The sequence below is a fragment of the Deltaproteobacteria bacterium genome (assembly GCA_016208165.1).
GTDB lineage: Bacteria > Desulfobacterota > Desulfarculia > JACQYL01 > JACQYL01 > JACQYL01.
The window spans coordinates 1-57,671 of sequence record JACQYL010000115.1; the positions used below are offsets into that span (position 1 = coordinate 1).

49 protein-coding genes and 1 riboswitch are annotated in these 57,671 nt (G+C 56.6%); of the genes, 32 read left to right on the forward strand and 17 right to left on the reverse strand.

Translation table 11 applies throughout. The features are described 5' to 3' along the window. The 3 genes from mtnA to HY788_20210 form a co-directional block, all read left to right on the forward strand. The coding region (gene mtnA / locus HY788_20200) for an S-methyl-5-thioribose-1-phosphate isomerase (protein MBI4776465.1) at positions 1–900 on the forward strand (900 nt) is incomplete at its 5' end. Between the two features lie 182 nt (positions 901–1,082). Then, the gene (locus tag HY788_20205) at positions 1,083–2,141 is read left to right on the forward strand and encodes an aminopeptidase (GenBank protein MBI4776466.1); all 1,059 of its coding nucleotides are present in this window, start codon (positions 1,083–1,085) and stop codon (positions 2,139–2,141) included. Positions 2,142–2,533: 392 nt separating this feature from the next. Further along, entirely contained in the window at positions 2,534–3,208 is a 675-nt protein-coding gene (locus HY788_20210) for a histidine phosphatase family protein (GenBank protein MBI4776467.1), read from the forward strand. A gap of 182 nt (positions 3,209–3,390) precedes the next feature. Here the strand turns inward: HY788_20210 and HY788_20215 are convergent, their stop codons facing one another. Beyond that, positions 3,391–4,104 (reverse strand): MTAP family purine nucleoside phosphorylase, encoded by a 714-nt coding sequence (locus tag HY788_20215; protein ID MBI4776468.1) that lies wholly within the window; start codon positions 4,102–4,104, stop codon positions 3,391–3,393. A 162-nt stretch (positions 4,105–4,266) separates the two neighbouring features. Between HY788_20215 and HY788_20220 the strand changes: the two genes are divergently transcribed. Further along, positions 4,267–4,887, forward strand: a complete 621-nt coding sequence (locus tag HY788_20220) for a cytochrome b N-terminal domain-containing protein (GenBank protein MBI4776469.1) — start codon at positions 4,267–4,269, stop codon at positions 4,885–4,887. 8 nt (positions 4,888–4,895) lie between these two features. On the opposite strand, the gene HY788_20225 is transcribed toward HY788_20220, so the two are convergent. From HY788_20225 to HY788_20245, 5 genes are all read right to left on the reverse strand, one after another. Further along, complete coding sequence (locus tag HY788_20225) at positions 4,896–6,101, reverse strand: class I SAM-dependent methyltransferase (protein ID MBI4776470.1); 1,206 nt, start codon at positions 6,099–6,101, stop codon at positions 4,896–4,898. 159 nt (positions 6,102–6,260) lie between these two features. Beyond that, the gene (locus HY788_20230; protein ID MBI4776471.1) at positions 6,261–7,778 is read right to left on the reverse strand and encodes a hypothetical protein; all 1,518 of its coding nucleotides are present in this window, start codon (positions 7,776–7,778) and stop codon (positions 6,261–6,263) included. 337 nt (positions 7,779–8,115) lie between these two features. Next, the gene (locus HY788_20235; GenBank protein MBI4776472.1) at positions 8,116–8,547 is read right to left on the reverse strand and encodes a hypothetical protein; all 432 of its coding nucleotides are present in this window, start codon (positions 8,545–8,547) and stop codon (positions 8,116–8,118) included. 5 nt (positions 8,548–8,552) lie between these two features. Beyond that, complete coding sequence (locus tag HY788_20240) at positions 8,553–9,812, reverse strand: VCBS repeat-containing protein (GenBank protein MBI4776473.1); 1,260 nt, start codon at positions 9,810–9,812, stop codon at positions 8,553–8,555. Positions 9,813–9,943: 131 nt separating this feature from the next. Next, positions 9,944–10,732: an ABC transporter permease gene (locus HY788_20245; GenBank protein MBI4776474.1), complete on the reverse strand. Its 789-nt coding sequence runs from the start codon at positions 10,730–10,732 to the stop codon at positions 9,944–9,946. A 742-nt stretch (positions 10,733–11,474) separates the two neighbouring features. Between HY788_20245 and HY788_20250 the strand changes: the two genes are divergently transcribed. The 10 genes from HY788_20250 (at position 11,475) to HY788_20295 (ending at position 26,008) form a co-directional block, all read left to right on the forward strand. Then, positions 11,475–12,977, forward strand: coding sequence for a sensor histidine kinase (locus tag HY788_20250; protein MBI4776475.1), 1,503 nt, complete (start codon positions 11,475–11,477; stop codon positions 12,975–12,977). Then, a complete protein-coding gene (locus HY788_20255; GenBank protein ID MBI4776476.1) occupies positions 12,952–13,581 on the forward strand; it encodes a response regulator transcription factor in 630 nt (209 codons plus the stop codon). The genes HY788_20250 and HY788_20255 overlap by 26 nt, the downstream gene beginning before the upstream one ends. A gap of 787 nt (positions 13,582–14,368) precedes the next feature. Next, a riboswitch (cyclic di-GMP riboswitch) is annotated at positions 14,369–14,449 on the forward strand. A gap of 216 nt (positions 14,450–14,665) precedes the next feature. After that, positions 14,666–15,277, forward strand: a complete 612-nt coding sequence (locus tag HY788_20260; GenBank protein ID MBI4776477.1) for a hypothetical protein — start codon at positions 14,666–14,668, stop codon at positions 15,275–15,277. Further along, positions 15,166–18,444 carry a hypothetical protein gene (locus HY788_20265; GenBank protein MBI4776478.1) on the forward strand — a complete coding sequence of 1,093 codons (3,279 nt, stop codon included), beginning with the start codon at positions 15,166–15,168 and terminating at the stop codon, positions 18,442–18,444. Before HY788_20260 ends, HY788_20265 begins: the two co-directional genes overlap by 112 nt. 108 nt (positions 18,445–18,552) lie before the next feature. Further along, positions 18,553–19,152 carry a hypothetical protein gene (locus HY788_20270; GenBank protein ID MBI4776479.1) on the forward strand — a complete coding sequence of 200 codons (600 nt, stop codon included), beginning with the start codon at positions 18,553–18,555 and terminating at the stop codon, positions 19,150–19,152. A gap of 259 nt (positions 19,153–19,411) precedes the next feature. Beyond that, a complete protein-coding gene (locus HY788_20275; protein ID MBI4776480.1) occupies positions 19,412–20,467 on the forward strand; it encodes a SurA N-terminal domain-containing protein in 1,056 nt (351 codons plus the stop codon). Continuing rightward, complete coding sequence (locus tag HY788_20280; protein ID MBI4776481.1) at positions 20,451–21,194, forward strand: hypothetical protein; 744 nt, start codon at positions 20,451–20,453, stop codon at positions 21,192–21,194. Before HY788_20275 ends, HY788_20280 begins: the two co-directional genes overlap by 17 nt. 163 nt (positions 21,195–21,357) lie before the next feature. Then, complete coding sequence (locus HY788_20285; GenBank protein ID MBI4776482.1) at positions 21,358–22,638, forward strand: CHRD domain-containing protein; 1,281 nt, start codon at positions 21,358–21,360, stop codon at positions 22,636–22,638. A 612-nt stretch (positions 22,639–23,250) separates the two neighbouring features. Beyond that, positions 23,251–23,844, forward strand: a complete 594-nt coding sequence (locus tag HY788_20290) for a hypothetical protein (protein ID MBI4776483.1) — start codon at positions 23,251–23,253, stop codon at positions 23,842–23,844. 139 nt (positions 23,845–23,983) lie between these two features. After that, on the forward strand, positions 23,984–26,008 hold the full coding sequence (locus HY788_20295) for a hypothetical protein (GenBank protein ID MBI4776484.1): 2,025 nt from the start codon (positions 23,984–23,986) through the stop codon (positions 26,006–26,008). Positions 26,009–26,101: 93 nt separating this feature from the next. On the opposite strand, the gene HY788_20300 is transcribed toward HY788_20295, so the two are convergent. Continuing rightward, on the reverse strand, positions 26,102–27,577 hold the full coding sequence (locus HY788_20300; GenBank protein ID MBI4776485.1) for a right-handed parallel beta-helix repeat-containing protein: 1,476 nt from the start codon (positions 27,575–27,577) through the stop codon (positions 26,102–26,104). A 460-nt stretch (positions 27,578–28,037) separates the two neighbouring features. Between HY788_20300 and HY788_20305 the strand changes: the two genes are divergently transcribed. Genes HY788_20305 through HY788_20320 form a run of 4 tightly spaced genes read left to right on the forward strand, consistent with a single transcriptional unit; the run spans position 28,038 to position 32,225 of the window. After that, a complete protein-coding gene (locus tag HY788_20305) occupies positions 28,038–29,246 on the forward strand; it encodes an ABC transporter ATP-binding protein (GenBank protein MBI4776486.1) in 1,209 nt (402 codons plus the stop codon). Between the two features lie 13 nt (positions 29,247–29,259). After that, positions 29,260–30,369, forward strand: coding sequence for a glycosyltransferase family 2 protein (locus HY788_20310; protein ID MBI4776487.1), 1,110 nt, complete (start codon positions 29,260–29,262; stop codon positions 30,367–30,369). Continuing rightward, entirely contained in the window at positions 30,354–31,364 is a 1,011-nt protein-coding gene (locus HY788_20315; protein MBI4776488.1) for a GNAT family N-acetyltransferase, read from the forward strand. Before HY788_20310 ends, HY788_20315 begins: the two co-directional genes overlap by 16 nt. A 33-nt stretch (positions 31,365–31,397) precedes the next feature. Beyond that, on the forward strand, positions 31,398–32,225 hold the full coding sequence (locus tag HY788_20320) for a PIG-L family deacetylase (protein ID MBI4776489.1): 828 nt from the start codon (positions 31,398–31,400) through the stop codon (positions 32,223–32,225). Positions 32,226–32,526: 301 nt separating this feature from the next. Here the strand turns inward: HY788_20320 and HY788_20325 are convergent, their stop codons facing one another. The 3 genes from HY788_20325 to HY788_20335 form a co-directional block, all read right to left on the reverse strand. Then, a complete protein-coding gene (locus HY788_20325; GenBank protein MBI4776490.1) occupies positions 32,527–33,315 on the reverse strand; it encodes a hypothetical protein in 789 nt (262 codons plus the stop codon). Between the two features lie 6 nt (positions 33,316–33,321). Beyond that, the gene (locus HY788_20330; GenBank protein MBI4776491.1) at positions 33,322–33,540 is read right to left on the reverse strand and encodes a DUF1573 domain-containing protein; all 219 of its coding nucleotides are present in this window, start codon (positions 33,538–33,540) and stop codon (positions 33,322–33,324) included. A 67-nt stretch (positions 33,541–33,607) separates the two neighbouring features. Further along, the gene (locus HY788_20335; protein MBI4776492.1) at positions 33,608–34,534 is read right to left on the reverse strand and encodes a glycosyltransferase family 2 protein; all 927 of its coding nucleotides are present in this window, start codon (positions 34,532–34,534) and stop codon (positions 33,608–33,610) included. Positions 34,535–34,956: 422 nt separating this feature from the next. Here HY788_20335 and HY788_20340 point away from each other — a divergent pair, with 422 nt between their 5' ends. The 8 genes from HY788_20340 (at position 34,957) to HY788_20375 (ending at position 43,357) form a co-directional block, all read left to right on the forward strand. Next, complete coding sequence (locus HY788_20340; protein MBI4776493.1) at positions 34,957–35,937, forward strand: MoxR family ATPase; 981 nt, start codon at positions 34,957–34,959, stop codon at positions 35,935–35,937. A 7-nt stretch (positions 35,938–35,944) separates the two neighbouring features. Further along, on the forward strand, positions 35,945–36,820 hold the full coding sequence (locus HY788_20345) for a DUF58 domain-containing protein (GenBank protein MBI4776494.1): 876 nt from the start codon (positions 35,945–35,947) through the stop codon (positions 36,818–36,820). Then, on the forward strand, positions 36,817–37,746 hold the full coding sequence (locus HY788_20350; protein ID MBI4776495.1) for a hypothetical protein: 930 nt from the start codon (positions 36,817–36,819) through the stop codon (positions 37,744–37,746). The genes HY788_20345 and HY788_20350 overlap by 4 nt, the downstream gene beginning before the upstream one ends. Positions 37,747–37,783: 37 nt before the next feature. After that, a complete protein-coding gene (locus tag HY788_20355) occupies positions 37,784–38,776 on the forward strand; it encodes a VWA domain-containing protein (GenBank protein MBI4776496.1) in 993 nt (330 codons plus the stop codon). A 9-nt stretch (positions 38,777–38,785) separates the two neighbouring features. Continuing rightward, entirely contained in the window at positions 38,786–39,784 is a 999-nt protein-coding gene (locus HY788_20360) for a VWA domain-containing protein (GenBank protein ID MBI4776497.1), read from the forward strand. Beyond that, on the forward strand, positions 39,784–40,680 hold the full coding sequence (locus HY788_20365) for a tetratricopeptide repeat protein (protein ID MBI4776498.1): 897 nt from the start codon (positions 39,784–39,786) through the stop codon (positions 40,678–40,680). The genes HY788_20360 and HY788_20365 overlap by 1 nt, the downstream gene beginning before the upstream one ends. Positions 40,681–40,796: 116 nt before the next feature. Further along, positions 40,797–42,545, forward strand: coding sequence for a protein BatD (locus HY788_20370; protein MBI4776499.1), 1,749 nt, complete (start codon positions 40,797–40,799; stop codon positions 42,543–42,545). Next, on the forward strand, positions 42,542–43,357 hold the full coding sequence (locus tag HY788_20375) for a tetratricopeptide repeat protein (GenBank protein MBI4776500.1): 816 nt from the start codon (positions 42,542–42,544) through the stop codon (positions 43,355–43,357). The genes HY788_20370 and HY788_20375 overlap by 4 nt, the downstream gene beginning before the upstream one ends. Before the next feature lie 151 nt (positions 43,358–43,508). On the opposite strand, the gene HY788_20380 is transcribed toward HY788_20375, so the two are convergent. Next, a complete protein-coding gene (locus HY788_20380) occupies positions 43,509–43,745 on the reverse strand; it encodes an SHOCT domain-containing protein (GenBank protein ID MBI4776501.1) in 237 nt (78 codons plus the stop codon). 191 nt (positions 43,746–43,936) lie between these two features. After that, on the reverse strand, positions 43,937–44,581 hold the full coding sequence (nth, locus tag HY788_20385) for an endonuclease III (protein MBI4776502.1): 645 nt from the start codon (positions 44,579–44,581) through the stop codon (positions 43,937–43,939). A gap of 167 nt (positions 44,582–44,748) precedes the next feature. On the opposite strand from nth, the gene HY788_20390 reads away from it, so the two are divergent. The 3 genes from HY788_20390 (at position 44,749) to HY788_20400 (ending at position 47,944) form a co-directional block, all read left to right on the forward strand. After that, positions 44,749–46,683, forward strand: a complete 1,935-nt coding sequence (locus HY788_20390; GenBank protein MBI4776503.1) for a M48 family metalloprotease — start codon at positions 44,749–44,751, stop codon at positions 46,681–46,683. Positions 46,684–46,791: 108 nt separating this feature from the next. Beyond that, positions 46,792–47,082 (forward strand): hypothetical protein, encoded by a 291-nt coding sequence (locus HY788_20395; protein MBI4776504.1) that lies wholly within the window; start codon positions 46,792–46,794, stop codon positions 47,080–47,082. Between the two features lie 241 nt (positions 47,083–47,323). After that, positions 47,324–47,944, forward strand: a complete 621-nt coding sequence (locus HY788_20400) for a dual specificity protein phosphatase family protein (GenBank protein MBI4776505.1) — start codon at positions 47,324–47,326, stop codon at positions 47,942–47,944. Between the two features lie 160 nt (positions 47,945–48,104). On the opposite strand, the gene HY788_20405 is transcribed toward HY788_20400, so the two are convergent. Beyond that, positions 48,105–48,788 (reverse strand): nitroreductase, encoded by a 684-nt coding sequence (locus tag HY788_20405; protein ID MBI4776506.1) that lies wholly within the window; start codon positions 48,786–48,788, stop codon positions 48,105–48,107. A gap of 396 nt (positions 48,789–49,184) precedes the next feature. Here HY788_20405 and HY788_20410 point away from each other — a divergent pair, with 396 nt between their 5' ends. The 3 genes from HY788_20410 (at position 49,185) to HY788_20420 (ending at position 53,312) form a co-directional block, all read left to right on the forward strand. Continuing rightward, positions 49,185–50,576: a TldD/PmbA family protein gene (locus tag HY788_20410; protein ID MBI4776507.1), complete on the forward strand. Its 1,392-nt coding sequence runs from the start codon at positions 49,185–49,187 to the stop codon at positions 50,574–50,576. A 2-nt stretch (positions 50,577–50,578) separates the two neighbouring features. Then, entirely contained in the window at positions 50,579–51,886 is a 1,308-nt protein-coding gene (locus HY788_20415) for a hypothetical protein (protein MBI4776508.1), read from the forward strand. Positions 51,887–52,349: 463 nt separating this feature from the next. Beyond that, the gene (locus HY788_20420; GenBank protein ID MBI4776509.1) at positions 52,350–53,312 is read left to right on the forward strand and encodes a ribose-phosphate pyrophosphokinase; all 963 of its coding nucleotides are present in this window, start codon (positions 52,350–52,352) and stop codon (positions 53,310–53,312) included. A gap of 27 nt (positions 53,313–53,339) precedes the next feature. Here the strand turns inward: HY788_20420 and HY788_20425 are convergent, their stop codons facing one another. The 4 genes from HY788_20425 to HY788_20440 all read right to left on the reverse strand — a co-directional run bounded on the left by HY788_20425 (position 53,340) and on the right by HY788_20440 (position 57,116). Continuing rightward, positions 53,340–54,215, reverse strand: coding sequence for a phosphodiester glycosidase family protein (locus tag HY788_20425; GenBank protein MBI4776510.1), 876 nt, complete (start codon positions 54,213–54,215; stop codon positions 53,340–53,342). Between the two features lie 73 nt (positions 54,216–54,288). Further along, positions 54,289–54,714, reverse strand: a complete 426-nt coding sequence (locus tag HY788_20430) for a hypothetical protein (GenBank protein ID MBI4776511.1) — start codon at positions 54,712–54,714, stop codon at positions 54,289–54,291. 140 nt (positions 54,715–54,854) lie between these two features. After that, positions 54,855–55,556: a CPBP family intramembrane metalloprotease gene (locus tag HY788_20435; GenBank protein MBI4776512.1), complete on the reverse strand. Its 702-nt coding sequence runs from the start codon at positions 55,554–55,556 to the stop codon at positions 54,855–54,857. A gap of 6 nt (positions 55,557–55,562) precedes the next feature. Beyond that, on the reverse strand, positions 55,563–57,116 hold the full coding sequence (locus HY788_20440; protein ID MBI4776513.1) for a HEAT repeat domain-containing protein: 1,554 nt from the start codon (positions 57,114–57,116) through the stop codon (positions 55,563–55,565). Positions 57,117–57,671: the final 555 nt, after the last annotated feature.

Below are 57,671 nucleotides of genomic sequence, written 5' to 3' on the forward strand. Positions count from 1 at the left end.
ATCGCCGCGGCCATGGGAGTGGCTTTAGGGGCGCTCAAGATCCGCGCCAAGACACATGATGCATTTTTTCGGGGACTGGATAGCATCTGTAAGGTGTTGAGAGCGAGCCGTCCAACCGCTGTGAACCTGTCCTGGGCCGTTGATCGTATGTTTGCCAAGGCCCTTAAACTCAAAGACCTGCCGTTGAATGAAATCCGAAAGGAGCTGGTGTCCGAAGCCTCCAATATGCTCGAGGAGGACATCCAAATCAACCGCCGAATCGGTCTCTCCGGCGCCGAAGTCATCCAACAAGGGGCGAATGTTTTGACCCACTGCAACGCCGGGGCATTGGCGACCGGAGGCTATGGAACCGCTTTGGGAGTAGTCCGCGCGGCTTTCGAGGCCGGTAGGCAGCTGTCCGTTTTTGCCGACGAAACTCGACCCTTTCTTCAGGGATCACGACTCACTGCCTGGGAACTCGATCAGGACAATATCCCCGTAACGGTGATTACGGACAGCATGGCCGGCACCTTGATGAAACAGGGGCGCATACAGGTTGTGATTGTGGGTGCGGATCGAATCGCCGCCAATGGTGACGTGGCCAACAAAGTAGGAACGTATCCCGTAGCTGTCCTGGCAAAGGTCAACGGCATACCATTTTATGTCGCCGCACCGCTCTCCACCATTGACCTCTCCTTGAGTACGGGAGATGAGATCCCGATCGAGGAAAGACCCGCCAAGGAGGTCGCTACCGTTTTTGGCAAACCCATTGTTCCCCTGGACGTACCCGTGCGAAATATCGCATTCGACGTGACACCTCATGAACTGATCACCGGCATCATCACCCAGTGCGGCATAGCAAAGGAACCTTTTGAAAAACACTTCAGAGAGATGTTCGCTCGATCCGGCGAATCGGCCTGACAAGGGACCCTTTTCATGGAGTCCGCGCCGGCCTGCCGATCATCGTTAGCGTGCGCCTTCATCCCGTAACCATGGACAGACCTTGGATTCGTCTCCGCCCCTTCATCAAATCCTGTCTTAGACCGCTGTGTCGGGTTTTGACTCCTATGCGCAGGGTCCGGCATGTTCCCCTCGTCGGAGTTTTGCTTATCTTCTCGGTCATCCCAGGGTGCAAGCCGGGGTATGTAATCGATGCCGGTTTAGGCCAGTGGCGCCTGTTAAACGGTTCGCGTCCCCTGGAAGAACTCAAGAAGGAAGGTGCGCTGACCAAGGAAGAGCTTTCGACGGCCGATCTCATTCTGGATATCAAACGATTTGGGGAGTCGGAACTCGGACTGAAGAAAACCGCCAATTACCAGGACATGTATGTAGGCGCTTCCCTGTCGCATATCTATGTTCTTGCAGCCTCGCCCAAAGATCGTCTTCAGCTCGAAACCTGGTGGTTCCCCATCATAGGCCGGATACCTTACCTGGGATTCTTTGATGAACAGGACGCCTTGGACGAGCAAGGGGAACTGGATGCGCAAGGGCTGGACACCTACTTGAGAACTTCCACTGCATACAGCACGCTGGGCTGGTTCCAAGATCCGATCGTGCCTGACATGATGAACCATCGACCGGCTCGAATCGCTGAAATTGTTCTGCACGAACTCACTCACACGACCATTTACGAGAAAGGGCAAACCGCCTTTAACGAGGGGCTCGCGGTTCTGGTAGGGGTCATCGGAGCCGAGATGTATTGTACGAGCCGATGGGGGGCGGGGGATCCGGAAACCGCGTTCGCCGCCGGCGCGGTCCACGACCAGAAGCTTTTCTCCGATTTCCTGGGACGGTTTCTGGATCGCCTTTCAAGCGGCTATCTGGAGGCGCGTTCCCCGGAAGACATTCTCGATATTCGCACGAGGATGTTTCAGCTGGGAAACGAAGAATTCAGGGCCCTTTCGTCCCAACTCAAGACAGACCGTTTCTCTTCCTTCTACCAGTGGAGCCTCAATAACGCGTACCTGTCCACCTTGGCCCTCTATTTCCGCTCCTATTCCGATTTTGAAGCTCTCTACCGGACGTGCGGCAACGACTTGAAAACCACCCTCGCCTTATGCAAAAGTTTAGGCTCATCCTGGACTGGAGAGGATCTTATGCAAAAGGTGAGAAAGCAGGTCGAGGATCGTTCGAGGTCGACCCTGCGGCCAGGCGCGCGATAACGAGGGATGTTGAACCATTACCAATCGACCGGGCTTATCGGTCGACACCCCCTTACCCGATCCCAGTCGACGCCGGAGGCCGGGGGAACATACGCCGCACGCGGAATCTTTTATGTCGATCCCTCCCTACGCGGAAAGCCGCGAGACGGGTGCAACCGGTAGGGACGTATTGCAATACGCCCCTACTTGGGTCAGCAAGCGTAGGGAACGTAACCCGACGTATGCCGGCGTGTTCGTTGGATTCCGTACCTCAGCCCAGCTTGCGCTCTCTCTGAGGGCGCACCGTGGCGAAACGTGCAGCTTATTTCCACATGTTCCAATGACTACGGTATAGAGGATCTCGACTAGTCTCGCTCAAACTCGGTTACATAGACATACGTAAGGACACACCCATGATTGCGAAGGATATTGGAAGGGATCGGGTTATTCCCGAACGAGTCAGGCGCCGGAAAACCCGTCTCTATCTCCTGCGGCACGGACAGGTCGTGGGGCATGAAGATTTTCGATTCAATGGATACACGGATGTCGAATTAACTCCCTTTGGAAAGAAGCAACTGGAATCGCTTTCAGAGACCATGCTCGAGCATCCCATCCACGAGATCTACTGCAGCGACTTGAAACGAACACGGATAGGTGCGGAGGCCTTTGCTCGGGGACGTGGAATCGAGCCCGTCCCCATGTCGGAGCTCCGAGAAATGAACCTGGGTGTACTTGAAGGGCTGACCTATCAAGAGGTCGCTGAAAGACATCCCGACCTTTTCCGTGAATGGCGGGAAGACATCGTCAACTACCGCCTTCCGGGCGGCGAGTGCTTTCGTGAAGCCGCGGCGCGGGTCCTTGAAGCGTTAAAGAAAATCCTGGAGGGAAAAGAAGGAAAAAACATTCTCATCGTGGCTCACGGCGGGTCAAATCGTATCGTTTTGAGTCACGCTTTAGAGATGGATTTGGGTTCCGCCTTTCGTCTCGAGCAGGATTTCGGCTGCATGAATATCATCGACTACTTCAACTCCTGGACGGTGGTCAAACTGGTAAACGCCAACCACATGGTTCAGGAAAGCGATCTATAACGGATCGGAGCGCCCCGCCGGCTGAAAACGAGGTCGAACGGGAGACATGCTTAAACCGGCAGCGCCAATTGGCGCCTTTGTACGCGCCGATAACCGCTCCTGCGATCCGGACGGGCGCGGGAATTCGCCGCCGGTTTTTTCTCGTTCGGGCGTTGTTCGGGCCCATTCTTACCAGGGTTGGATCACTCCATCGTCGTATGGTCGAGGAACTGCTCCAAAATCCTGGTTATAGTAGAGGCGTTTCTGCCCGCCCCTTCGCGGATCGCGGCTTCGGACACGACGACGTCGGCCACACCGTGCGCATAATTATCCACGGAGCATACGGAAGCGTAGGGAATCCCCATCTCGACGGCAATGGTCGCCTCACTTCCCATGGTCATACCCACGAGATCCGCAAATTGGGATAGCAAGCGAATCTCCGCTTTGGTCTCGAGCCGGGGCCCGGTGTTCTGCCAATAGGTGCCCCCCGCTACAATAGGAGCGCCGATCCGACGACCTGCTTGAAACAAAGCCGCCTGCAAACCCTGGTCAAGAAGTGGAGTAACGTGGCCGGGTCGATCCTGAAAAATTGAAGGAACGTTGAAAAGCGAGATGAAATCGTCCGGAATCACAATGGATCCGGGAACAAGTTCCGATTTCAGACTGCCGGTCGAGTGAACCCCCACCACTGCCTCCACTCCCAGGTTCCTTAACGCCGAAAAGTTCGCTGAATGATTGATCCTATGAGGCATGATATAGTTGGTTTCGTCCTTTCCGTGACGGGGAATAAATACCACTCGTTCGCCGCAAAACACGGAGGCGCTTCCAAACGGCGTCTCGACGATCTTTTCGGAGACATCTAGAAACCAATCCATACCAAAGAAAACCGTTCCGGCGATCAATCCCAATGACTTCATGCACGTCCTTTCTCTTTAAAAACGCCCGTGAAGGATCCCCCACGGGGGATGTGTAAACAGGTTGTGCGTATGCGCCTGCCGCGTCTGTTATTATTCCTATCTAATCGTTCCTTTCTCTGGTACCATCGGGCTGCGCCATGAGTTTGTCTCAAGGAGATGAGGATGCGCAAGAGCTTCTTCCGCCATCTACACCCTCAGCGGCTTTCCTCCCGGCGCGCTTCCTTCTTTAACACGTTCTGCCTGGGAGGAGCCGCCTTATTCTTTTTCGTAGTCCTGACGTTCACGGGTATTTTGCTCATGTTCGTTTTCCCTCCGCTCCCGGACCAAGCGGCCAACTCCATCACGGATCTCGATTCCGTGGTTCCTTTCGGGAGCCTGTTCCGCAGCCTCCACTACTGGTCCGGCCAAGCCATGCTGCTCTGCGTGCTGCTCCATATGACGCGTGTTTGCGTCACCGGCAGCTACCAACCGCCCAGACAGCTGAACTGGCTCGTCGGTCTGGGACTGCTTTGTCTTACGGTCGGGCTTGATTTCAGCGGTTATGTACTGCGATGGGACCTGCAGGGCCGGCTGGCCGCCGTGGTGGGAGTTAATCTCGTACGGGAGATACCGCTGGTGGGCGACGCGTTTGCCAATGGACTGCTGGGAGGCGACCCGGCGCAGCCTCAAGGATTCCTTCACTGGTACGTATGGCATTGTATTGTTCTGCCTCAGGGGGTAGCCATTCTCAGTCTCTACCATTTCTGGAAAATCCGGAAGGATGGGCAAATTGCCCCGATGTAGAGTTTCAGTCAAGCTTTTTGAGCTGTTACAATGAATTCCGATGCCAGGAGAGACGATTCCGGGGCGATTTCGTCGACAGCTTTTAACCTGCGGATGAATGCCTCTCCGATGGGAGGAATGGGAGGCTTTACATCATCGATCTGTTCGACCCTGTATCCGCTCTCCTCAAGAAGTTCCCTAACACTCCGCCGGGTGAAAAAACGAAGGTGGGTTCCCGAAAGAATGGTGAACGGTGCGTAATCCCAACGTCCTGCCATCAGGTCCATCAGGATGGACCAGTGTCCAACGTTGGGCACGCTGAGCAAGAGGCGGCCGCCCGGATTCAGCCAGGATCGGAAACGACTCAGGGCCTGAAAAGGTTCTACCAGATGCTCCACGACGTCTCCGCAAACCACGGCGTCGAAGTGTCCCTCGAATGTCCCATCCTCGATACTTTCCACATCCGCGTTCACAACCTGGTCCAGCAAGTCCTTAGCGGCATGCGCCAGTAATGGATCGCGCTCGATGCCGACCACCCTCGGGCATCCCCTTCTCTTCAGTTCCAGGCCAAACCGTCCCCGGGCGCATCCCACATCCAGCACGCATCGAGCCCCGGCCGGCACCCGATCGAGAAGGTCCGGCCGCGGCTGTTCGTACAGAGAGCCGTACCGATGCACATACGTATCCAGCGCCAACGCCAGCTTCTTCCCCGACTTCAGTACGGCGCCGGGGAGGTCTTCTATACCAGTGACGTTCTTTGCGAGCGCCCGGAAGTCAGTGGACCTCAGGAAACAGCAGAACGGCTCCAATGCATCGACTAGGAGCCATCGCAACGGGGCCTCCCTGCGTATCTGTGTTACCGCCAGATCCAACAAGTGAGGGGTCTGATATGGAAAGGGCGGCGCTATGCTCTGCGCGGCCGACGCCGATGTGTTGCTCACCACTCCCACAAGACCGACGGACGGTTCCATATCTAATAGTTCAAGAGGAGTCTTCGTCCACTCGGGACCTACAAACATCTCCGGATGCGCCAAAAAGGCAAGGTTGGGCGTGGCTTGGCTGTGAAGGACCTTCAAGCATGAGCCTGCACAATCCGTCGAGACCAACTCCACGCGGGCCCACGGCGCATGCAGACGTATGCGTCTCAAGGAAAGACGCCGAGCAAGGGGCGACTCGACGCCCAGAGGCTTGGAGCCGTCATCAAAAACGAATACGGTCAGTTTGGGTTCTGTCAAAGGAAACCTCTTGGGCGGGCGGTGCACGTCGCAGAGGGAATACAGACGATCGAGCCCGTTGGTACTCGGGTTCCGGAGGCAAGAAAGCCTCCCCGGAGGGAGGCTTTCTATTTGTTTTATGTTACCCTAGCTGTGTGGGCGATTGTCGCCAACTGCCGACTAAAGCAGGAACCAGAGCGGAATGCCGGCATTGTCCAGGACTTCGAGGCTCGCCGGGCTTCCAAGGATGCACTTGCGGAGGAGCGGGAAGATGGCTCCCCAGCTCTCTTGCGCGGTTCCCAGACCTTCGTTGGTGGTCCAGCCGAGGATCTGCAGCGCGTTTCCGAAGGGCGACGTGTTCTCACTGCCTTCAGCCGAGCAGCTCACATTGCCGGGCAGGAAGTTGGCGATGAAGTTTCCAGCGCAGGAATACAACGCCGCGTCCGTACCCGTTACGCTTCTCCAGTAGCTCAGCATGCGCTGCTTGGCGCCCGGATTCTCGATCTGGCGGGTATGGAAGTAAATGAATCCCGCGAGGACATCGGCCACAACCTCATCCAACCGATGGATGTTCAGCTCGTCCGGCACCAACAACGGGAAGGAATGGCAGCCTTCGTCTTCGTCACAGACGACCAGCACCACGCTTCGACCCGTGGAATTGGTATCCATCCAGAGCACCAGCTTGTTGTTGAAGTTGCTGATGGCGCCGCCCGACGGATTGCGGAAGAAACGACCGAACAACATCATGCCGCCGCGATCCTCATCCACAAACGCCTCGCCGCCGTCATAGGGCAGCTCGTCGCAGGAAGGATTGCGGGCCAGCCACGTATCGTCGCTCGTTACAGCCTTGCCCGTGGTGAGCAATGAAACGTTCAGGCACGCGGTAGCGTCAAAACGTTCATACACTTTTCCAAAGGGGAAATCGAAATCGCCCGTCTGGAAGGGTTCATCCAGGCTGCACTGCCACAGAACGGAGAAGTAGGGGCCAACCGGGAGGATCACAGGGGCGCCGGGCACGTACACGGCGTTGACCCACCACCACGGCCGGTTCCAGAAGTCCGCGGAGAACGAGTACATGAATGCCATTTCGATGCTGCCTGCCCACAGTTCCGCTGCCTCGACGGACACCATTGCATAACCGTCCGTGCGGCCGTCCAACAAATCCACCACGTATACCCATCCACCCAGGATGTTGTAGTACGCGTGTGGGTAATTCAGCTGATTGGGTTTGGAGCTTCCTACCGCAGTGGTGACCACGGTCGCCGTCCAGTAACCACGATAACGCTGGACTTGGACGCCGTCGATCGTCACGGTTTCGGTAATGGCCGTTTTTTGCGCGGAAGCAAAGCCGTCACCGATGGTGTTTTCGATGATGTCACGGATGCTGGCGTCGGCCCAAACATCCCACGGGGTCAGGATCAGGTTCTTGTCCCACACATGGTTGCTGTTCACGTCCCAGATGATCAGGTGCACGCGATAAGGGCTGCCGCCTCCACCCAAGTTCGTGGTGGACATGTTCACGATGACGGGCAGCACGTTGTCCGTGCCGTTTGCGTCAAGGTCAAACCAGCCCATAACCATGGCGCCCGTGGTGGGATCGGGATCTCCGAATGCGCCCGCTTTAGCTATGCTCGAAACCCCTAACGTGAGAGCGGCTACAAGAGCAATCGCGAGCAGCATATTGTTAACTTTCTTCATGTTTCCCTCCTAAAATAACCGATTTTTCTGTACTTCGTGAGATAGACTCTAATTCGAACGGCTCTTTCTCCTTCCTCAAAACTCTAACCCGATCGAGTCACCTCCTTTCTCCGTTGTGCTAAACCAAAAATCATATTTTGTTGTCGAATCGATTATAATACTTCATCTGTCAGGCGCTGCTTGACACAAAAAAACATCGCTCCCAACTGAGAATTCTATTCGAAAAGCACCAAAAGTCAAGCCTAAAATACGATCGGGGACTCCGTCCGTTCAGCGGTGTCCTTTCCTTCGATCCGTGACTTGAATTACCCGAGAATCCCATCACGAAGTTCAGTATTTAGTGCTTCATCTCCGGCCGAGCATCGTGATACCAGCGTCCGTTCTTAAACACCCAGGGATCGCTCACCTTTTGCTTGATACTACCCCGAGCAGGATATTTAAACTGGAGTTTCAGCATAACTTCCACTTTTCCTATGCCCGTGGCTTCCTCGAACATTGGGTTGCTTACGGACATCAACTCCAAAGGAAGCTTTCCGGACGACGACGCCAACCGCGTCGAATACTCCGCGAAGGGCTCCTCGGCCTGATGCGCCTCGAACGAATACGCCTTCGCCCAATCTCCTTTCGAACGGGCTTCCCAGTATTCCTTCGCGGACTGGACCAGCGTATCCCCGCTGGGTTTCACGAACGCGCCCGCGCACGCCGTAACAAACACGCACGCCACAAACACCAACAGCCATGACCGTCTATTTATTGGATTCTTTCTCATGATTCCTACTTCCATTCGATAAGGTGTGCGTTAATGCCCCCGCCCTCGTCGTCATCCATGGACAGCGCCGCCGCGGCAATGAGTTTCTTGTCGCCCATGGATTTGGCCGAAACTCCATATCCGTGAGCCGGCCGGCCGGGCTCGATGCGAGCCGCCGATTCCGTCCAACCCGCCTCCTTACTCTGCAGAAACATTCTCAAGGCACCGCCATAAAACTCCAAAGCCAGAATATCCTTCAACGCGTCACCGTTCAGATCCGCACAGACGATCGAACCGAATCTCGGAGTCACGGGCAGCCCGCGCGCGTCTCTGACCCACTCGGCGCCCCGAAGGTAAAACACTCGAATCCCCGTGGGTTCAGGGAGCGTCGAATTTATTTTCATCATGCCCACCACTAGGTCGTCGGCCCCGTCACCGTCTATATCCGCCAGCTCCACTGCATCGTATACCGTATCGTCCGGCAGCCCCGCCCCCGGATCTCCCTCGTATTGAAAATCACCTTTGCCGATCCACACGAGATCTTTCCTACCGCCGTTCCGGTTGGCCACCGCGATGTCACGGATTCCGTCGCCATTCACATCTCCGACCGCAATATTATCACCGAAAACACCAACCGATTCCAGTATCCAGTGCGCTTTGAAAGCGCCGGCGCCGTCACCTTCCAACACCATAAGGCCCTTACCCAGAGCCGTATTGCCGGCGGACGTGAATTCTCCCACGGAGACAATGTCCAAATGTCCATCGTTGTTCATATCCGCCACTAAAACAGACCGGGTCGGAAATTCCTTCATCGTGGGGACGCCCTCCGTAACCCGGACCCAGGACCATTGATCCTCACGCAACAGCAGGCACATGGGCAGGTAGTGCATGGCCAGCACCATGTCTTGAAGGCCATCCTCGTTGAAGTCTCCCACCCCAACGGAGCCATAGCCAAAGGCGGCCTCGGGAAACTTCATTCGATCGGATACATTCTCCCAACCGCCCGTACCGTTGCCCAGAAAGATCCGTGGCGTATTCTCGGTTTCGCCGGCTTTGCGAGGCGGCGTGGTAACGAGGTCCAAGATACCGTCATTGTTCATATCGACGATGCATACATTGTTGCGATAGCGACCCTCTACGGGCAGTCCCTCTGAATAGGGAGTCACCACAAGATGGTCCTCGCCGACCTTCGTTACCTTCATTTCCCGGGTTGACGGGACACATCCCAAAACTGCCAGAATCAAGACCGCCAAACCACTCATTCCAATCCGAGCCAAAGATGCCATTGAGCGAAACTCCTCTTCAAGTTATCAAAGTTTGAATACCTATCAGCCCAAGTCCTGCCAGTCAAGCTCATACAAAGCATGTACAACCATTCAAGAACACGCTCACTGCGCTTGGTTTAACGAGGAAACCGCTAAACGGCATCCGCAAACTCGGGCTTGAGTTTCTGAAACACGTGGTTACCGCCGATGAAGACAACCACTCCCAGCACGCACACGTAGATCGTTCCCCATCCCAATCCGATGCGGCCCTCGAAAACGACGTCGCGATACATGCCTACCAAATGGGTCCACGGGTTCACATCCAACAAAAAACGAACCCCTTCGGGCACCACGTCGACCGAATAAATGATAGGGGTCAGAAAGAACCACACCGTCAGAAGGGCGGCCACCATTTGGGCCGTATCACGAATGAACACGTTCAGCGCGGCAAGGATCCACCCCAACCCCATGGTCAGTAAAATCTGCAGAATCAAGGGAACACAGACCAACAGCAACCGATATACCCCGGTCACCGGCACCTTGCCGAAGGCCAGCAGATAAACAAAAAACAGGCTGAAGCCGAGCAATTGCAAAAACAGCGCCGAAAGAACGGAGGCGGGAATCAGAACCTCCACCGGAAACATCATCCGTTTGACGAGATTAGGGTTCCCCACCACCACGTTCACGCTGTGGAGTATGCCTTCCTGAAAGGCGATCCAAGCCCACAGCCCGCAAAACAGGAACTCCGCGAAATTCTGTTTCACACCCGGACCGAGCCGCACTTTCAGAATGAACACGAAAACGGTGCTGTACACCACCAGTAGGATGGCCGGATGCACCAGTCCCCAGAACAGACCGGCGTACGAACCCACAAATCGCGACGATATGTCCCTTCGTATCAAGTTGTACAGGAGAAATCTGTTTCGAATCAGAGCCTGCATCTCGGGTTCACTTGTTCCGGTGTCAAGGATTCCCCGGCATCATGACCTAAGAATGTCGGTCCGGGTATTTGAGACGTCAAAAGTGTCTGTTCCACAGGCGGTTGTCAAGCCATTTCACGCCATTGCGGAAAGCGATCCCTGCTTCTTTTACTTCAGCTTATTCAGGGAAAAGAACGTGAGTCACAGATCGTCAACTCCCGCCAGCGCCTGGGGGAATCCGGCATCCATTGATTTCAATAACTCTTTTCGGATACCGGATCCCACTGCGCTCGTCCGGAACGGGCTTTCTGAAATTGCAACACCGTCTTTAAGTCGGAATCGAAATGAAGGCCGCTCCTCGCCGATCCCGAGGTTTGGGAGCCGCACCCAAAGTCCGACCGGACAGACCCTTAAATACACTACGTTGCCTCCAAAAACGGGCAATTCACCCGATGGCCTATTCGAAACTGTTTGGCCACTACTTATTTAGTTCATTTCTGTTTCTGTAACTTTAAAGTTCTATCCGTTATTAGTTGTATTTGTTATGATCTTGGAACCCCTTACCTCGAGAGCGCCATCCCGCCGTCGGGATCGACAACCGATCGGGGAGCGTGGAATAGATTCGTCCGAACAGTCCATTCTCGTGGACGGAATATAGATTCATATTCACCAAGGGACGGCCCCTCGGCATGGTCACGGCCGGCGACAGGGGAAGGGATAACCCGACGAGTCCATGGGCCGCAGCGCGTCTTTCGGAGGAGAAATGAAAGGACGGGACCGAAGCACGAAAGAAGGCCGGTTTTGGGCGCGTCACTACACGATCCCGACGGTGGTCCTCATATGCGGTATCGCGGCGCTGGCTATGCTCTTATGGATCGGCCGGATCAGCCACCGACACAGGACCAATTTCCTCCACGTGGATGCGGTCATGGATATGCAGATAAGGATGACGATTTTTCATCTGCGGCTCGAGGAGGGCATTACCGACCCCGCCAAAGAGAATTGGCCGAACACTCTGAACCAGCTCGACGATGCACTGCAGTTATCCCGGGCGCTGCTTCACGGCGGGCATTCGGAACACGGCGCGCATCTCCCTCCCTTGGAAGACCCTCGCTTTCGCCAACAGGCGGAGGCCATCGCGGCCGGCCTGATGCGAATCCGGGATATCGTCCTCCAACGCTACGAGCACCCGGAGCTCGGGTGGACCGGCTCACCGGTCGAAAGGGAATTCAACGCCGTGTTTGATGACTTCTTAAGCAAGGCCCGCGCCTTGGAGGTTCTCGCCGAGACAAGCCTGGACAATAAAATCGTCGAGACGAGGCAGGTTCTGTTTATCCTTGTCCTTACCTGGACTGCCACCGTGCTGGCTTTGAGCGCGGGAATTTACAATCGGGAGTTACGTCGAGAGGGAGCCGAACGAGGCCTTGAGAGGGCCTATGGAGAGATGGAGCAGAAGGTGGAGAACCGCACCTCCGAGCTTTCCAGCGCCAACCGGCAGTTGCTGGAAGAAATAGCCGAGCGCAGGCACACGCAGCAGGAACTCGAGAGATCCCGGCAGGAACTTCGCAGGCTGACGGAGCATTTGCAGGCCGCGCGGGAGGAAGAACGAACCTGGGTGGCTCGGGAGATCCACGATCAATTGGGCCAAACCCTGACGAGCCTGTGCATGGAGCTGGCCTGGATCGAGAGGAAACTCTCCAAGAAGGGCGTGCTGTCCGATCCGGCTTTGATCGACACGATCCATTCCATGTCGAGCACCATCGATGGCGCCATCGGTTTGATTCGCGAGATATCGAGCGAGCTGAGACCTGGGGTGTTGGACAGGATCGGGCTCATGGCAGCCATGGAGTGGCAGGCGGAACGATTCAGCGAAAAGGCCGGGATCGAATGCCGGCTTACCCTTCCTCCCGGGGAATTCCAATTGGATGCCGGTCGATCCACGGCTTTGTTTCGTATTTTTCAGGAGATTCTGACCAATGTAGCCCGGCATGCACGCGCCACGGAGGTGCGCATAAGCCTTGCAAACGATTCCGGGAGGCTGGTGCTGGAGGTAAATGACAACGGGAGGGGAATCTTGGGCTCGGACATCTCCGATTCGAGGGCCTTTGGGATCCTGGGGATGAGGGAGCGGACAGCAGCCTTGGGGGGCGATTTTCACATCGAAGGGGCGCCCGGAAAGGGGACAAGGGTGGTCGTAAGAATACCGTTGGATTCCGGATCCGGGTCAGGGGAGAAGAGCGATGCTGAAGGTGTTTTTGGCGGATGACCACTCCGTGGTCCGGGAAGGTTTGAAAAGGATCCTCACGGATGAGTTCAAGATGGTCGCCTACGGCGAAGCCGAAAATGGTGCAGAGGTCATGGAACTCGTGCGAAAGCAGTATTGGGATTTCTTGATCCTGGACATCACTATGCCGGGCAGAAGCGGTTTTGACTTACTGCCCGACCTGCGAGAGGAACGGCCCGACCTACCCGTCCTCGTGCTGAGCATGCATTCCGAAGACCAGTTTGCGCTGCGCGTTCTCAAAGCGGGCGCCTCGGGTTATATCACGAAAGGCAAGGCTCCGAGAGAGGTCCTGTCCGCCGTGAAAAGGATCCTGGAAGGAGGAAAGTACGTTTCGCCATCTTTTGCCCAGAGAATGGTTGTGGACCTGGCTACCGGCGGAGAACAGCCGCAGCATGGCAATTTGTCCCAACGCGAGTTCCAGGTGTTGCGTATGATCGCCTCCGGGGACACCCTGACCGAGATCGCCGGAACGTTATCCTTGAGCGTCAAGTCGATCAGCACGTACCGGGCAAGGCTCCTCGACAAATTGGAGCTGCGCTCGAACGCCGAACTGACCGAATACGCTCTCGAACACGGAATTGTTTGAACGAAGACCACCGATGGGGCGAAAGATTTTTCGCCCCTACAGGGATTGTTCCTTGAATACCTTCCCCCCTACAGGGTCTTGTCAACGTGGATGGTCCCACAAAAACCACGCAAAGACGTCATCCCGGCGAAAGCCTGGGTCCGGAACTTGTTGAAAATACTGGATTCTTACTTTCGACGGAATGACGTGACCTGGTAGTTTTTGACTACTACGAACTCATCTACGTTTACTTCCGGGTGGCGTGAACAACTCGTTGTCCGCGACGGGCGCAACCACAGGGGGTTGCCCCCTACGTTGTTCTCGCCTGCGACGGTTCCAAGGCGCGCCGGATGAAACCCTCCGGCGCGTGGGCTGGGTTGAGAAGCGAAACCCAACAAATCTGATAAGTTGGGCTACGCTCGCTGCGTTCGCTAACCCAAACCACTCCACTTGACCCCTTTTCGCCTGTCCGTCGATCCCGGACAACAAGTCGTCTGGGCCCACCCTTCATCCCTCCGGGCGAAACTTCCTGACAGGCCGTTATCCTACAGTGTAGGAAAACCGAACCCCTCCCGTCGTCCTTGTTCCTACACAAAAGTACATTACCAAGCTCATAGGATGTCTTCCCGCTAACTGTTATTTTGTATACATGTCCTCCGTTTGGCTTGACGAGCTCCACTTCGTTGAACACGAGCAATTGGAGAAGGCGTCCCACCAACGGAGAGGCGGGACATCGAAGCAACCTCAAAAGCGTTTACGCATCCGTTGCCGGGCCGACGACCGAAACCGACGACGGATGCTCATAGGACCTAGAAAAAGCCAAACCCGTCGCGAGACGGGGACGGAAAGCCACGGGCCTCTATATACCAGAGACAGCCGGGTTGCCTTAAGGGGCATCCCGGTCTTTTTTTGCATGGCGTCCGCGGAAAGCGCGGGCCATGAGGATCTGGATGGGAATTCTTTACGCCTGGGCGCCGTGTCTTCCGTTTCGGTGTCCATGAAAACGATGAGAAAAGGAGGTGAGAATCGAAGGTAACTAGGCGGTCGAAACGAAATAAAACACAAAGCAAAGACCTCGAGGATCCAAAAGAAGGAGAAGATCACCATGAAGAAAAGGAAAGGCTTCGTTCAGCCTGGAAAACATCATGCCCTGATGGGCTTCCTCACAGGGGCCCTGTGCATGACCTTGGCGCTGCTGTTTTCGGGGACAGCCGTGCTGGCGGCGCCGGGGGACACTCTACAAACCCCGGAAACGCCAATGGAACTGCCGATCGAAGTCGAGATCGAGTTGAGTCCGGCGGGCTCCCTTAAACAGGCGGCCTTGTGGAAGGAGTTGTTCCAGCTCCTGGAGAACCCGTACGCGCCGATCACGCGCCGTCCGGGCTTCGGCGTTCCCATGCCTCCTCTCAACGTCTACCCTCTGGACTACAATTTCCTTACCGGCCAGCCGATGCGCCTGCGCACCTCCGACGGGGAAGTCAGTTGGGACCAACCGGGCCCGCTGTTCGATCCCGATGAGGTAGTTGCGATCGACGCTTTCAACACTCCAACTGAGTTGCGGAGCGGTCGGCAGCGGAAGTCCTGGGCAAGGCCCTGTTTTGGGACATGCAGGTGGGCAGCGACGGCGTCCAGGCTTGCGGCACGTGCCACTTCCACGCCGGAGCGGACAACCGTACCAGGAATCAGCTCAACCCCAACCACTTGGGAGGAGATCTGACGTTGCAGGTCCGGGGACCCAACGAGGACGTGACGGTCACCGACTTTCCTTTCCATAAGCTGGTGGACCCCGAGATGCCCGGTGAGCCGCTTGTAAACCCCGGCAACGTGGCCAGCGACGCCAACGACATCATGTCCTCGATGGGCGTGAGATTCCGGGAATTCGTAGACATCCCGACACCCGGTCCCGGAGCTTTCGGCCCCGCCTTCATGGGGGTCGCGCCCTTGCTTCCGGATATTGGAAATGACGTGCCCGATCCGATCCCCGACGCTTTCGTGGATCCGTTGACAGGACTGAACCTGAGAAGGGTCGAGCCCCGCAACACGCCCACGTTTCACGGAGCGGCCTTTAACTTCGACAACTTCTGGGATGGACGGGCCCGCTTTCTTTTCAACGGCGGCAGCGTGTTCGGGGCCTCGGATCCCCAGGCCCACATCTTGCTCAACCAGGCCGGCGCCCTCGTGGGCGCTACCAACGGTCATATCCGGCCTGATCTCATTGTGGAAGATCCCGAGGCGGCCGCACAGCCGGTAAGAACGAAGTTCTCCAGCCTGGCGTCCCAGGCGGTCGGGCCGCCGCTGAGCAATTTCGAGATGAGCTTTGACGGCCGCAACTGGGCCAAAATCGGAAAGAAGTTCCTCCAGGCCGGTGTAGTGCCCCTGGCCAACCAGCTGGTGGATCCGAGCGACAGTGTGCTGGGACCCTATTCCAACCAAAACACGACTCCCGGTATGCCGGGTCTTAACATTACGTATCCCGAGCTCATCGAGATGGCCTTTAATTCCGAACTATGGTCAAATGCATCCCAGCATCTCGATGGCGTCTCCGTGCCTCTGAATCTACAACCGCCGGCCGGGGATCCTTTCGACGGCTATATCCTCAACATCGCCGCCGGTCCCGCGTCTGCGACCGATACGAACCAGTTCACCCAGAAGGAGGCCAACTTCAGCCTGTTCTTCGGGTTGGCGGTGCAGACCTATGAGGAGTTGACGATTCCCGACGACACGCCGGCGGACCGGTTTTTCGACGCGAATCCGAACGCCGGCCATGGTGTCGGAGAGCCGGGCGACCAGGCAGTTCTATTCCCGACGCTCGTGCCCGACCTGGTTGACGACGGGGTGCTGAACAACTCGGCTGCAGCGCCGACAGTCGGCGTTCTGACTCTGATACCGGACGATCCGTCCACGCCGGAATACGACGGATTCGGCCCCGATGAACTGTTCGGGTTCGACATCTTCGCGGGCGGCAACCTGACGGCTGCGCTGCCGGCGGGCTCCGCAAGAAACCCGATCCATACGATCACCACGGAAGGTGGACAAACACTTCAAATTGCCGTTGGATCCAATCCCTTCACCCGGAGCGCGAAGTGCATGCTCTGCCACCTCGGCCCCGAGCAGACCGACCACAGTATCAATATCGCCCATGGTCTGCTGAAGAACAACCCGGAATTCGAGTATCCAACGCCGCCGATCGCTACCGACCCCTCCGTTCCCTCCGTCTTCATTGACGGCCTCCTGCCGGCTCCGGAACCTTCAGGCTCGTCCATGACCGTTCCGGGTCTGATTCTGGCGGAGGAAGTAGGAGAGGGAGCGGCTCAGGATGCGGTAGAGGTGGAACCGCGTAATTTCGCAACGTTTGATGATCCCGCCACCCCATGGGATGACAGCGTCGTGGCCCAGCCGGGCAACTTCGCCTTCGGCGACCAGGGCGTTTACAACATCGGGCTCCGGCCCATCGCCGAGGACATCGGCCGCGGCGGAGATGACCCCTTCGGCTGGCCCCTCTCACTGGCGGCCCTGACCCTGAAGAACATCGGCGGTCAGGATTTCGAACCTTGCGACGGTCCGCTGGACGATTGTATCATGGACAACTTCGATCCCGCGGATATTGGCGCGGAGGCGGGATTGCCCGGACAGCAAGGCTTCGAGGAGACAGGAGACGGCGCCTTCTATCCGGGTACGACGTACACCCTTCAGTTCGTCAACCCCGGCTTCGAAAGGGATCCGATCGACCCACAGATGCCGGAATACATGGTTCCCTGGCTGCACAGCCTGCCCGCCGGAGAGCTGCACCCGCAGATCGACGAGATGGCGGGTATGGTCCCCAATACACTCTCCCCGCCCAACGGCGGTCCCGGGATCGAGTTTCCCGAGATCCTGTTCGGGGCCGACCTGCATTGCGCTTTCTACGATCCCGCCCAATTCGGCTCCGGTCCGCCCAACTTCGGATGGGGATCTCCGCTGCAGGACGGATCGGGCGAACCCAGCGTGTGTCCGCAGACCCAGTCCGGGGTTGCGGGTAACTTCTCATTCCCGTCCCAAGGCACCTGGCCGGTTCCCAACCGCGTGATCAGGGACGGCGCGTTCAAGGCGCCCCCTTTGCGCAACGTGGAGATGACCGGTCCCTACTTTCACACGGGCAGTTACCTGACCTTGCGACAGGTGGTGGACTTCTACATGCGGGGCGGCGATTTCCCGATCACCAACGCGGACAATCGGGACCCGAATATCAACGAACTCGACGAGCAGTCGTTCTCCTTCGGACGAACCACGGGGGCCGACCTCTTGGCGCCCATCAACCACGTCTTCAGCGTAGACCCGCCATTCACGTTGATTGGCACCTTTGCGGATGGTCTTCCGGACACGGTGTTCCTGTATGACGCCATGCCGGACACCGACCATGCGTACACACCTGAGTACGCAACACCGGAGGATGCGAAGGTCTCTTTGGTGAAGTTCCTCCTGGCCCTCACCGATCCGCGGGTCAAGTACGAGCGGGCGCCCTTCGACCGGCCCGAGATCTTCGTGCCCGTGGACGGCACGGCCCCGGATAACCTCTTAGGCCGGACGGGTCTCGTTGCGGATGCCGCACTGTTCATGCAGGTCCCGGCGGTGGGTGAAGCCGGGAACGCCTCTCCCGTGGCGAACTTCCTGGGAATCGCGAGCACCCCGGGTCCGGGTCCGGACCATTTCGATTCGGTCACGGAGTTTGTCCTGACAGCCGACCTCAACGGGGACTGCGTAGTCAACCAGGCCGATTTCCTCCTCTTCAGGCAGGACTACGGCCAGATGGGAGTGGGCCTGGCCGGCGACCTCAATGGGGACAACCTGGTCAACCAGGCGGATTTCCTCATCTTCAGGGCCAACTACGGTACGTCATGTCCATAAGGTACACGAAAGACACAAACGTTCGTTCATAATCCATCCTTCCCAGTTCCGCCCCTTTCAAGGCGGGCTGGGAAGGGCCAAAACCGAAGACACATGGAGGAGGGTAAAATGAAGCTCGCAAGAATTCCCGCGCTCCTGGTTTTCATGGGCATGTTGATTTTCCTGCCCAACGCCCAGGCGGCCTTTTTGTCGGTTTCGCCCGTCGGCTCGTTTGATGCAGTAGCCGCGGGTGCGACCTCGATCACGTACGATGTTTTCTTCAATGTCGAAGGGGGTGAGAGTTTCACCTTTGGTTCATGGGATTTCGTCATGCAGTACGATACCGCCGAGCTGGACAACTGGGCGACGTCTTATCTGTTGGCTGGAACCATATCGGAGGTTACTCTTGGTTCGCTCAATAACTTGTTCTTTTCCCTGACACCGGCCACGGATGTGACTTTTGGCTCCGCCGGCGCTTACCTGTTGACATCCCTTACGTTCGACATCCTCGCTCCCGTACAGTTTTTTGACGGAATCGCCGATTTTTCGGTGCTTTCACAGATCGGCGACCTGTTTACGGGATTTACCACTGCACAAGGCGACTTTTATCAGTACGACGGTGCGGCCGGGGCTGATGTGGGTACGGTCCCCATACCGGGCGCCGTCTGGCTGCTGGGGTCGGGAATACTCGGGCTTTTGGGCCTGAACCGCGGACGACGAAGCCGATAGGAATGAGCACTTTACTTCAAAATTATCCGCGTCTTGAGGTGGAACAGTAAAAACCTTTGCATAAAGAATCAGCCGGGCGCCTCCTAAAAAATGGGGCTCGGCTGTATTCTTTTGAATTCAAAGTCAGGACTTCTGACGCAGAGAACTCCAAAAGCGCAGAGATTGAAAATCCGACAGGGAGTAACACGGATTTGATCATCATCTCGATTAAAGGACTAACCGGAACAGAAGAAAGCAACTGGGAAGGATGGAGATCATCATGATTCGGCAGATGCGTTCGAACGTGAGTCGCGGGGGCCCAATGCGGGGTTGGCGCCTCCGGCGTCGGATATGGATCGTTGTGATGGCTTGCGCCCTCGCCGTGCCGGGTTTATTGGGTGCAGAGGGCCCAGACCCGGAGGTCGTATGCCGAGTGAACGGTGACCCGGTGACCCGGAACGAGTTGCAGCGCATGTTGGACGACGCGCTCGCGCGGCGCCGGCTTCAACAGGAGATCGACGTAGGAGAGCCGGGCAGCAAGGAAATAGAACGTCCGGCGCTACAAAAACTGGTTCATCGCCGCCTGCTGCTTCAGGAAGCCGACCGGCGGAACCTTACGGTCACCGAAAAGGAACTGGAGCACGCCCTTAAAATTCTGAGAAGCCGCTTCCAGGATCTCAGAGGCTTTGGGGAGTGGATGAAGGAACGGGGCTTAGATGACCAGTCCCTCTTTGACATGGTACGCGCCCAAGTGTTGATGGCCAAAGTATGGGCCGCGCTGGTGGAGGATGTGCGCGTACCCGAAGAGCGCATTGAGGCGTACTATGAAGCCCACAAGACAAACCTGACGATCGGTGAGGAAGTCCGGCTGCGGATTATCGCCGTCGAGTCCAATGCCGCGGCCGAAGAGATCCTGGCGGCCCTGCGCAAGGGCGCGAGTTTTGGCCGACTGGCTCGGACGAAGTCTCTGGGAATGCTCGCGGCGCAGGGCGGTGACACCGGTTGGGTCGATGCCCGAACCCTTCCGCAGCCCTTGCACGAAACGGTCGGCCTGCTGAAGGCCGGTGACGTAGGGGGACCCATGGAGAAGTCCGCCGATGAGTTCCTCGTTGTTGGATTACAGGGGCGGAGGCCGTTGCTAGCCAAGAGCCTGATCGAGGCGCGGTCCGAAATTGAACGACGCCTCCTGCCTGAAAAGCAGCAGGAAGCCATCGAGGCATGGCTTATCGAGCAGGAAAAGAAGTCGAACATCGAGGTGCTCCTCCCATCTGAACGAGTCATGCAGGGGGAGGGAATGGGCGGAAAAGGAGAGAAAGCACATGCGGAAAAAGAATAAACCGATTGAAGCGTTGACAAGCGTTTGTTTGATCCTGTTGCTCCCTGTTGCTTTATGGTCCATGGACGGCTGCGCACGGGCCGTCCCTACAAGGACGCCTGAAAAGATCGATATGGCTGAGGCGCAGGACGCTCCGGCGCTCGAGAGCCGGGAGGAAAAGGTGAGCTATGCCCTGGGCATGGTTCTCGGAAACCAGTTCCGGAACCAGTCCATCGAGGTGGACCCGAACCTCTATGTCCGGGGACTCAAGGACGGTCTTGGGGACGGCAAGACGCTCATGACCGAAGAAGAAGCCCGAGCCGCCGTAAACACGCTGCAAAGTGAGCTGAAAAGGAAGCGGATCGCACCGCCGGACGCCGCCGCCATCACCGACGTCAAGGTCTCCTTCAAATTGGATCCGCGGCTTACCCGGGGCCAATACATGGGAGACCGCTGGTTGTCGCCGCCCACCTTTACCAGCACGCTTCAGGCGGGGACGAAGATTACCGTGGAAGCCCGAGCCCACGGTCTTGACGCTCTTGGAAGGGGGATTCTCATAGACTCCGAATGGATCCCTTCGGATCCCGAGATGGTGAGTATATCCCCCGGCCAGGGCAAGACGGTGAAGCTCACCGTGAAGCGGGCCGGAGAGAGCCGTCTGAAAGTGGTTTCGAATGAGATTACAAAGGAATTGACCATCAAGGCGATAGCCAAAGGCGACGCCATGCAAGTGGAGATATCTCAATAGAGGTCTGAAGATCAGAATTCGAAAGGGTTCTGACGGGACAAACTTGAAGCAATAGCGCTTGGTGGCCGAAACCTTCTCTTTTGGAAAAGCACACCTTCTGTGGCCCCGGCCAACCGGCATGGAAATGTTCCGTCCCCTTCGGACAAAGCGCGAGGAGACAACCATGATACGCAACTCCCTTATTACCCGTTCAAGTACTCTTACGGCCTTGATAGTGCTCCTTGTGGGAGTCCTGATCCCGCACCCCCGGAATGCACACTCAGCCTCTCTGGCCGAGATCCGGGTCGCTTTCAAACTGGACCCGCGACTCACCGGCGGCGTGTACTTGGGAGAGCGGTGGGTCTCGCCCGACACCTTTACCGGTTACCAGGTAGGGACCGAATTCACCGTGGATGTCCGAGCCGGAGGTATAGACGATCAGGGAGGTGTTGTGGACATAAACCCGGAATGGATTGCCGAGGACCCCGACATGGCGACCGTGTCTCCGGTTCAGGGCAAGCAGGTCACCGTCACCGTGCGCCGGGCCGGAATGAGCCGCCTGACAGTGGCTTCCCCGGAGGTTTCGAAGGAGTTGTTCGTCGAGGCGACGTACATCGACACGGTCATCAAGGTGGAGATCTCTCAAACCATGCCGGTGGAGGTGGAATTCATACCGTATCCGCCCTCACCCGAGCCCGTGCTCGATGCATCGCCGGGCGGCGCGAGGCCCGTTGGGGTGGGACCGGCAGCCCAAGGAGGCGATACCATCGACATCCGTATTGCCCTTGATTCGTTTCCAGACCCTGTGGATATCTTTTTCGGAGTCTACGCTCCCGTTTCCCTGGGTTCGCAGGAAATATTGCTGCTGAGGCAGGACGATACCTTCCAATCGATGTCGGCGGGCCTCGTCCCTTGGAGGACCAATGTGTCCGGGCCGATCGATGAGTCCCTTTTCGGGGATATTGCCGTGTCCGATCTTCCCCCGGGAATGTATCACCTTTTGCTTCTTGTGGCGCCGGCAGCCGGTTCCGCTCTTCAGAAGGCTTATCTCTGGCAAACGGCCGTGGGAGCGGGAACGGCTGTGACAATCGAAACGCCGCTTTCGGGCGCACAGGTAGTGGACCCGGTTGAATCTGCCGGAAGAGGTGCGGGCCTCCTGACCGTGGTTCTCGAAACCAGAGAACTGGCTTCGACCCAGTCGTTCATGGATCTCACCAGTGACGTGACCGGCTCCCACATACACATGGGAGCAGCCGGAGCCAACGGGCCGGTGATCGTCGGATTCACGGGATCGGCCGGCTTAGGCATAGCGGCCTGGGCCGCCCCGATGGGCGCCGTTTTGACGCCCCAACAACTGGATGCCCTGATGAACGACGAATTGTACTTCCAGGCCCACACCCGGCAATACCCATTCGGCGAGATCAGAGGCCAGATACTGTATCCACCCGGCGCACCTCTCCTCTAACCTCGGCCGAACTCGCTCACCCGTGATTTGAGGGACGTCCGGGGGACGAGCCCGGGTGGGGATCGCACGTTCAAGGACCCTCGAGCGGCCAAGCGCTCTCTGAAAACGTTAGAATAAAGATCCGTAGATGATCGTCGCAGGGTGCACCGATCGGATTGAACGGTGCAATACGGACAAAGAATACCGATTTTGTGCTGCGACATTTCCTAATATAAAATCAGGTTTCTCCTGATGGAGTTTTGGCTAATTTCAGTTTAGAGTTAACAAAGAGACTTGGAAATAAAACGATCTGCAAACAAAGAAATTCTGAAAGAAAGCATCGGGTTTCCGCCTATCGCAAAGGAGTTCGCCAGGCCTGAAATTGTTCTCCGGAGAAAGACGGCTTCGCAGGAACGCGAACGCGATTTAATTCCGAACTGAAATTCTTGCCAAGGCCATCAAATCGTCAGCGCAGCAAATGGGCGCGGGGCGCTCTTCCTCTGGATAACGCCCGCCTCGCTGCTGTTTGATTCGAAGGGACGGGTATCCGCCGATCATCGATCCGATGTGACCCATGCCTTTCAGGAATGGGCGATTGAGGGACAAAACTCATGGTGCAGGGAGGGGAGTAAAATGAAAGTTGGAGGAACCTTGGCGCTCCTCGTTTGTTTGGGAATGACGGCTTTTCTTCCCGGGTCCCAGGCCGCGTTTTTATCGGTCTCGCCCACCGGCTCTTTCAACGCACAGGCTGCGGGCGCAACCTCGATCACGTACAATATATATTTCAATGTTGAAGGGACCGAGAGTTTTACGTTTATTTCATGGGATTTCGATGTGGTGTACGATACCGGCGAGTTGGCCAACTGGTCGGCGTCCAACGTGGTGGCGGGAGGCATATCTGAGGCGGCTGATCCCCCCGATGGTACGCTCAATCACCTGTTCTTTTCCTTGGGGCCATCCACGGATGTGACGTTTGCCGATGCCGGCCCCCACCTCCTGGCGTCCGTGACCTTCGACATCATCAATCCTCTTCAGTCCCTTGACGGAATGCCCGATTTTTCGGTGCTTTCGCAGGTCGGCGACAGTTTTGACGGGTTTACCGACGAGCAATTCCAATTTTATCAGTTCGCGGGCGCGAACGGCGCAGATGTCGGCCGCCCCGCGCCGGTTCCGGACCCGGCCGGACTGATAGGGACTTTGATGTTTTTGCTTCTCGGATCCCAATAGAAAGGCGAGGCGCTTTGTCCGAAACATAGGTTTAGTCGTTGCGCGGGGGAGGCGGCCGCCCGTATTCGCTCTTCACTCTGTCCCTTTCCCCGTCGGCGGCGAACAAAGGCAACCTCCCAAAATACATGGGGGTTCATAGATGAGATCGGTTTTCAGAATTCTTGCGCTCACGATATGCATAGGCGTGGTTATTTTCCCTGCCAAAGGCCAGGCGGCGTACTTTTCGATCTCACCCACAGGCTCTTTCAATACACAACCTGCGGGTGCGACCTCGATCACGTACGATGTATTCCTCAATGTCGAACAGGGTGAGAGCTTCACTTTTATTTCATGGGATTTCGACATGGAGTACGATGGCGCGGAGCTGGCCAACTGGTCGGCGTCCAACGTGGCGGCCGGAAACATAACAGAAGAGTCCCCCATTCCTGATGGCATCCTCAATCACTTGTTTTTATCCGTGACGTCGTCCACGGATGTAACGTTTGACACCGCCGGCCCTCACCGGCTGGCGTCTATCACCTTCGACATCCTGGACTCCGCTCAACCGTTTGATGGAATGCCCGATTTTTCGGTGGTTTCACAGGTAGGCGACCTGTTTTTCGGGTTTACTACCGCAGGAGGGACCTTTTATCAATTCGACGGTGCAACCGGGGCTGATGTGGGCGCCGCCTCGGGCTCGAATATAGGTCCCACGGCCGATGCCGGCGGAGATCGGTCCGCGCAGGAAGGAAGTTCGGTGGTTCTGAACGGCTCGGGTTCTTCGGATCCGGACGATGGTATTGAATCGTATCTGTGGGAACAGACGGCCGGTCCGACCGTCATCCTTACCGGCGCTACCGCCGCCCAAGCGTCTTTCACGGCGCCCGAGGTCGGTTTGGGCGGCGTCGCGCTGACCTTCCGACTCACGGTAACCGACCACGAAAGCCTGTCTTCAACGGACTCGGTGGTCGTGACGGTGACGGACCTCGCTCAGAACGCACCCCCTGTGGCTGACGCGGGACCCGATCGAACGGCAAGCGAAGGAACATCGGTGAATCTGGACGGCTCGGGTTCATCGGATCCCGACGACGGCATTGAATCGTATTTGTGGGAACAGACCGACGGTCCTGCGGTAGTCCTTACCGGCGCTTCCACTGTTCAGGCTTCCTTCACCGCGCCTGAAGTCGGTCCGGCTGGAGATACACTGACCTTCCGGCTCACCGTCACGGACCTCGAAGGCCTTTTCGCATCGGACTCGGTTACGGTGACGGTGGCGGACACAGGCCTGAACACGCCCCCAGTGGCTAATGCGGGACCGGATCAATCGGTAAACGAAGGCTCGCCGGTAAGTCTGGACGCCTCGGGTTCGTCGGATACCGACGATGGCATTGAATCGTATTTGTGGGAACAGACCGACGGTCCCCAGGTCACTCTTTCCAATGCGGATTCCGCCCAGGCGTCTTTTATAGCCCCCCAGAACGTCTCCGAAGCAGTAACCTTGACGTTTCTGCTGACCGTTACGGACAGGGGCGGTCTCTGGAACACGGACCCTATTTCCGTGATCGTAACACCGGGCGGCGGTCCTGCGGCGTCGGAAATGGACGGCATCTACAAGGACGAAAAACAGACCATTAACGCGTATGTTCAGACGTATACCACCGGCGAAATACTCGTCATTTTGACTCCCGACCTGGAGAATTGGTATGTATTTCTCGATCCGGATTGGACCGACGGGATCACGAGCGTGCCTGACCTCACGAATCAGGGGCACAAACTTACCATGAGTTTCCTCAACAACGGCCACGTGCTCACGGCGCTGGTGTACGGCCAGGGTGGTTCCGGCTCGTGGGTGCTCGAACGTGCTTTCCGGTCCCTGCAGAACTCCTCACTCAAGGACGGCATATATAAACAGGGACAGGACATGAATCTATACGTTCAAACCTACGAGGAGGGATCCGCCATATTCATATTTACCTCCAACGCCTTGGAATGGAACGTGTTTCTGGACTCAGACTACTCGAACGGGATATCGGTGCCGAACGACCTGGCGAACGCCCAGCATCAGCTCGTCATGACATCCGCAGGAACGAGCGCCTACAATGCCGTGGTGACGCCTCCGTCCGGCCCCGCCGACGCCTTTCTGCTCAACCGAATGTTTGCGGCGCCCAACGTCCTGTCCGAGTAACACTATTGGTTTTTGCTCCAGCAAAGGGAATCCGTCTTCGGCCGCGGATTCCCTTCGGATTCCCTCCAAAACTGCAGGCTTCCTCGCGATGGACTAGTTGGCTCTTTTCTTGGACTTTGCCGCCTGCAGAATGGTGGGAAGCAGCATCAGCAGGTCGCAATCGATGCAGAAAGGAGCCGAGAATTCGGATGTGTTTCCGTCGACGTCCAAGGAAAGGGCCGTGACATTGGGACCGGTAATCGCCCCCGTATAGGTCCACGCGCCGCTCGGCAGGGATACGATGCACATTCCGTGGTACGTTTCCCCCTCTTCTTGACTATCGGAATAGACCTGCACCACACGGGCGCCGCCGGTCGCCGTGCCTGAGACCTGGGTCGCGCAGGCCGCCGTGATCGCGGGCGCGGCCAACTCGGTGTTGCCGCCGCTTTGAAGCTCGACCCCTTTCTGACCGTTTTTTAGTATGCTGTTGGAGGAGATCTCGTTCCTCAACGCAGTGGGTCCCGATACCAGCACCCCGTTTTCGACATTCTGGGCGATCAGATTCAGCAGAATGGAATTGTCCGGACCATCGCTGATTCGGACGCCGTTCGCACCGTTCAGGAGAAGATAATTATTTTGAACAGTGCTCTGCCAGCCGGCGCTAATGAAAACGCCGTTCCCGCCGTTTCTTGCGATAAGATTTCCCGACAAAGCTCCTCCGCCGATTTCGGTCTGTCCCGCACCCCAAATATAAATGCCGTGGGAGGAATTGCCCACCTCCAGGCTCCCCGTCGCCGGTATGCCGATAAAGTTTCCGCCGATTTTGTTGCCCAGGGTTGTGGAATCAACGACAAAGATTCCGTACCCCCCGTTACCGGAGATGTAATTGGACGTACCCAATGCGCCGCCGCCGATGGTGTTCACCTCCGCTCCCGCGCCGATATACACACCACCCTGCGAATTCGGCTGCTTTGCGCTCCCCGTCGGGTCTATGCCGATGAAATTGGCCTGGACCAGGTTGTTGGCAGCGGTTGAACTCGCAATGATGACTCCATAAACCCCGTTGCCGGACAGCACGTTACGCCGTCCGAGGAGATTTCCCCCTATCGTGTTGTTGGCGGAGTGAATGTAGATGGCGCTAGAGCCGAAGTTCGTGATGTGGAGGCCGTATACTTCACACCATTGTCCGTCGATCTGAAGCCCGTTAAAATTACCTCCCCCCCCGTTAAGCATCACACCCGGACGGTTGTTCACCGAATCCCACACACTACTGGCGTTAACGATCACGGAATCGGTGATCGGCGGGAACGCTCCCATGGTTCCACTCACATAGATGTTCATGGCTATACTGAACGTAATGGTATCCGCCTGGCCGTTGGCATTGGCCTGCTCGATGGCCGCGCGCAGAGTGCAGTCGCCCAAACCGTCCAGGCAGATGCCGTCCAGCAGGTTCGCGTCGGACGACTCGATGTCGTCCCGGTCGCTGTTCACCACGAAGCCGGCCGCCCGGGCCGTCTTCGCACCCGCCCCGAGCAGGAGCGCCACCAAAACAACCGCCCCAAGAACCGCACACCACGAATTACGACTCATGACGTCACCCGGTGTTTTGTGAGTGTGAATTCAAAGCACTGCTCGCCCAAGGACGGTCACGAAAAGCCCGTGTATTTGGAACCGTATCGACTTGACGCGCGCTAAGCTTGCATCTCGTCAGTCAATGCGAAGGACAGCCCTTATCCGGCTGCTTTTGTTATCCGTGATTCGAGCACGTAGGCCGTCGCCTGCAACCGAACCCGGCCAGGGAAGGTATTTGAATAAAAGTTGTCTCATCAGACACTTGGGTCTATTTTCCTTGCAGAAAAGCCTTGTGTCAAGTGAGAAAACGGTGTTTGTGCTGCAAAAGGGAATTCTCCGTACACAGGGTGACTGTGACCAAAGGGTGCGGTTCACGGGGAACGCATTGTGAACCCCATATCATCACTATGCCCGTTCGGATCGCAATCCCGCTAGTTGTTGACGTTCTTTGCCTTTTCGAGGTAAAGACAGCGAGTCTATGGAACCTCTACTCCGCGCGCATGAACTTACCAAAGTGTATCGGGTCTACAAGAACCCGAAACACCGCATCAAGGAAATCATCTTCCGGCGGCCTTATCACGAGCCCGTTCTGGCGCTGGACCATGTAAGCCTCGAAGTCCTGCCCGGCTCCGCCCTTGGTGTCATCGGTGAAAACGGCGCGGGGAAAAGCACGCTTTTGAGCATCCTCGCCGGCGTGCTCCGCCCGACGGGCGGCACGGTCGAGCGTTCAGGGAAAGTGGCTTCCATCCTGGATCTCGGCGGAGGTTTTCACAAAGAATTCAGTGGCAGACAGAATATTCAGATGAGCGGGGCCATGCTGGGATTGAGCCAGAAACAGGTGGAAGCCAGCATTGACCAGGTCATCGATTTCGCTGAACTGCATCATTTTATAGATAAGCCTCTGAAAACGTACTCGTCGGGCATGCATATCCGCCTGGCGTTTTCAGTGGCCATCAATGTGCATCCCGAGATTCTCATCATCGACGAAGTGCTGGCTGTCGGGGATGCCTACTTTCAGAAGAAGTGCATAGACCACCTGTCCAATTACTTGAAATCGGGCGGCGCCATCGTCTTCTGTTCCCACTCCATGTACACGGTGGCTCAATTCTGCCGGAACGCCATCTGGTTAAAGGAAGGCCGGGTTCGGGCCGCCGGACCTTCAGGGGAAGTGATCGCAGCCTACGAGAACTACGTGCGTGAAAAAGATCAGCGAAAGTCCACGCACCTGCATTTCAGGGAAGACAAGACCCCATCGGAAGCGCCAAAGGCGGGAGCGTCCCCTGCCTGGATCGACGAGTGCTCCCTGAACGGCGCCAAAGACTCCGAACCTACGATTTGCCGTTTCGGCGAATCCCTCGTGATTCGCGCCCGTTTCAAGACAAACCGGCCGGCATGGAAATTTCACGCCGGCGTGGCCATCGATCGAAACGATCATCTCAACTGCTATGCCACGAGCACCCTCACCGACCGGCTACCGTTTTTGTCCGGTAAGGATTCCTTCGATATCGAGTTCTTCGTACCTCAGTTGCCGTTCCTGAGAGGCAACTATCTACTCAAACTGTTCATACTGGATGAATCCGGCATTCAGGTGCTCGATTCGAAAACCTTCCCTTTCAGCGTGGTATCGGAAGATCACCCCTGGGGCGTTTGCTATGTGCCCCATGAATGGCGCTTCGAGAGAGATTAGGGATTGGAGGGACGTGAAAACCGTTTCCGTGATCATTGTGAACTACAACGCGGCCACATGGATACGCGAAGCGGTATCGTCCGTCCGGCGCCAGGAAACGCCGCAGCTCCGTGTCGAGGTTATTGTAGCGGACAATGCCTCTCGTCCCGAGGATCGCGGGCTTCTTCAAACGATTCCCGGCATACGGCTTCTGCTCTTTGACAGCAACCAGGGGTTTTCCCGAGCCAATAACCAAGCCCTTGAACAGGCCCACGGCCAATACGTTTTTTTCCTCAATCCCGATACCCTGGTGTTGCCCGGAGCCATTGGAACATTGTCGCAATACCTGGACCGGCATCCGGACACCGGAGCGGTCGGGCCTCGCGTCTGGTGGGACACGGGAAAAACACTGGAAATACCTCCTACACAGCCGCTCACACCCGGATTCGAACTGGCCATGGCCCTGGCCGGACGATTCCCGTTTGTCCGGGAATCGTTCAGAAAACGGTCCACCCGGGGCCATCTGACCTATTGGCTGGCCCGTGCCCCCGTGGAAACTCGAGGCCTGGCGGGCGCCAATATTTTCACCCGAAAAGAGATTCTCGAACGCGTCGGCCCTTTCGACGACGCCACCTTTTTCTTATACTTCGAAGACGCGGACTGGTGCCTGCGGGTCGCGCAGGCCGGCTATGGGATCGCATACGAGCCCCGGGCGGAAATCGTCCACTTTTACAATCAGAGCGCAAAACAAGAGCAGGAGCGTGCAATCGACCTCATGACCGCATCCAAAGATAAATTCTTCCGAAAGCACTACGGCGATGCGAGCACCGCCTGGAAAAGACGGCTTTGTCGCTGGCTGCAGAGCGGGGGGCCCGGCCACACGGAATCGGGCTTCCACCAACTCGATGGCGTATCCCCGGACACGCGTTTCGAAGCTCCGTCCGGGGCCGGGAATACGGGCTTCCTGTTTCAAATCAGCGTCAGCCCTCTCATGTTCCCGGCGGCGGGAGCCATCTCCGCATCGCCGTCCTTCCGGCTTCCTCCCGAGGTGTTTGAATCGCTCGGACGCGGGGCCTATTACGCGCAGATTGTGAATCTTACCGACCACCGTGTCCTGGGAAGTTGGCAATGGCGGAAAATGTAAAACCCAAATCTCCCGACACGGATCTGGAGATCAGGCCCTATCGGCCGGGTGACGAAAACGACGCCGTCGAGCTGTTCCGCATCGTTTTCGAAAAAGAAAAACCCCTCGATCACTGGAACTGGGAATACCGCTCGCGTCCCATGGATACCTTTATCATGTTGGGCTATTATAAGAACGCCCTCGCCGCCCAGTGCGCTGGCGTGCCCTTGCCGGCCCGATGCGGCGATCGTGTGATCCGCCTGCTTCAGGGGGTCGATTTCATGAGTCATCCCGGTTTCCGCTCCCACCGGGTATTCATGAAGACAGCGGCCGCTTTTTTCGGCACGTTCGGAGGGACCGGCGAGCATCAGGCTCCACTCATCTACGGCTTCCCGGGGACGAGACACCGCATTCTCGGCGAAAAGAAACTCCAGTACACCACGCTTTCCGCTGTTCATTGCCTCCGGAAAACGTTGGGTCCGGGTGACGCCAAGGCCGGTTGGACGGACCGGGCCCGCGGCCGGGTCGAGGTTGTCTCCGGCTTCGACGAAAGGGCGGACGCGCTCTGGAACCGGAACCAAAAGGCCTATCCCATGGCCGTCATCCGGAACCGGGAATTCCTCAACTGGCGATTCTCGACCCATCCCACCATTCACTACCATGTGCTTCAGGTCGTGGACCGGCTGACCGGGCGGGTGGGCGCATGGGCCGTGCTGAGGCAAGCGCCGGACCGGGGTCAGATCGTGGATTTTTTTCCTTCGTTGGACGCGCCATGGATGAATCGATTGCTTCTGAGAGCCGCGGAGCGGAACCTCCTGGAGCGGTCTTTCGGCGAGGCCGAAACGTGGTGCCACCCCAATAGTCCCGCGAACCGGGTACTCTTGCGGGAAGGGTGGCATATTGTACCCCAACCGGATGAGCTGCACATCGGCGCCATCTCCTTCTCCGACGAGATCCAAATGGACTGGGTCCGCGAGCATTTCTACTATACTTTGGGAGACGCGGATATCGCTTGATCCACATCTCCAAAACCACAGCGGGGCCTTGAAGTGATTGAAGAAGAACGGATTCTCCCCTATCGAACCATGTCCCTCACCGGAAAGCGCGTGCTCGTCGTGGCCCCGCACCCGGACGACGACATCATCGGGTGCGGCGGAGCGCTCATCCGGCACGTCCGGGCCGGAGATCCCGTTCGTGTCGTTTTTCTCACCCGGGGAGACAAGGGAGATTTCACCGGCAGGTTCGGGGCCGAGTATCCCGCGGTTCGGGAGGCGGAAGCACGGGACGCCGCCCGGCTCATCGGAGTCCACGACCTCGAGTTTCTGCCCTATCGGGACCGGGAGGTTCGACCCGATGCGCCCCTGGTCCGGGATCTGTCCGCCGCCCTGAGCACTCACCAAGCCGGGCTGGTCTATGGTCCGTCCCCCACGGAAGCGCATCCGGACCACCGGGCCGCGGCAAAGGCCCTGTGGACGGCCGCCGCACACTGCGATTTTCCCATACGTGTCGCTTTCTACGAGACCTCGGCGCCGTTAAAGCCCACGGTCCTGGTGGATATTTCCGACATCATGGAGATGAAGATGGAGGCCCTCCACAGACACCGATCCCAGCTCATGGACGTGGATTGGAGCGACCGGGTGCGAGGGCTGAACCGGTTCCGAACCATTACCCTCATCGGACAGGCCGAATATGCCGAAGCCTTCTGGGTAACCGAACCCGGCCCGTCGTTATCCCTGGAAAAAGCGTATGAAGACATATGCGGATGGGCCCAATTGAAGGAGTCTCTCGGAAAGTCCAAAGTGGGGTCGAAAAGCGGCCTCCGCATCCCGCTTCCGGGGGGCGCGTTGACCATCGGGTATGAAAAACGGGGAAAATAGGGATACGGAGGCGCCGTGCCCGCCCAAAGTTTGTTGAGCGGGTTGCACCGCTTCGCGTTGGTTGAGCACAGCGAAACCCAACAATTTCATAGGGTTATGCACCTATTCTTCCAGGGTGCGCCATACGCGCTCTTCGCGCTAAATTAGCTCACAGAGCCGACAGGGCGGGTTTGTCGAAGATCCTGAGCCTGCCCGCCGTGAGCCGGTCGAACCGGTCGATTGAAACCCGCCCCTTGTATCATCGGTATCAATTGGGGGCGCATCCCGATGCGCCCCTACATTTCGCCGCGTCTTGCCGCGTCTATTTCATTAACAGGAACGCCCGCACGGGAATCTCGATGTCCGGAGTTCGGGGCGCGTTGGTTTTCACCACGATCTTCTGTTCCAGCTTGCCCTTGGTCAAGTGCTCCTGATTCAGGGACACGTTCACCAGATATTCCTTTCCGGGCGTCTTGTCTTCCACCTGCACGTCCAGCACGCTCTTATCGTATTCCACACCAAGGATCTTGAGATCGTTAGCCTCAACGGCCATCAGCTGAACGGATCTTTTCTGAGATCTGGCCTGGTCCTCGTTGAGGGTGCCGAAGGACACGTTGGGCGGGGTCACCCGGATGGGACCGGAGACCACGACCACCACGGGTATCCGGATGTCGGGTTTGTGGGGATTATTGGTGTGAAAATAGATGTGGCCTTTGTACGTCCCTTGTTCGGCGTACGAACTGGACACTTCCAGGACGTACGACTTATGGTCCTCGCCCCGGATCAGCCGGGTTTCAATCTTGTCCTTGATCGCGTCTTCCACCTGAGGAGTGGACAGCTCCAATTCTCCGTCCACCTGGGTTTCGAACCGAACGGCCCTGGTGGATTTCATCCCTTCCACGTGGGTCAGCCGGATAAAGCTCCATGGGGTTACGGAGATGTACCTTTTTACGCTATACGATGTCAGGAGTTTCAGACTGGGGGTAGTCGGATCGTTCGAAAGAATGGTTGCCGATTCGGTAACCGGCGCCTGAACGTTGCGCATCTTCACGGAAATGGTGACTGCGCCCGTTTTGCCGGGCGCGATATTGCGGTCAAACTTGACCGCCACACACCCTCAGGTCGTCTTCACGTGACGTATGACCAGCTCTTCGTCGCCCTGGTTGGTAACCGTGAAGACGCATTCGAGCTGGGCGTCTTCCCAAACCTGACCGAAATCGTGTTGACGTTTATCCACCGCAATTTTGGGTCCTGTGGATGCATAGGCGACCAATGCCGCGAAAAAGATCAGCAAACCCGCGGCCACACCTACTCCACGTTGTCGATGACGCTTCATGAACGGTTGCTCCTTTACCATTTCTCATTGAATGTTGCCGTGCCCGAGGCCGCCGCGCTCCGACCTTTCATGATCTGCGCCGCATGAGTCGTTCCATCAGCACCACGGGCGCCAGCCTCAGGGTTTGCCGGATACAGCTCGGATCCCTCAAAGCTCCGCCGTATCGGAAGGCGCAGGTCGCTGCATGCACCAGCATTTGAAGCGGCGAGCCGTTCTTCAAATTCATAAGAAGCAGGTTCTTGGCGCTGTGCCTTCGAGCAAAGTGACTCAGAGGCCTCGTAGCACCGCTCCCATGATGGTACACGACGGAGTCCGGGGCGTAAACAATTTGCCAGTCGTCCTTTCGGAGCCGCCAGGAAAGGTCCACATCCTCGTGATAGCAGAAGAACCGCTCGTCGAAAAAGCCCACCCGTTCGAGGGCCTCTTTACGGTAAGCGGCGCTGCACGCGCAGGCTCCATCCACCCGACGCGATACGTCATATCGGCCGACGGGCTCGCCGAAGCCCAGGTTTCTCGGTTCCCCGAGGGCCGTGAGTCGTATTCCTGCATTGTAGATGAGACCCGGGTCGTGATAGAAAACCACCCTCGAGCACACGGCCCCTATGCGAGCATCCCGATCGAGGGGCGCTATCAGGTTTCGAAGCCAACCGGGGGCCACCCGGGTGTCGTTGTTCAGCGCCACGCAGTAGAAACCTCGGGCCGCTTCGAATCCCTGGTTCACGGCCCTCGCGAAACCCAGATTACTCCGGTTTCGAATGATCCGTACGTCGGGAAATCGATCCGATACCCATTCGGCGCTGCCATCGGTGGAGCCGTTTTCAACGAGGATGACTTCAAATGCGTCGAAGTCCTGATCGAATACGGATTCAAGGCATTCGCCCAGAAAGCGCTGGCCGTTCCAATTGGGAATGACTACGGAAACACTGACATCGTTCATGGCGGCGACAAGATGGACCTGAGCTTCTACTCGAGGGACCACAACAGGTTCGGACACTGGGCGGGATCACGGACGGGCCGGCAAACACACGTTGAGAGCGCCGTCCTTCTGTTTCCGTCCGGGGCTTTTCCTCTTGGACCTGTTGGCATCCGTCTCTTCAAGATGGCGGGTAGGTTAAACCCATTTGTATGCAAACGCAAACAGATTTAGAGAGACGGCTTACTGGCTTAAGTCCGTCTTCGAGCCTGTTTTTTTATTAAACCGAAGGAGTAGGCTGTTTTCTTTCACCCTATAGAAAGCGTCAGCGGTTCTCCGACTGAATCCCAACTGGCTCGAAACGCCCGCCTTCGAGGTCACCGACGCGTGATCTCTTTCCGGATCGGCCCTCGAGGCAACGGCGGGAATGCGGTCCAGTTCCCACATATCAACGAACCGGGAAGCCCCAGATCCGGAATGCATACGGACAAAGGAATGGTTGTATGGAGATTCGAGAAGTTACGGAACAGGTTGAACTACATAGCGTAGTCGTTAGATCGATTCTTCGTGAACTGGCCAAGGTGATCGTCGGTCAGACGGACCTTCTCGAAAAGATGGTGGTGGGATTGCTCTGTGACGGGCACATTCTCGTCGAGGGGCTTCCCGGCCTGGCCAAAACCACCGCGGTTCGGGCCCTCGCCGCCACGCTGAACACCGGGTTTCAACGACTTCAGTTTACCCCGGACCTGCTCCCCGCGGATATCATCGGGACCCAGATCTATCGCCCGGACAAGGGCACTTTCGAATTGAAGAAGGGACCCATTTTTAGCAACATCATTCTCGCCGATGAAATCAACCGCGCTCCTGCCAAGGTCCAGAGCGCCCTTCTCGAGGCCATGCAGGAACGGCAGATCACCATTGGCGACGAGACCCTCAAACTGCCGAATCCTTTTCTGGTGCTGGCCACGCAGAACCCTATCGAACAGGAAGGAACATACCCGTTGCCGGAGGCGCAAATAGACCGCTTCATGTTCAAACTGCTGGTCACCTACCCTTCGGACGTGGAAGAGCGGGAGATTATGCGCCGTGTTTACGACGGCGTTACGGAACGATTGTGCGCCGTTACGGAATGCTCGACCGTCGAGGCGGCCAAGCGGGTGGTCGGCCAAATTCACATGGAAGAGAAGCTGGTGGACTATATCGTGCGCATCGTGCAATCCACCCGGCGGCCGGCCGATTTTGGCTTGGATCTTTCGTCCATGATTACCATCGGCGCTTCCCCCCGTGCCTCGATCTGGCTGGGCCAGGCTGCGAAAGCATATGCCTTTCTGAGTGGGCGGGCTTATGTCAAGCCCCAGGACATAAAACAGATGGCTCCGGACATACTCAGGCATCGGCTGCTCCTCAGCTATGAAGCGGAAGCGGAAGGCGTCACCCCGGACCAGTTGATACGCTCCATTTTGGAGCGCATCGAAGTCCCCTGAATCCGTTATGCTCCCAAAAGAACTCATCAAGAAAATTCAGCGTTTTCATTTCCGAACGCGTTTTCTCGCCAACGAGACCTTCGCCGGTCGCTATGTCAGCGCTTTCAAAGGCAAGGGCATGGAATTCACGGAGGTGCGCGAGTATCTCCCGGGAGACGACGTCCGGAACATCGACTGGAACGTATCCGCTAGGTTCGGGCATCCGTTCGTGAAGCTGTTTCACGAAGAGCGCGAGATGACGTTGATCTTGATGCTGGATCTGTCGGGCTCCGAGCTGTTCGGGACCCGAAAACGGTTCAAGCGCGAGGTATTGGCGGAAGTGGCCGGGTTGCTGGCGTTTTTGGCCATCCGGACCAACGACAAAGTAGGGGCCATTCTCTTCACCTCCGAAATCGAAGCCTACCTCCCTCCCAAAAAGGGAGCCGGCCACGTCTGGCGATTGATCAAAGAGATTTTCACCCGGGAGACCGCGCACACCGGCACCGATATTGCCGCGGCGTTGGAGTTTCTCATGACCGTGGTCCGCCGCCGCGCCATCGTCTTCCTGATCTCGGATTGCCTGGACGAGAACTTCCAAAAGCCCCTGCTTATAGCCGCCAAGAAACATACTATTACGATTATGAAGATCTCGGACCCCTCTGAAAGCGTACTTCCGGATGCGGGATTGGTCTTTCTCGAGGATCCTGAAACGGGCGAGCGGGTGTTGGTAAACACTTCTAGCAGGGCGTTTTGCGCCAAAATCGCGGCCTGGCGCGGAGAAATGGACCGAACACTCGAGCAGCATGCGGCCCGGGCCGGAGCAGACGTGGTGCATTTCTCCACGGACGGATCCGTTGTGGATCCACTGGCGCGTTTTTTCCAGCAGAGGGCCGGCCGAAGATGAAACCGCGAACCGCACTCACGCTTTTGATGGTGCTGTTGCTTGTACTGGCGCCGGCTCCTTACGGCGTCGAAGCCGGCGAGCCGCAGCCGGAATCCTTGAAAGTGACGTACGCCCCGCTAAAGCCCGTGGTGGGCCAACCGGTTACGCTGACCTTATCGTATTCCGTTCCCGAAGGATGCGCGCTTCCGGACAAGCCGGTCCTCCATGGATTGGAGCACGCCACAGTGCTCGACTCGAAATTCGGCGCCGACTCCGGGGTGGTGCATATCCTCGCGGATAGCCTGGACAGTCTCGAGTTCGAAAAAATCGGCCTAAGACTGACGGGACGGGGCGACAGCGAACAATGGCTCTGGTCTGCGCCGGTCCGCATACCCATTGCGTCGAACTTCCGGGAGGACCCGGAGAAGGCCTTGCTGAAGCCTATTAAGGATATCTACCCGGTCACCGCTTTCTGGCGATCCCGATGGATCTTTTGGTCGGTAATCGCTTTTGCCGGATTGCTGATCCTCGGAAGCTGCCTCTGGTGGTTTCGCGGGAGACGCAGGACTCGGAATGGTCTGATGCCCGTCGACCTTCCCCATCTCACGGCACTGAACGGGCTGGACCTCCTCGGAAGGGAGGATTGGCCGGATCAGGCAACCATAAAGCGATTCTATTTCCGGTTTTCCGAAATCCTCAGAGAATATGTGGGATCCCTGCGGGGTTTTCCGGCCCTGGAATCCACCACCGAAGAGATCTCGGTTCGATTGGCATCCGACAGGGATCTAGGACTGATCCGGCTGCTCTGCATGGCGGACCAGGTGAAATTCGCGGATCTCATTCCGCTCGGTTCGCAGAAAGAGGAACATTTGGACGAGGCTCGACGCTACATCCACCAAACCATGCCAAAGCCGGAGCCTCAGGAAGAAGGCCGTAAGGCAGGCTAGTGGTTCGCTTTTCATTGATTGGAACGCGCTTTTGGACATGATTCGATTCGCCTATCCATCTCTGCTCACGCTGCTGATCGCCGTTTTCATCTGGGTGCTGTTGGCTCTTCGCAGACGGCCCGCAGCCCTCATCCATTCCCACGCGTCGGCGATGGCCCGAATCGGGGGCGGCAGAAGCGGACGTTGGGCGCGCGCTCCGCTGTGGATGCGCGCCCTGGCTCTGGTTTTGCTGGCGCTGGCCGTGGCCCGGCCACAGCTCTACAACATTTCCAGGGAGATCCCTTCTTCAGGAGTGGATATCGTGTTGTGCCTGGACACCTCCGGATCCATGCGCGCGCTGGATTTCGAGGTGGACGGGAAACAGGTGGATCGTTTGACCGCGGTAAAAAGGGTGGTTGGCGAGTTCATCCGGAAGCGGGAATACGACCGATTGGGATTGGTGGTCTTCGGAAAAGACGCCTATACCCAGTCGCCGCTCACCCTGGACAAAGGCCTGTTGCTGACCCTGATCCAAGATATGCAAATCGGCATGGCGGGCGATCGTACGGCCATTGGTTCCGCTCTGGCCGTAGGCGCTAAACGCTTGAAGCAATTGAAAGCCAAGGCCAAGATCCTCATACTGCTCACCGACGGACGCAGCAATTTTGGGACCATCGGCCCCGAAGCCGCCGCCGAAGCGGCCCGCGCTCTGGGCATCAAGATCTACTCGATCGGGGTCGGAGGCTTCGGCCCGGCGCCTTTCAAGGTGGACACGCCCTTTGGAGAACGTCTGGTCCATCAGCAAGTGGATCTGGATGAAGGAACGCTGCAGCAGGTGGCCGACATCGGAGGCGGGCATTATTTTCGAGCGTCGGACAGCAAGAGCCTCGCCGAGATCTACGACATGATCGATCGAGAGGAAAAGACCGAAATCAAGATGAAAGAATTTTTCCACTTCGAAGAACTGTACCGGTATTTCCTGATTCCGGCTCTGATTCTGCTGCTGGGGGAACTCGCCGTCAGCAGTTTCTTCGTCCGGGTGCTACCTTAGGAAACAGAAATGAAGTTTCAATATCTGTGGATCCTGCATCTCCTGTGGCTGATTCCATTCTTTGCCATCTTCTTCGTCGTCGATCGGCGCAGAAAGTGGTTGGCCCTGTCCAAATACGCCGACCCCGCACTGCTCGAACGGCTCGCTCCTCCGTTGAATCATCGAAAGGTCGTATTTAAAGCCATTCTGATGCTGGCCGCGGTAGGCTTCATTATCTTCTCTCTTGCCGGTCCTCAATGGGGAAGCCATTATCGGGAAGTCAGCGGAAAAGGCGTAGACATCGCCGTGGTTCTGGATGTTTCGCGCAGTATGTTGGCCCGGGACGTGAAACCCAATCGGCTGGAGCGCGCCAAGCGGGAAATTCTGGATTTGCTCAAGGTAATGCAAGGTGACCGGGTTGCCTTGGTCACGTTCGCGGGGGCGGCATTCGTGGAATATCCTCTCACCCTGGACTACGCAGCCATGGAGCTGTTTATAAACGGGGTAAGCCCGGATCAGAGTCCGGTACCCGGTACGGATCTGGGCCAAGCCGTCCGTAAGGCCATGGACTGTTTTGATTTCAAAAGCGAAACCGATAAAGCCGTGATTCTGGTCACCGACGGGGAAGATCAGGAGGGCCGCGGCGTCGAAGAGGCCAAGGAGGCTGCGTCCAAAGGTGTACGTCTCTTCATCATCGGCATGGGAGCGCCCGAGGGAGCCCCCATACCCAGAGGCGGCGATGAAAGCGGTTTTGAAAAAGACGCGCAAGGCAACCTCATTTTGTCCAAGCTGGTCGAGCCCGGCCTTATAAAGATGGCCGCTGCCACCGGGGGAGGTTACACCCGCTCGGTAACCGGTGATTTGGATCTGGACTCGATCTATTTCCAGGGCCTTCGGGCTAAAACCGAGAAAAAGGAACTCAAGGGCGGAAAAGTTCGCGTATATGAAGAACGATTCCACCTGTTCGCGGTCCTGGCGTTGGCATTTCTGCTGACGGAAGGCCTCGTTCGGGAGAGGACACCCGCATAATGATACTTCGGTGCGTCAACATTCACAGGTGGGCATGGGTCGTGCCGGCGGCATTCTTGGTTTTGTTGAGTTCCATCACGGCCGCGCGTGCGGATGAAACCGGGGAAGATTTGTACCGGCAGGCGCGATACGCCGAAGCGGAAAAGCAATTCTTGAAGCAGGATATGGACCATCCCCTCGATGCCCGCTTTCGGTATAACCGTGGATGTGCGGCATACGGCAGCGAAGATTACCAGGCCGCATCCGCGGCTTTTCAAAGCGTTCTGGCCCGGTCGGAAGATCCTGACATGAAACGTCGAAGCATCTACAATCTCGGAAACGCGGCCTTCAAGTCCGGGCAGTTCGACAAGGCCGCCGCTGCGTACAAAAGCGCCCTGGCTCTCAATCCTGACGATCCGGACGCCAGACACAATCTGGAACTGGCCTTGCGCAGGATCCGGGAGGCGCAACAGCAGCGGGAGCAGCAGAACTATTCCGGACAGCAAGACGATTCCGGGCAACAGGATTCCCAAGACACGTCCGAAGCCTCGAAACCCGAGGACAGCCAACAGGAGAATCAGGGCGGAGATACGGAACGGAAACCCGACCAACAAAAGGACGCGAACTCGAAGGAGTCCGGGGAACAAGAGGCCGACAGCAAATCACAGAAGGAAAACAAGCCTTCGCAAAAGGCGGAAACGGCCGAAAACAAAAGCCCCTCACAGCAGGAAGAAGCCGACCGGACAGATGAGGCCGCGTCGGAAAGGGCTCAGGAAAAGCAGAAGGAACCAAAGGCGGGGGTTCCAATGGATGCCAACATGGCCGAGGCTCTTTTGGACAATGTCGAGGAAAATCGAAAACCGTATTATCTGTTTCAGGCTCAAGGAGCGGCCACCCGTTCCGGAAAAGACTGGTAGGATCGTCCGCGGAGTGGACTATTTTGTACATACCATCGCCGTTCCGACTTCGCGGAACGCGAAATATTGAGACCGTCCTGAAAGCTTCAAAGCAGGAGGTACTCGGATTTAGAGCTATGGCGCCCGGGAAAAAAGTCATCATATCGTTCTTCTCTTTCGTGCTGTTCTGCTCCTGGATCGCCGTTGCGCGGGCCGAAATCGGAGTCGAGATCGAACTGGATCGAACGAACGCTTCAATTTCGGATCCGGTGACGCTTCGGGTGAGCGTGTTCGGTGCACAAGGCGCGTCAACTCCCCGAATACAGGGTACGGAGGCCTTTAGGATGACTCGGGGCGGAACTTCGACGCGAATGGAAATCGTGAACGGAGTGATGAGCGCGGGTGTGGACTACACCTATCAACTGCAGCCGCTGAAAAAAGGATCCTATGTCATCGGTCCGGCCACGGTCGAAGCGGGTGGGCGGACTTATTCCAGCAATCAAGTAACCCTGCGCGTGTCGGAGGAGCCGGCTCAAGAGGCCTCACCCTCGAACCCCGTATTTCTGAAAGCGTCCTTGCCCAAGAAAGACGTCTACCAGGAAGAGGCCGCCGTGCTCACGCTCAAACTCTTCTACAATGTTCAAATTTCCAATCTCAGCCTCGATAAACTGGAGGCGCCCGGAATCGAATTCGCTCAGATCGGAAAAGGCGCCGAGTATCAATCCATCATCTCGGGTCGGCCTTTCCAGGTGGTCGAAGTCCGCTACCTCTTGTCTGCGACCAAGCCGGGAATATACGCCATTCCGCCGGCCATCATGCAAATGAGCGTTTACCAGGAGAGACGCCGTTCCGGATTGTTTGGCGATTTCTTTTTAGGTTTAACGCCTTCCAGACCTCTGACCGTGTCTTCCAACGGATTGGAATTGACCGTCCGAGAGCTTCCCTCGGAAGGAAGACCGGCGGATTTCAGCGGATTGGTGGGCTCGTTCAGGTTCGAAACAAGTCTGGATCCGACGGAAGTAACAGCCGGAGATTCGGCTACCTTTACGGCCGTGCTTTCCGGAACAGGCAACGTGCGACGCATCCCCGAGTTGCGACTTCAGGAACCGGAGGGCGTCAAGACCTATGCGGATCAGCCCAGCCTTGATATAAGGCCGGAAAACGACGGGTACTTCGGTAGGAAGACCATGAAGTGGGCGCTGGTGCCCAAGAACGCGGGGACACACACGATTCCTCCCATATCCGTGAGCTACTTCGATCCGGCCGACGGAACCTACAAGCGCCTGTCTGGAAATCCGTTGGTGCTGAGGGCGAAACCGGGAAACGCCGCCGCGCAACCGGAAGGATGGCTGTCACCGGCGGCATCGGAAAGGGAAGCGGGGTCACAAAAGAAGGAGGTCGAACTTCTCGGCGAGGACATCCTCCCCATCCATCGGTCCGTGGCAGGATTGAATCCGCCGGGCATGAATCCGATTCTGCTTTGGACGGTGTTCCTGTTCCCCCCTCTTGTATTCGCCGGCGCCGTAGCTTCTCGCACGCTACTGCGAAGAAATCGAAGTAAAGCGCACGTGCTTCTCGCCCGAAAAGCGGCGGGCGGATTCATCGGTCACTGCAATAGCGAGGGGTGCGACGCCGCATCCTTACTGAACGCATGGAGGCGTTTTCTTTCCGAACGACTGACCCTTCCGGGAGGATATTTCGGCCCGGCGGAATGCGAAGCGCTGCTCATCCGGGAAGGTCTGGATGAAAAAGTGGCCGAGCACGTTCGGAATCTGATGGAGCAGTTGGAACACACCGTTTTCTCGCCGGGGAGTCGAGAAGCCCGGTCACGTCTGAAGCAGGAATGGATTCATGCGGTCAAGAAAGTGGACAAGGGGCTGAAATGAAACGGAACGCGCTCGTCATGGTCGTGATGATGCTTCTCCTCGTGGGTGCGGCCCTGGTTTCAGCGGAGCCGGTTCATGACCGAGAAGCCCTTTTTTTCAGAGCCAATGAGGCTTACGGGGCGGGACGTTTTCAGGAAGCGGCCCGGGCCTACGAGCAACTGATCGGTTCCGGCCCCGCAGGGGGGGACGTTTATTACAACTTGGGGAATTGCTACGTCAAGCTGCATCGCCTTGGAATGGCTTTGCTCAACTACGAACGCGCCCGGATCTTGATCCCCCGAGACGCGGATCTGGCTTACAATTCGAGCTACGCCATCAAACAGACTCTGGACAGGATTACGCCCGAACGGCATTCTCTAGACAATGCGTTCTTTTGGACCGATTCCCTGACACGGCCGGAAGCCGGAATGGTTTTCGCCGTGATCAACATCCTGCTCTGGACTCTGCTCCTGGTGCGCCTTTGGCGGCGCTCCGAATGGTCGTTCTATGCGCTGCTTGTCTGTACGGCCGTCTGGTTTGTGTCCGGGTCGGCGCTGGGGTGGAAATGGTATGGCCTGGCCCACGATTCCAAGGCCGTCGTGATTGTAGATGAAGCTCAGGTGCTGGCCGGTCCGGACTCGCAGGATACGCTGCTGTTCAAGCTTCATGACGGCGCTATGGCGATTCGGGAGCGCCGGGAGCCGGGGTGGGAGCTCATTCGGGTATCCAAAGACAAACGGGGCTGGATCCGGCAGGATCAGTTGAGAGCGGTAAGGCGGACCGGCGAATCGTCGGAGGACGGATGGAAAAGCCTCGCCGGAACCGAACGTTAGGTCCACGCCGGCACATGGAGGGCCGGGGGCTTCACGTTCATCTCACCCCTGACCGTCGAAACGCTCTCCTCCCACCGGGTAACAGGGATCGTCCGAGATGATTCCGCCTTCGAAAACAAATGGGCCGGGCTGCACAACTGGTCCTGCGCGGCTACCTGTTGTCCTCGAGGACCCGTTTTTTCTCCTCGAACTCCTCCTTATCGATCTCGCCCCGAGCATAGCGTTCTTTGAGAATGTCCATGGCGGAGGGGCGGTGAGGCAGGTCCGGGCTCCCCTTCTGGGATGTTTGAATCCACTTCTTGACGAGAAAGAACACGACGGCAAAAAGCCCAATCCAGAGGGCAAACATCAGAATAGAACCAAACCAGCCCATGTTCCAGGGCATCATGTAAGGTCCGCCCTGCCACCCGTCGTCGTACATGCGCCGCTGAGCCGGCGCATCGACAGCGGGGACGAGGCACAATAGGGCCGCCAAACCCGCCGAACACGTCCTGCGATCCCACCACCTTCGACCTGCTTCCGAGGCTCCGTTCCGGTCTCGATTCCGGTTGTCCTCGAGCGCCTGCCTGAAATTCACTGTCATGTCTTGTTCCTCGATTCCTGATAATAGTCGCAGTGGGTTTTGAGTTCACACTCGGGACATTTGGGTTTCCGCGCCGTGCAAGTGAGACGCCCGTGCCAGATCATCCGGTGGCTGAGTCGGTTCCAGGACTCCTTGGGAAAAAGTTCCATGAGGTCGAATTCGATTTTGACTGCGTCTTTGTTCCCGGTGAGTCCCAGACGTTGGGCCACCCGCGATACGTGCGTATCCACAACGATTCCCGGGATTCCGTAAGTCTCTCCCAGGATCAGGTTGGCCGTCTTTCTCCCGATACCGGGAAGCTTTACCAGTTCTTCCTGACTCGGCGGCACCTCACCCCCGAAACGCTCCACCAGGGCCTCGGCGCATCCTTTCAAGCTCTTGGCTTTGTTCCGGAAAAATCCGGTGGGACGGACGGCTTCCTCCAATTCATCCGGAACGGCCCGAGCCATGTCCCTGACATCGGGATACTTCTTGAACAGGTCCGGCGTTACCTGATTCACCCGTTCATCGGTACACTGCGCCGACAGAATCGTCGCAACCAGCAGCTCCCACGGATTCCCGTAATTCAACGCGCAAGACGCGTCAGGCAGCATCCGATCCAGCTTTTTTTCGATCCATGATGCTTTCTGTTTGAGATCCATCCAAGGCTCCTGTCTTTGCATGCACCCGAGAATGGTTCGTTCGGAGCAGGCGTGGTTCGCTTGCACCTCGGACACTTTCCTGTTACTAATGCCCCGAACCTGATGTCCCATGTGGACTTGCCGGCGATCTTCGGGATCGCCGGATACATACGCAGAGCACCGAAGTTATGATATACGAATACTTCATTATTTTCATTACCGTATTGATCGTCTACACCACCTTCGAGCCCCCGGCGGTGGATCCGGTTCAAACCGGGATGCGCTGGGTGGCCTCTCTGCTGGTCTTCACGGTTTACGGAGTGCTGGTGGGCGTGGTGTTCAAACGTCTCGCCGGATTGGCCGCCGGGAACAGTGTCGCTTTGGGCCTGATACAGAAACGGTACCGGCGCTGCCTGACCTGGTTTTCCATTCTCGCGATGGCTTGCTTCACTTTTCACGTCTACGTTCTGAACGTCAAGGCGGATTTTCAAGCGCTACCGTGGAGCAGGTCGTTCCCGACATTGTCTTCCTTCCTTGCTCTCTGCGTATTCTTCGCTTATCTGATCGTGATGTGGTGGTCCGCCTATCCACTGGCGCGCAGGCTTTTCGGACTGGAGTGGACCCGCAGCAGCTTTGTGCTCGCCCGTCTCAGGCTTTACGGTTCCATATTGGCGCCGTGGTTCATCCTGTCATGTACGACGGATGTTATGGAGCTTACCGCCTTCAACCCCCTGGCAAGACTGGGCGCATTCACCCAGGAAATCGTCTTTTTTGGGACCTTCGTGGGATTGTTCGCCGTATTCGGCCCGGTGCTGATTCGTTATTTCTGGGGACTCGCCCCGCTTCCTCCCGGTCCCGTTCGAAACCACATTGAGGGCGAATGCATCAGAAATCACTTCCGCTACCGCGATATCATGCTATGGCCTTTGTTCGAACGGGAGTTGCTGACGGCGGGCGTCATGGGCATCATTTCCAGATTCAGATACATCATGATCAGTCCATCTCTGCTGAACCTATTGAATTCGGAAGAACTCACCGGTGTGTTGGCTCACGAGATCGGGCATATCAAGAGAAAACACATGCTTTATTATATGTTTCTTATCATGGGATATGTGGTGCTTGTGTATCCGTTGTTTACGATCTTTGCGCTATTGGCGCCTTATAGCGACACGCTGATCTCCCTGGTTACTTCTTCTTCGCCGTCCGAGACCACCCGATTGTCCCTTCTTCTCACGATACCGATGCTGGGCGGATTCGTGCTGTATTTTCGTTTTGTATTCGGGTACTTCATGCGAAACTTCGAACGACAGGCGGACCTGTTCAGTCTTCAACAGACCGGAAACGCTGAAGCCTTGACGCGTTCATTGGAAAAAATCGCGTATTTCAGCGGTACTCCTCCCGGCACGCCTTCATGGCATCATTTCAGTGTGCGGGAACGGATCGAAACGCTCAATCGGGCGACTTTCGAACCCCGTCTCATTCCTGCCCACGATTCCAAGATAAAACGATCCATATGGTTGTATGTGTCGGTTGTGCTAGTGGTGGGTGTGGGGGCGTACGTTCTGGAGCAATCCCCGGTACGGGCCGCGCTGGAACGCGTCAGCGTTGAAAAAGCGTTGACTCGCTATATCGAACACCATCCCGATGATGCGAACGCCCTATCCATGCTAGGCAGTCTCTACTTCGAACAAAAGCGTTTCGGAGACGCTGAACATTCATATCAGGCGGCCCTGGACATCAACCCCGTGGACCCGGAGACGTTGAACAACCTGGCATGGCTTTACGCCACTTCCGAAGATCCCGCTTTCAGCAAGCCGAAGGAGGCGCTCGATCTGGCTGAGAAGGCCGCACGTTTGAAGCCGGCTCCGCACATATTGGATACTCTGGCCGAAAGCTATTACCGGAATGGACGTTTCGACGAGGCTGTGTTGCAGGCGGAGGATATCCTACGCCTGCCTTTGGAGGATCGCAGCTACTTCGAAGAACAGCTGGCCAAATTCCGCCGGGCCCTCGAGGAAGCGAAAGAAAACGGTTCGAACACCCCAATGGAATGGCATCGGACTAGGAGCGGTGCAGGAATCCCTCGGCGAGCCGAATGTGCCGGGGGTTCGCCCCACCCCTGAGGGTGGCCGCTTCGAGGGCGCAGATCCGACGATTTTCCTAGCCGAAGCCTGCGCCAAACAGTAGACGAACCGAGTTCCACCTCGGCTGTTATCCGGGAAGGAGGATGCATGGGAAAACAGCACCGCATGGTCATCGAACTGGATGAAACGAACCAAATCGTTCGCCTGACAGCCGACGCCGAAATAGAAGCGTTCGTCCTCAAAAAGACTTCCTCGTCCATTCCCGGAGAATACATCGGACGGTACTCGAGCGAGGTAGGGCCGGAATATGTTCAAGAAGCCTTCGAACGAGTGGATCGCAGCCACAACAGCGCCGAGCGGATTTTGAGGGAGAAACTCCTTCCTGCGGATGTGGTCGAGGAAATGTGTCACGCTCCCTATCGGTTCGGCGACAAATAGCCTGCCGTTTACCGGAGGACCGCCTGCCCCACATCCGATTTCCCGGCCATCTTCAGTTTAAGTCACTTGAGTTAGGGGGGAGGGAAGTGATAGGATTGATAAAAGCAGCGTTCGATGACTAAGATTTCGCGGCACTAGGAAAATCAGAAGCGGTCATCCGTCGGAATTCGTTCGAATAGGAGCGGAGACGCGGAAGAACCGTATTCTCTCAGACGGATACCCCCGAACACCTGGAGCTTACGTGGCTGCTTCTCCCAGGCCATCATCAACAGCAATGGAGCCCGAGTCCAACATGGAGAACTCGCGGCGTTGGTTCAGCTCGAAAATCCAGCTGGCGCTTATCTTTCTATGTCTGATTCTCTTTGCCACCGGATCCTGCATATTTTATATAGAAGAACAAAATAATTTCCATTTGGTCACGACGGAATCCGCATACAGGTCCGCCCAATTGGACCGAGGTGAACTCCAATACTATGTATCAAAGTATGATATTAAATCTATCATAAATCTCCGAGGTGAATGCACCGGCGAGCAATGGTACGGAGAGGAAAAGGACGTCAGTCGGATGCTTGGTGTAAAGCATTACGATATTGATTTATCGGCCTACATTAAGCCGACGCCGGACCAAATGGATCGATTGATCGCCATTTTTAGAGAGGCGAAGCCTCCTGTTCTGATCCACTGCAGAGGCGGCGCGGACCGATCGGGGTTTGCGTCGGCTGTATGGAAAGTGATTATTGATAAAGAAACGAAGTCGACAGCACAAAAGCAGTTGTCTATCGTCTACGGTCATTTACCTTTTGGAGCCGCCCGCGTTCTCGACGATTTCTTCGAAGACTGGCAGCCGGAACCGCTTTCCTGAGCCTTTCTTTTGGTCGATCAAAAGAGTTCCCCTCCACTCCACGAACATGAGACCGCATCAGGGGAACCGCCGACTCCCGCATCGGGTTCCTTCAGTCCCCTCTCCCATGGCTGAAAGAATGGCTTAAGACAAGTAACGGCCCTCTGAACTCTTCAGACCGCTAGTCCACAAAAGTAAGTATGTTTTCCAAGGCTTCCCTTTCAGATAGGATGTTGTTGATCGGATGATCCCAATCCGGCTTCCCGATGGCCATGCCGATAACAATGAACTTCGAATCCGGGATCTTTACGATCTCCCTCAGTGTATCCGGATAGTCGACAATGGCTCGCATGATGCAGGTTCCAAGGCCATACTGTTGGGCCATGAGGGCTATGGTCTGAGCCATGATGCCCGAATCCACAAGCGGCCATCCGCCGCTCAGCAGTTTGTCGTGCACAATGATCAGAACGGCGGGGGCGCCGAAAAAATGATACATGTTTTCATAGTATTCCCGTAAACGCTCGTCATCGCCCTTCAGGATGCCCACGGCTTCGAATATCTGCTTTGCCAGCCTTACACTTCGATCCCTGTAAATCCCCCGAAGTCTCGGCCCCACATTCCCTATGCTCGGTATCGTGATATCCGGCTTGGGTTCGATGCCCAGCCGATACTTCTCCGTACAGGCTTCTCTAAGTTCATCGAGGGCGTTACCCGAGACCAGATAGAATTCCCACGGTTGGGAGTTCACTCCGGAAGGTGCCCGGACAGCCGTCACTAACAACTCCCTGACGATGCGCCGGGGTACGGGCTCCGGCTTGAAAGCCCTGATGGACCTCCTGGATGTTATGGCGTCTACTAGATCCATACGGTTTCCTTTCTATTTCTCCTCGATGGGGCGTTGAATCGCAACGTGTCAATACTCGGAGTCGTGATCTGAGATAAGTGATCGCTGATTCCAGCCATACTACCCGGCCCCCGATTCGCCTTCAAGCCTTAATGCAAGACTGCCTGAAGGCGTCTCGAATGGCCCCGGCTTGGTCCGATTCGGCGACCCTCGGAATGAAGGCCAAGGTTGTTTCCCAGTCCTTTCGATTTGAAATCTCCTCATTGGTGGAGTACCCTCCACAAAAGACAAGAAAGGGGTACATCCACATTCGCTTCGCATGTGGAGTCTTGTTGGAGATCCGCGAGCCTGCCTGCTGCTGCGGCGGGTTTCACTTCTTTCGAGCGGGCTGTAAGAAGCGGACAGGGAGAATTGCAGGTGAATATCGATCAGGGACTGTTTCCGATCCTTTCGGACTGTGTGTTCGATCTCGAGCGAGAAGTGCCCTACGCTTGCGCGCTGGCCTTGCAGCACGAAGGAGAACGCGTCGTATGGCAGAACAAGCGCCAAATCGTGGAAGAAATCCATCCGGTCAAGGGCGTGGTCCTGACTGTATTTACGGGAAAACACTTTATCGAAGCGGCGACCAATGACTTGACCTCCGCAGCATTGAGGAAAGCCACTCGAGATCTCCGTGACATGGCCGGATACGATGGGATCCGATACGACGGTATAGAGGTGGATCCGGGTCCAAAGATGAAAAAGGCCTATCGTGTCGAATGCAAAGACCGTCCCGAGCAGATACCGCTAAACGAGAAGCTGGACGCTCTGGGCGATACGCAGGCCAAACTTCGCGCCATGGATTCGCGAATCGCCGACGCTGTCATACAATATGGGCACACGCGAGACCGGGAAGTATTTGTCAACCGGAACAAGCTCCTCTATCAGCACCTTCGCAGGACCCAGGCCGTGGCTTTGGTCATCGTAAGGGAGGGCGCCAAATCCGCGTCGCTCCATACAGGACACTGCTTTCAGGGAGGCTGGGAACACGCCCACATCAACGAACAAGAACTGGAGAGCCTCGTTTCGGACGGGCTTCTCCAGCTTGCCGCCGATCGTCTGATCCCAGGTACCTACGACGCCATCCTTTCCCCGGAATTCGCCGGACTATTTGCGCACGAGGCTTTCGGTCATGGTACGGAAGCGGACATGTTTCTAAAAAAGCGGTCCATGGGGCAAGCGTATATGGGCAAAGAGGTGGCCTCGCCTCTGGTGAACATGTCGGACGATCCGAGTTTGCCCGGACAAGCGGGATCTTATTTGTTCGACCATGAAGGCGAGATCTCTTCCTGCACCCGCATCCTAGTGGGTGGCATCCTGACACAGGCCCTGACGGACATGAACTCGGCCATGCGGCTGAACCTCCCCCGAACGGCCAATGGAAGGAGGGAATCGTTCGAGCGAAAGGCGTACGCGCGCATGAGCAACACCTTCTTCGAGTCCGGCGGGCATACCCTGGACCAGATGCTTTCCGATATCGACCACGGGTATATGCTGGACCGACCGAGCAACGGCATGGAGGATCCCAAAGGCTGGGGCATTCAGCTCGAAGGATACCTGGCGCGGGAAATCAGGCATGGGAAGTTAACTGGACGCGTGTTCTCTCCGGTTATTGTCACGGGATCCGTCCCGGAGTTGTTGAAATCCATCTCCATGGTTGGGAACAGCGTCAGGATTTCAGGTCTGGGCATGTGCGGCAAAGGCCACAAGGAATGGGTGAAGGTTACGGACGGTGGACCTTATTTGAGACTTCGGGCGCGACTGGGGTGAGTATGGGATTTCCCGGACTTGACGAAATTTTTGTGTTTCTATCCCAGGTGAAACCACTCACCGCCTGGGAAGCACTGGTTGTAAGCTCGTCCGCTTTTCAGGAATTTCGAATAATGGATGAGGTCGAGTGTGTCCGCGAATTGAATTCCGACCGGCTTCTCCTCCGCTTGTATGCAGAGAGGGTATTGGATGGGAAAAGAGTGTTGGGAGAATCTTCCCTCGTGTTGAACCCATTGGACGAATTTCGGTCCCGGGTCCGCCGATCCATTGAAATGGCCGCACTGGTGAAAAACGAGCCTTTCGATTTGCCGGGGCCGGGCCAACACTATTCCGAGGTCGAGACTCATGATCCGACAATGGCGGCCAATCCCTTCCACCACATCGCCACGGTGCGAAAACGGCTCGAGGTCAAGAGCCGGCAAGAACAGGTTGTGCTGAGCTCGTCCGAAGTGTGGATTGAGGAGAAGCGCAGGACTTTCCGCAACTCCCTTGGAATCGAGGCGGGTTATTCGGAGACGGAGCTGTTCGTTGACTTCGTGTGTCTGGCGAAAGACGGCTTGGGACATGAATCGGAAAGCCATGGCTGCAGGAAAGTCCGGAGGCTGCAGGATCTGGATCCTGATTCCATGGTGGCGCGGAACGCCCGTTTCGCTCGCGATACCCTGTCCGCTGAAGAACCTCCTACCGGAGAGTTTGACGTTGTCTTTTCTCACGAAAGCCTGGACAGCCTTTTCAATTATTTTGTGGCCCAATCGGGCGGTCCGGCCGCTTACCATGGTTGGTCCAGGTTTAAGAACGGCGAGCCGGTGGTCTCGGAAGTGGCGGGAGACCGAATCACATTGACCAGCGACCCGGCCCTGCCTGGAGGGCTGAAATCACTTCCTTTTGACGACAACGGTCTTTCGATGCGTCCTGTCAAGGTGATCGAAAACGGTCTTTTATGCCAACGTCCGGTGGAAAAGCGTTATGCCCAATACTTGCGCCTCGAACCCAGCGGAGCTTTTGCAAACGTGGTGATCGAGCCGGGTGCAACCCCTTTCGATTCGTTATTCAATCCGAAACCCGTCCTCCATTGTGTCCGTTTTTCCACTTTCGATCCGGACCCCGTATCAGGGGCGTTCTCCGGCGAAATCAGACTCGGATATTGGCTTACGGACTCCGGCGTGAAGCCGGTCAAAGGCGGATCCGTGAGCGGCGTTATGGAAAACGCGTTCCGACGGGCGACCTTTTCGTCGGAAACAGTTCAAAGGGAAGCCTATCACGGCCCCAAAGGCGTAAAGCTCTGCAATTTAGCCGTGGCAGGCTCTTAGAACGGTATGGTAAAGAGGCCTGGTTTGCTTGCCCTTGGGACGCAGGAGTCCCTGCGAAGGCTCCGGACGCGGCGCGGTTCTGCATGTTCAACTCGAACCCGGACATCGCAGCCTTGAACCAATGACAGGATCCCTGAAAGCGAAAAAGCACGTCAAAAAGACAAAATTGCGCGTTTCAAGGGCTGCGGTTTCAAGAGCGGCGCTGTTTTTCGCTTAACGCACTGATATTCCAAATGTTCTATAGCAAAAGCGCAAGATTTCATAAATATTCCCGCATATAGGAGATATATACAGCAGATCCCCACCGCACGTATCCAGCTTCCTGGTTTTCTTTCCTCAGGTCTCTTGATCTTTTCCGACCGAATTGTTACATAACACCCCCCCTAGTGAGCCGCCACTGGGAATAGTCAATGATGGATTCGGGGGGATCGCTGAAAGGCGACCCCGCTTTTCGGGAGAAGATATGGGAAATTCCAGAGGAGAGTTGAAGGTATTTGCCGGAGGCAGCAACCCGGGCCTGGCCGGCCGCATCTGCGAAACCGTGCGTGTGCCGCTCGGGAAAGCCAAACTTACCAGATTCAGCGACGGCGAGCTGTTTGTCGAGATTCAGGAGAACGTGCGAGGAAGGGATGTGTTCGTGATCCAATCCTCGTGCAATCCGGTCAACGACAACCTGATGGAACTGCTTCTGATGATCGATGCTTTAAAACGCGCCTCGGCCGGCCGGATCACAGCCATGATTCCCTACTACGGCTATGCCCGGCAGGATCGCAAGAACGCTCCGAGAGTCCCTATCAGCGCAAAACTGGTAGCGGATCTCATCAGCGCCGCGGGCGCCGAACGAGTGGTCACCATGGATCTGCACGCCGGGCAGATTCAGGGTTTTTTCAATATTCCAGTGGACAACTTGTACGCCTCCCAGGTGTTTTTCCCCTTTATGCGTGAAGAATTCATGGGTAAGAAAATTGTGGTCGTCTCTCCCGACGCCGGTGGAATGTTACGGGCCCGGGCCTACGGCAAGATCCTCAATACCAAGATTGCGATGATCGACAAACGGAGGCCTGAACCCAACAAAGCCGAAGTCATGCATATTGTCGGTAACGTGGACGGAAACATCTGCATTATACTGGACGATATGGTGGACACGGCGGGCACGCTGTGCGCCGGAGCCCAAGGCCTGGTGGAGAACGGAGCTCAGAAGATCCTGGCGTTCTGCACGCATCCCGTCCTGAGCGGACCGGCCATTCAACGAATCAATGATTCGGTCATCGAAAAAATCTATACGAGCGATACCATACCGTTGAGCGAGGAAGCCGTCAAATGCGCCAAAATCCAAGTGCTCAGCGTGGCCGGGGTGTTTGCTCAGGCGATCATCGGAATTCACAAAGACGATTCCATCTCCACGCTGTTCACGATACAACATTAGAGTCCGGATCGCTTAAACGAGAGCGTCTCAACCTTCTTTTGGAAATATGGCGATAACTGCGGGAATCCGAAGCTGGATGGGTATGGATACGTTTTTCACCGGTGCTCCGGATGACCAGCTTCCGTAAGTCTCGTAGAGAAATTCCGGCGTTTTCACGACCAATTGGGCCTGATGTCCGCCATCCAGCCCCATGGCGTTGTGAAGGTCCAGATCCAAATCGGCGATGAAACCGGTGAAGTCGTGCAGCGTATATCCTCCCTCTGTACACAGCACGACGATCCGCCCATCCTTCAGTGAGGCTAAAGCCGTCCGGTTCGCTATGCGTTCGCTTTCCCTTATTCGCACATTCCCCAAGTGGTCCAACAACATGTAGGATTGGACGGCAAATGAATAGGACCCGCCGGATGGGTCTCCTTGCAGGAATTGGAGGTCTAAAATCCGGGCAACGGAAAGGCCTTCGGACTCCCCGGTCTGGACAAACAAGCCCTTCCATCTTCTGTTGAAAGGCGTGCCATAGTTCTTTCCATCTTTGACCAGCAATCCCATGTGCTTCAGGTCATCGTAGTATTGGCCTGCGTTGAACACCACGAGAGCATCCAGGTATTCTCTCCACTGTCCTGCGTCCAACAAAGCCTGCTCTTTCGATTGGGTGAAGTGAAATGCCTCGAACTTGTACCGAGAGGGATCAATCAATAGCGCGGCCGTATAGCGACTGCCTTTGCGGCAGTATTTCGGATCGTAGATATGGTCGAAGAAAAGCCCGGGAAGAAGTTGTTTCCACCGGACCCCGATGGGTTCGGCGCATAGAACAGAAATCGAGTAGGCCAGGAAAACAAGAACGCCGATGGCGGCCCTGCAAACGGTGTATACGTTTCCTCTCCACTTGCCGGTCAGCTGCGGCATGGATACAACTCCAAGCCTCAAATACCCTGTTCCGCGCCCGTCAGCCCCAGACCTCTCGAATCACCACTAAACGTCACGAAGCTTCGCCCACCCGCGTAACTACGGAATCCACCGCCTTATAAATCTCCTCATCCGTGCCGTAGATCTCTTCCACCGATTGGTGGTCGATCAATTTTTCCACTATGAACGCGGTTAGATAAAGACTCACAAAATTGGGAACCGGAACCACGGTTCGGAACGGCGCCGTCTGGTATTCGATCTCAAAATCCTCGGCGGATACCATTTGGCGAAGGCATAGTTCTAACTGTCTTACAAGCTCACGTCGGTTCGAGGTTGCCACCAGACCTGTATCGAGCAGTCTTTGGGCCAATCGATTGCTCAAGTCCTCGACCTGAGATCGGATTTGTTGGAGTAGTCTTTCCCGACCATGGTCTTTGGACGAATCCAATCTGGAAAGGATCTTCTCCTCACGTAGGTTCGGAAAAAACTCTTTTGCCATTAAGTGCTCCTTAGACCCTTAATAATGCCAGCATATCTGGCGAGTCTTTTTATTTTATTCTCTAACAAACTGAAAAGCAATGACCGATTCTACGCCGGGGTTTCCCGTCCCTCAAAAAAATATCACCGGGAGAAAGGTTCTCATTTCAGGATGTGCGCCCACCAGAGTCCGTAACCCCAGAGGAACCCATTCCCCGAGACATGAATAACGATAGGAGTCCAGAGGCTTCGCGAGTGCTCAAAAGAAAGGGCGCACAATGCTCCTCCGAATACCGCGGGCACGATTCGGGCAGGGCTTATCCCATGCACGGCGGCGAACAAAGTGGCCGTCAGGATCACGACGACCCAAACGGAAAACCTTTTTCGAAGGGCCCCGTACAACAATCCGCGGAACACCAGCTCTTCCACGAAGGGGCTCAGCATGACGGCCACCAATAGGTAGCCCATTCCCGGCCACGGGAGCCTGAACCAGACGCTGTCCGCCGGAAACAGTCTTGGGAGTCTCCCACAGGCGAGGTGAATAACCACCAGAGCCGTCGCTGCGGCACCTCCCAAAACCAAGCTCCAGGCGACTCCCAGACGGACGCCCCTTTTCCAAGTCTCTTTCTGAAAGCCTATTTGCCTCCACTTGAGATAGGGACTCCGAGCCATCGCCACGAGCAAAAGCCCGTCCAGCAAACGCGCCGACGCAGTCACCGACAGGATCCCGTTTATGCTTGGAGGAAACAGCAGGGCCACCCATCTTCCCCATATCCACTCAAGGGCCGCCAACACTACAAAAACGGTCAGCGCCACTGGTATACGAGGTCCGTTCTCTTCCCGCGATTCCGGTTGTTCGGCCATTCCAGATCATCCACTCTCGCTAAGATGCGTCCTGCCGTTGGATCGGAGAGCGCGATAGACAACGTCCCGCACATACCAATCCGTTCTGGTCCGATACGTCCGTCTGAGGGCCCTCACGGCTTCGGATGAATGAAACCGCTCCAGACCGCGCGCACTGGCGCCCGCCACATGAACGCACGAAAGTTCCAGATTGTCGATCAAACGGTTCATCACGGGCTTACCCTCGTTTCCCCGCACCATCCGGGCGGCCCAGTAACGAACGCGTATGTCGGGGTCATTCAGAAGTCGAAGCAGCACTCCCGGATCCCGGAAACCCGATCCCATCGCTTCTCCCAGCAACCGGACGGCCCGCACTTGAGCCCACCCATGTTCGCACAGCGCCAATCGGGTCAGCGTTTCGGCGTCCGCTGGAAACGGAAACAGCAGGTGAAACCCGATCAACAGAACTGCGCCTATCGGTAGAACCGCCTCCCCCACAAGGGAACTCGGCCTCCCTACCAATCGGCCCAATCCACGGACAAGCCGCGTCAATACCCAAGCGGCTCCTCCGATCATGGCGCCGGGTATGCCGACGAAGAGACTCAGCCCTATCCAGAAACAAAGCCCGGCCTTTGAAGCATTCCATTCCTCATGAACCAGCAATTCCGGCAGGAAAGAGATTCGGCTCATTTCTATCCGCTCTTCTCTGCCGGCGCCGGGTTCGCTCACTACCAAGTACGGATGTTCCTTTTTCAGAATCCAGTCCCAATCAGCCTCGGAATCCTCCAACGAACCACCGACCAGAATGACTCCGTTGCGATTCAGAACCCGTTCCAGTTGCCGCCATTCCTGCTCTTCGAACTGCGCCCTTGGCGCCAAGCACAGCGGCTGGGTCTTCCGCGCGGGATGCTTGATCGGTTCGGCCGCCATGAGGGTGTACCGATAATAGAAATCGTTCGCCGGGCGACCCCAGTCATTACTTAGAAGTAATGCGTCCCGGACGGATTTGAAGTCGTGGATTCCCGAGTTCAGAGCGATCAAGGCCGGCAACAGGACGGCTCCCGTGAATCCGGGCAAACGGCGGAGGATTTCCTTCAATTCAGGGATGGTATTCGAGCCGCTCCGGAATAGCCAGATATAGAGCCAGCAGCCCGTACCCAACACAAAAGCGGATTCGCGGAATGCAACTTCATGTCGATTCAGGGAACAGCCTAATGCCGTCATTATGAAAAGCAACAGCAACCACTTCACCGCCCTGCGCGTTCCGGGTCCCCGAAAAAAATACAGCCAGGGGAGGAACAAAACGGGGAGACCCAAGCCCAGGCTGAATGCATAAAAGAGCGCGGCATACGCCGCCGAAGCAACCGACCTCAATTCATCACCCAGTGCGGCCCCGGGTACGGACAGAAGGTTCAGCTGTTCAACGATGGCTTGTCGTTCGAACAAAGCCCGGTTGTTTTCACTCGTCAGAGCGAAACCCAATCCGAAGGAACACGCTACTGAAAGGCAAACACACAGCAGCGCGGAACCGAATGCAGCGCCTCGGATCGCGTTGTTGCCGGTACTCAGATTGCTTCGCATTTGATCAGATTAGCATATACGGGGTAAAGGCGCCATCCGGTATTCCGTGGGCCGATCAAGCGGTGAATGATCCGACCCGGACTCCTCATAACGGGGTTAGGGTGAACGAATCTTCCTTCCTTCGATGATCAAGGATACTTAACCGCTCGAAATACGTTTTCCGAGTCGATTTTTTTCTCAAGTAGTTTTCGATATTGCCGATAAAATAAACAAGAGAGCATCACTTCTCACTCCATCCCCCTTATGCCTCAAGGCTTCCCGACCTGGTTGGGGTCGGCCTTGGGGCCCTTCTTTTTTTGTCCTTGGAGTTGTCCGAAATTTGGAATTCCCGATCCCCGGTTCTGTGTGAGGGTACATTTGCATGAGGCGGCCGATGAGATGGGTAATTACGTAACGGCTGCTACCTTTTTACCCACGGCGAAATTCTACCTGTACATTTAATGGGTTAGACACTTTTTATTCTCTGCGGGCTGTCTCTGTCCCCCCATCCGACACCCTCCCCACCCCCTCTGACGGCCATAACCACTTGACATTGTTTTTTTATTTCCCTACCCT

Bases quoted from the DNA above. Each gene is read 5' to 3' on its own strand.
- HY788_20295 (MBI4776484.1), top strand. From the start codon at position 23,984: ATGAGATCGGTTTTCAGAATTCTTGCGCTCACGATATGCATAGGCGTG.
- HY788_20390 (MBI4776503.1), top strand. From the start codon at position 44,749: ATGATATACGAATACTTCATTATTTTCATTACCGTATTGATCGTCTAC.
- HY788_20250 (MBI4776475.1), top strand. From the start codon at position 11,475: ATGAAAGGACGGGACCGAAGCACGAAAGAAGGCCGGTTTTGGGCGCGT.
- HY788_20290 (MBI4776483.1), top strand. From the start codon at position 23,251: ATGAAAGTTGGAGGAACCTTGGCGCTCCTCGTTTGTTTGGGAATGACG.
- HY788_20350 (MBI4776495.1), top strand. From the start codon at position 36,817: ATGAAACCGCGAACCGCACTCACGCTTTTGATGGTGCTGTTGCTTGTA.
- HY788_20420 (MBI4776509.1), top strand. From the start codon at position 52,350: ATGGGAAATTCCAGAGGAGAGTTGAAGGTATTTGCCGGAGGCAGCAAC.
- HY788_20435 (MBI4776512.1), bottom strand. From the start codon at position 55,556: ATGGCCGAACAACCGGAATCGCGGGAAGAGAACGGACCTCGTATACCA.
- HY788_20210 (MBI4776467.1), top strand. From the start codon at position 2,534: ATGATTGCGAAGGATATTGGAAGGGATCGGGTTATTCCCGAACGAGTC.
- HY788_20375 (MBI4776500.1), top strand. From the start codon at position 42,542: ATGAAACGGAACGCGCTCGTCATGGTCGTGATGATGCTTCTCCTCGTG.
- HY788_20220 (MBI4776469.1), top strand. From the start codon at position 4,267: ATGCGCAAGAGCTTCTTCCGCCATCTACACCCTCAGCGGCTTTCCTCC.
- HY788_20305 (MBI4776486.1), top strand. From the start codon at position 28,038: ATGGAACCTCTACTCCGCGCGCATGAACTTACCAAAGTGTATCGGGTC.
- HY788_20245 (MBI4776474.1), bottom strand. From the start codon at position 10,732: ATGCAGGCTCTGATTCGAAACAGATTTCTCCTGTACAACTTGATACGA.
- HY788_20365 (MBI4776498.1), top strand. From the start codon at position 39,784: ATGATACTTCGGTGCGTCAACATTCACAGGTGGGCATGGGTCGTGCCG.
- HY788_20285 (MBI4776482.1), top strand. From the start codon at position 21,358: ATGATACGCAACTCCCTTATTACCCGTTCAAGTACTCTTACGGCCTTG.
- HY788_20235 (MBI4776472.1), bottom strand. From the start codon at position 8,547: ATGAGAAAGAATCCAATAAATAGACGGTCATGGCTGTTGGTGTTTGTG.
- HY788_20340 (MBI4776493.1), top strand. From the start codon at position 34,957: ATGGAGATTCGAGAAGTTACGGAACAGGTTGAACTACATAGCGTAGTC.
- HY788_20230 (MBI4776471.1), bottom strand. From the start codon at position 7,778: ATGAAGAAAGTTAACAATATGCTGCTCGCGATTGCTCTTGTAGCCGCT.
- HY788_20255 (MBI4776476.1), top strand. From the start codon at position 12,952: ATGCTGAAGGTGTTTTTGGCGGATGACCACTCCGTGGTCCGGGAAGGT.
- HY788_20380 (MBI4776501.1), bottom strand. From the start codon at position 43,745: ATGATGCCCTGGAACATGGGCTGGTTTGGTTCTATTCTGATGTTTGCC.
- HY788_20275 (MBI4776480.1), top strand. From the start codon at position 19,412: ATGATTCGGCAGATGCGTTCGAACGTGAGTCGCGGGGGCCCAATGCGG.
- HY788_20300 (MBI4776485.1), bottom strand. From the start codon at position 27,577: ATGAGTCGTAATTCGTGGTGTGCGGTTCTTGGGGCGGTTGTTTTGGTG.
- HY788_20415 (MBI4776508.1), top strand. From the start codon at position 50,579: ATGGGATTTCCCGGACTTGACGAAATTTTTGTGTTTCTATCCCAGGTG.
- HY788_20265 (MBI4776478.1), top strand. From the start codon at position 15,166: ATGCAGGTGGGCAGCGACGGCGTCCAGGCTTGCGGCACGTGCCACTTC.
- HY788_20405 (MBI4776506.1), bottom strand. From the start codon at position 48,788: ATGGATCTAGTAGACGCCATAACATCCAGGAGGTCCATCAGGGCTTTC.
- HY788_20345 (MBI4776494.1), top strand. From the start codon at position 35,945: ATGCTCCCAAAAGAACTCATCAAGAAAATTCAGCGTTTTCATTTCCGA.
- HY788_20260 (MBI4776477.1), top strand. From the start codon at position 14,666: ATGAAGAAAAGGAAAGGCTTCGTTCAGCCTGGAAAACATCATGCCCTG.
- HY788_20315 (MBI4776488.1), top strand. From the start codon at position 30,354: ATGGCGGAAAATGTAAAACCCAAATCTCCCGACACGGATCTGGAGATC.
- HY788_20360 (MBI4776497.1), top strand. From the start codon at position 38,786: ATGAAGTTTCAATATCTGTGGATCCTGCATCTCCTGTGGCTGATTCCA.
- nth (MBI4776502.1), bottom strand. From the start codon at position 44,581: ATGGATCTCAAACAGAAAGCATCATGGATCGAAAAAAAGCTGGATCGG.
- HY788_20270 (MBI4776479.1), top strand. From the start codon at position 18,553: ATGAAGCTCGCAAGAATTCCCGCGCTCCTGGTTTTCATGGGCATGTTG.
- HY788_20425 (MBI4776510.1), bottom strand. From the start codon at position 54,215: ATGCCGCAGCTGACCGGCAAGTGGAGAGGAAACGTATACACCGTTTGC.
- HY788_20215 (MBI4776468.1), bottom strand. From the start codon at position 4,104: ATGAAGTCATTGGGATTGATCGCCGGAACGGTTTTCTTTGGTATGGAT.
- HY788_20355 (MBI4776496.1), top strand. From the start codon at position 37,784: ATGATTCGATTCGCCTATCCATCTCTGCTCACGCTGCTGATCGCCGTT.
- HY788_20240 (MBI4776473.1), bottom strand. From the start codon at position 9,812: ATGGCATCTTTGGCTCGGATTGGAATGAGTGGTTTGGCGGTCTTGATT.
- HY788_20280 (MBI4776481.1), top strand. From the start codon at position 20,451: ATGCGGAAAAAGAATAAACCGATTGAAGCGTTGACAAGCGTTTGTTTG.
- HY788_20395 (MBI4776504.1), top strand. From the start codon at position 46,792: ATGGGAAAACAGCACCGCATGGTCATCGAACTGGATGAAACGAACCAA.
- HY788_20440 (MBI4776513.1), bottom strand. From the start codon at position 57,116: ATGCGAAGCAATCTGAGTACCGGCAACAACGCGATCCGAGGCGCTGCA.
- HY788_20330 (MBI4776491.1), bottom strand. From the start codon at position 33,540: ATGAAGCGTCATCGACAACGTGGAGTAGGTGTGGCCGCGGGTTTGCTG.
- HY788_20430 (MBI4776511.1), bottom strand. From the start codon at position 54,714: ATGGCAAAAGAGTTTTTTCCGAACCTACGTGAGGAGAAGATCCTTTCC.
- HY788_20370 (MBI4776499.1), top strand. From the start codon at position 40,797: ATGGCGCCCGGGAAAAAAGTCATCATATCGTTCTTCTCTTTCGTGCTG.